The following is a 57671-nucleotide window of genomic DNA, read 5'->3' as shown; positions in this document are numbered from 1 at the left end:
AACGCACCGTGCGCGGTGGCCGGCCTGGTCCAGCTCATGCAGCGTCTTGGTAAGCCAGCCCTCGGCGCTGGTGATGTTGCCGGAAGCAAGGAGGATCTCCGCGCAGCAGGTCCCGCAGAATTCCATCAGCGCGGGGTGCCCGGTCCGCTCCATGAAATGCATGACGGTTGTGTTCCACTGGCTGAGCCGGGAGACGTCGCAGGACTCCTCGCTGGCCCGCGTGACCATGCAGCACACGTCGCCGAAAACCATCCTGTCGCGAAGTTCGCCGGCGGTCACCACCACCATCGCCTCGTCAACGAGGGTCATCCCTTCCGGTACGTCACCGGCCGCTATCGTCCCGAGGCCAAGCAGCGCCAGCGCGGTTGCCTCAAGTTCCGGATCATCAGCGCCGCGCGCAGCTTGTAATGCCGTCCGGGCATCTTCCCTGGCAGCTGCAGGATCAGCCTGCAGCAGCCCGCGCGTCACAGCCAACCAGCCGGCCTCGGCCCCGTCGGGCAGGCGGGACGCGAGGCCCTCGGCGCGTGCAAACCACCCCCGGCTGGCCGCCTCGTTGCCCAACGCCTCCGCATATTCGCGCGCCAGCCATACGGCAGCCTTGAAGGCCCGGGAGTTCTGCCCCGAACGGCGAAAGCCCGCGTAGGCCAGTGTCCGCTCGGTGATTGCCCGGTCAGCGTCGCGGAGCCACCACAGCGCGCGACCCAAGCCGTCGTGGGCTGCTGGCTCATCGTTGACGGCCAGTACTGACTCGAAAGCCGAAGCCGCTGCCGCCCAGTCCGTCGAAGCGAGCAGGCGCTCGCCTTCCACAATGCCTTCAGGAACCGCCGTAGCGACCATGGACTAATTGTGCTCTTCCCGTCGGCGGCTTCCTAGGTGCACTGGTTTTATTCCGAGTCCCTGCAACCAGTAACGGCGCTGTAACGGGCCGAATGGTCAGCTTCCTCGCATCCGTATGCCGATTGTGCAGGTGAACTGCGAGGAGGTGCCATGCCTTGGGTGATTGACCTCAGTGGCGGGCAGGCCTGGGCTCGTGAGGCCATCACAGAACTTCGCACGGCAAACCTGGTTACGGAAACTGTAGATGCTCCGGTGGGCGGATCAGCCGCCGGCGTCATCCTGTCCGCAGCGGACTCACAGAACCTGAAGGCGGCGCTGGGGGCGGCCGAGTACAACAGGTGCCGGGTGCTTGTCATTGGTCCGCCGGACGGCAAGCTGAAACCGTGGCCGGTGCTGGAGGAGGGGGCGGCGGAATGCATTACCTGGCATAGCCAGGTAGCAGCGATTTCGGCGTGGATGCAGCGCGTTGAAGATGTTGAGGCGGTCCTTGACTCCGTGGAGGTCAGGGAAAAGTTGACCGGGCAGAGTCCGGTATTGAGATCGGCACTGCGGGACCTGGTGGTGGCGGCGCGTTTTGGCCAGGCACCCATACTGATCCAGGGTGAAACCGGGACCGGTAAGGAGCTGGCTGCACGGGTTGCCCACGCGGTAAGCCTGCAGCCAGGAAATCTGGTCACAGTCGACTGCACCACCATTGTTCCCACCCTCATGGGCAGCGAACTCTTCGGGCACGAACGCGGTGCTTTCACGGGTGCGGTGAGCGTCCGGACGGGTGCCTGTTCAGGCGCGGACCAGGGGTCCCTGTTCCTTGACGAGGTGGGCGAGCTTCCGCTCGACCTTCAGCCGGAACTGCTGCGCGTGGTGCAGGAGGGTACCTATAAGCGAGTGGGAGGCGACAGGTGGCTGCGCAGCAGGTTCCGGCTGATCTGTGCCACGAACCGGGATCTCTCCAAGGAAGTCGCTGCCGGCAGTTTCCGTACCGACCTCTACCACCGCATCGCGGCCTCGGTGGTCACCATGCCGCCGCTGCGGGAGCGGATCGAGGACATTCTCTGCCTCTTCGCGCGCTTCTGCCGCGAAGCCAGCGGTGCCCGCACAGATCCAGAGGTGGACACCACCGTCCAGGACGTCCTGCTCCGCCGGACCTACCCGGGCAACCTCAGGGACCTCCGGCAGCTGGCATTCCGGATCGCCGCCCGACACGTGGGTCCTGGAGCCATCACCCCGGGCGACCTTCCCCGGGAGGACCGGCCCACCTCCATGGAGGCTTTCGAGGCATTGCAACAGTGTCAGGACGCGAACGACGGCGGCCCTGCCAGTGCCGTCGATCCGCTCACCAGGGCGGTGGCCCGGGCAGTGGACGCGGGCCTTGGCCTGCGGGAGATCAAGGAACGCGCGGCGGAAATCGCGGTGAACGTTGCCCTGCAGCAGAGCGGCGGGAATGTGCACGTGGCTGCCGCGATGCTCGGGCTCACGGACCGGGCAGTCCAGCAACGGCAGGCCCGGAAGACAGGCCACGACGAGGAGCGTCAGTGTTCGACGGACAACTCGTCAGCCACTTCCCGCCAGTAGGGGTCACCGGTCTCGTCGGCGAGTTCCCGGAAGAGGTCCTCAAGTTCACGCCACAGGACATCGGGGCCCCGCCGGCCGGGAAGCCGTCCCCGGTAGTTGGCGCGTTTGTAAACTTTGCCGAATTCCTTGCGCACAAGGTCTTCCACGGCAAGCCCGAACATGTCCGGCTGCTTCTCAGGTGACGGAAAGGGGATAAATTTGTCGAGCCTGATGTCGCTGAGAACAAGGCGGGGCTTCAGCAGATCTTTGGTGGGTGGAAGCCGGCCCACTTCCGGCAGATTTTCCCGCCTCACCTCATAGGCGAAGACGCGCACATGCGACGGTGCGCGCCGGTCCGGCAACGGAAGGTACGTGATGAGCCAGATCGCCTGGCGGTCCGGCTCTTGGCCGATGATCCATGATGCCCGTTTGCCCGCACCCTTCGCCGCTCGCGGTGACGGTTTCCTGCCCCGCGCATATTCGCTTTGCCACACGTAGTCCCGCAATTGGGACAACCCTGCCCGGATGCCCTCCGGGCTCTCCGGCTTGATTTCGGCAAGCCCCGGGCCCGTGATGGTTCCTGATCCTGTCATAGCCATGCTTCTTCCCTCCTGGTATCACTGGACTTCCGGCGGATGTGGAAACCCCTGAGTGCCGGCCTGGTCAGCCGCAATACGTTGCCGCCCAGGACAAGCTCCCGGTCTTCGGGACCAAGGCCAAGGGCAAAAATTTTGGCGAGTTCCGGCGCCGGATGCAGGTAGGGCCCGTCGCTGCCGTAGAGCACCTTGTGCGCCCCCGCCCGGGCAACGGCCTCCTCCAGCAGGTCGTAGTACCGCACCCCGGATGTATCGGTAAAGATGTTGGGCACCCGCACCAGCGCGTTGATCAGCCGCTTCTGCGCCCGCCAGTCGTCCGCAAAGGAGGACAGATGCGGCACGATCCAGGGAACATCGGGGTGCCGCCCGGCCAGGTGCGTCACAATCTGCACCTCCCCGCGGGGGTCGAACAGCACCGGCATCCTGAAACGGGATGCCGCACGGGCTACCTCGTCCGTGGCGATCCCGTCGGACCAGTGCACCTTGATCCCGCAGGCACCTCGCGAGTGGGCAGCGGCCACCAGCGCGCCCACCCGTCCCCGGTCCGCAGCGGGATTGACGAACACGTACCAAAGCCATGTACCAGGTTCCTGCCCGGCCAGATCAGCCACCGCGCGGTTGGCTGCCGCATAGGTTCCCACCGGCGCCGCCATCAGGACGGCCTTGCGAATTCCGACGGCGGCCGCGCGGCTCCGCCACAAGGCAAAGGAAGATTCCGGGTCAGCAGGGCCCAGGGGAACTCCGGCGGTCCCCACGTGCACGTGTGAGTCCACAATCATCAGGCAGCGCGCCTGTCCTGGGTTACGGCGGCGAGGCCCCGGACCAGCCGGTCAAGGTCCGCCTGCGGGTGGTCGGCCCGCACCACGGCGGACAACAGCGCACCCGGCTGGCAGCGGGGCAGCTGAACCAGGACCTGGACACCCCGCGCCACCAGCATTGAACGCCACCGCCGTGCCAGCTGAAGCGAGTCCAATCGGGTCCCCACAATGGGGAACGGCAGCCCCAGCGGCGGAAGTCCAAGATTGCCAAAGGCCTGCCGCAGCCAGCGCGTAAGCCGCCACAGCCGGTCCCGCAGCCGCGGCATACGGCTGTCCCGCACAGCGCTGAGGCCGGCGCCCAGGTCCGCTGCCGAGGGCGGACTGCTGTGCAGGCGGTTGCCGCCATGCCGGGCGAGCCTGGTGATCGTCGGCCGGTCCCCGGTGATGACCGTGACGGGGGTTCCGTACGCCTTGGCCAGGGAGCCCAGCCACACCACGCCGTCGTGCTTCAGTCCCTGCCATCGCACCGCGCCGGACCCGTCCCCAAAACTGGCCTCGGCGGCCCGCTGACCCAGCACACCGAACGCCAGGGAGTCATCGACGACCACCCGCCCGCCGGTCTTTCCAACGAGTGTTTGCATGGCTCCGAGCGGGGCGGAACGGCCGCACCCCTGGCACCAGCCGTCGGTCACCAGCCACGTCCTGGTTTGAGGTACGACGGCGGGAGGCCGGAAATGCGGGAACGTCACCACCCGCACGCCGCGGGCGGCGGCCGCCCGGCAGGCCCATTGGGTCAGCGGGTAGGCGCCCGCATCGACCAGGAGCAGGTCGCCGGGCTGGGGGAGCACCTGCAGGATGTCCATCATCCCGTGCAGGGCCGATCTCGCAACCAGCCCGGAGCCGGCGTGTTGCTGCGCGGCCACGGCCGAGGCGAGCTCCGTGGCTGCCGGCAGTTCGCGCAGGACTGCCGGGACCCCGGTAGTGAGCTCGGTCCAGGGCGGTACAACGGCGCTGGGGTGGCGCTGGCCCAGGAACAGGGCGGACGTGAAGTCCACTCTGCTCGGCGGCCCGGCCAATGATCTGGACATGTCCGTTGCTCAGTACCGGACGAGCTTCCGGGCCAGCCGGCGCTGCAGCAGGGTGGACGGCATGGTGGTGTCCACGCGTTCGCCGAGATCCACCCCTGTGACGGCACGGTAGGCGTGGACGTAGCGCTGGACGGACGGCTTCCACTTGATGGCCCAGTTCTCGGCGTCATCGCCTTCCATATCGGACTCGTTCCAGCGTCCGTGCCGGACGGACAGAAGCAGTTGCTCGCCGTGGACGGCCAGGTCATAGAAGTGCGTGATGCTGGCGTCGGACCAGCCCTGGATCGACTTCATGGCGTCTACCCTGTCCATCCAGTCTTCGTCATAGGGAACCATGGTGCGGCCACCCAGGAACTCACGCATTTCCGGCTGGGCAAGCATCCATTGCACTTCCATGGTTTCGATGCGGGCTGTCACGGACATGTCGGCGAACTGGTTATTCGCCCCATAGGCCAAGACCAGGTGAAGCTCCCGCAGGCTGCTGAGAAGTGGGAAAGCGTCCGCATCCACGGTCTTGTCGTTGTGCTCCTTGTAGTAGTGATGGCAATCGTGAAGCAGGCTGTGGAAGGCTCCGAGGAATTGCGTCCGCCGCTCCACCATCAGTTCGCCAGGCGGTATGGCGCGGCCGATCAGTTTCAGGCCGTACTGGTACTCATACTCGGCGGCCCGGCGCCGCAGGGACAGCCGGTCCTTTTCTGATTCTGCGAGCCCCCACAGGAGTCCCCGCAGGGGCAGGAGCGGGCTGACCGCCAGCCGGGAGAGTGGATCCCCGCCCATCGGCACGCGGCGGTTCTGGAAGCGGGCAAGGATCCTGTTCAGCGACTGGAACAACATGCCTTCCTCCAGCCAGTAAACGTAAATGAGCTCCGCAAATGGCACGAGCTTCAGGGGATAGTCTTGCCCCGCAGGAAACTCGGGCGGGAAGGGTTCCGCTTGGTCTCCCAGCTCCTGGCTGACGTACGAGCCCTCTATCGCTTCTTTCCAGCCGTTTGCGGGTTTCCATTCGAGCTTGCCTGTTTCAGACCGGGCGAACGTATTTCCCAGAGCTGATTCGGTGACAAAGTCGGCGGCCAGTTCATGCAGCTGTTCGTAGGTGAGTGATCCGTAGCGGGTGAAGTCCGTAAGTTCTTTTGCGCTTTGGTGGGCATACCCGGCAAACCGCTCAAATCGACTGTTCTTCGTGACGTTCTGGATGAAATTCCACAAGTGCGCGTGAGTGCTGCTGGGCTTGGAATTGGGTTCGAGGGCCACCCTGACAATGGGTGGGGCCTCCTTGCGCTTGACGGTGAAGGTGTCCAGGACCTCCCAGGGCACCTCACCAGCCGGCGGCTTCTTGCCCTCCTCAGCTTCCTTGATTTGGCGGAATTGAACCTCGTACTCGCCCGGATCCGGGATAAGGACCAACCGCTCAAAACTGTCCCCCTGGGCCAAACGCTTTGTGAGAATGGCCCCGTTCTTTTCATCGATCGGAATTGGCCTTCCTCCACCGATGCGGATGACTTGAAATTGAAAAAGACCTGCGGGTTCCGGGTCCCTCAGCTCAAAATGCAGGGCAACTTCCTGTCCGGCGTATACAGGATTTATGGGCCGTCGAGTAAATTCCATGGCTATCTCCTAGTTAGTGCTGTTGTAGCGAAGGTTTTGGATTGCGGACCCGGGCAGGAGCAGGCGTGCCCAGAACGTCCAGGCTGTCCCGGACCGCCCAGGCTGTGAGCAGCGAGGAGAGTTGAGAACTTTCCTCCTCTGCCGAGATGCGAGCGGCGGCCTTGGCCTGGCCCAGGACGGCAAACACCAGGGCTGGCCGTTGGCGGGCCATCACGCCGAAGTCGCTGTCCCACTCCTCGTGAAGCCGCAGCAACCGGCCGGGCTGCCGTTCCTTGAGCGGAAAGATAGCGCCGAGTTCGCGGTCTTCCGCCAAAGGAACCCGGTGATGGATGAGCAGATCCACGAGATCCCCGATGTGGGCCTCGCAGTTCCGAACCCAGGATGCGTGCGCGGCCGGAAGCCCGGCGAGCGGGTACATGGCCTTCCACACCGTGGCGAGTTCCCTCCACTGGGGATGCGGGTACAGGGCATTGCCAATGGCTGCGGAAATCAACACCCTCAGGTAGGGCATCGGGTGCGGATCCGTTCCGCTCGGACGGAAAACGAAGTACCGAGGAAGACTGACCACTGCCAGCAGCCCAATGGTGGAGGTGATGCCCACGGTCGCAACGGACCACATGTCCGCCACGATTTCGCTGATCCACAGGGACCACACCTGCCAGCCCCCGTCCGGATCACCAGCCGCGCGCCGCTCCAGCTCCGCGCGCAGTGACTCGACCAGCTCCAGCTGCGCGGCGCCCTGGTGGCCCACCTCGTGGACCAGTGACGAAGCAATTCCGCTGCCGATCATCCGCTCCCGGGGGAGCCGGATGATGCCTACAGGATTCGGCTTGCCGCCGGGAAGCCGGGTTTTCGCCCGGCGGATTGCAGCACCCGCACCCCTGGCGAGGTAGACCACCAACCTGGTGTCGCCGTCGTCGGACGTTTCAAGCCGCAGCGCATCCTGCGCGAGGATGTCCAGCCCGGACAGCCAGACGCCCGTGGCGTGTTCACTGCGCTGGGTGACCACCTCGGTGAAGAGGTCGAACTGGGCCAGGACCACATTGAACTGGAGGCGGATGAGGACAAACCGGCGCTGCTGCTCGGCGGCGGAGGCCATCTGTCCTTCCCCGTGCAGCCAGTCAAGGAAGTCGGCGAGCTGCAGGCGGAGTTCGTTGCGTCCGGTGTGGAGGAAACGCTCGATCAGCAGCTGGGCGTCGCGGGGCAGGGCAGCGGCGAGGACCATGGTTTCGTGCATGACGAACGGCTTGATCTGGTCCAGGCGGGACAGGAGGCCGGTCGCCTCGCTCTCAATCAGCCCGGTGCTGATGGTTCTCGTGTCCATTTGACTTCGCCTAGCCTTGGCCTCGCCGGTCCGGGTTACACACCCAGGAGGATGACGCGTCCATCACGGCGGATCCACCGGCCCTCGTCGGCGCCGCCGTTCGAGTTGCCGTTGCCGCTGCCCTTGGAGTCGCCGTCGGACTGGCTGTCCCAGCCTTCATCGGGGGCACCCCACGTGGCGCCGGCATACTGGTCGCCGTAAATCCTGGTGCCGCCGCGGGAGCGGCGCCGCGCGGCCTGGCGGGAACGCAGCAGGGACGGGGCGTACCGGCGGGCCGCTGCGGTGGCGGCGGCCCGGGCCGCAGCACTCGGCGGCACGGAGACAGGCGTCCGCGCGGCATTACGGTAGGACGCGCGGGCAAACCGGACGTACCGCCGGGCGGCCTCTTCCTCGGCTTCCATTTCATCCATCGACTCCATCTCTTCCGCTTCCAGCAGCCCGCCGGCCAGGGAGCCGAGCTTGCTGCCAATGGCCGTCCCGACGCCGGGAGCCACGAAGGAGCCGATGGCACCTCCCACAATGGGCAGCGCCTTTTTCGCCACAGATTTCAGCGCGCCGCCGAGCGCTTTGCCGATGGGCGACCTGATGAACCTTCCGGCGTTCTTCACCACGCTGCGGGCGAGCTTTCCCAGGAATTGATCCAGTTCCTCCTCCGAGTTGATGCTGAGGAGCTCCATGGCCAGCTCGGACTCAAGGTTTTCCTCGTTGTCCTGTTCGCCTTCATAGCCACTGAAGTTTCCTTCGTCCTCGCCCTCCTGCTGCCAGGGGAAGGCGGATTCGTTTTCGTAGTAGTTGGTGCTCATGTCACTGTCCTTTGGGTAGTTGAAGCCGGGTGGGTTATCGGGCGCCGAGGATCACGATGTTGCGGCCGCGGCGGATCCACCGGCCGCTGTTGGCGGAGCCACCGGACTGGCGTTGACTCTTGAGGAGACCGGGCAGGTGCTGCCGGGCCGCTGCTGTTGCCGCCTTCTGTGCGGCCAGGGGAGCGGGCACGCTCTTGGGCATCGCCGCGGCGCGTTGGGCGGTTGAGGTGGCGAAGCGGACAAAGGCGCGGGCCGTTTCCAGGTCGCGGTCTTCGGGCGAGAGGCCTTCAAGCTCGAGCCCGGACTCGAACTTCGTGCCGAGCCATTGGCCGACGCGCCGGCCGGCCTGCCCGCCTGCTCCGGGGACGATGTAGTTGCCCACCGCCTGGCCGAGCTGCGGCAGTGCCTTCCGGGCTGCCGATTTCAGGATGTTGCCCACCGCTTTGCCCGCCGAGGACCCGGCGAAGTCCTTTGCCGCGGAAACTGCCCTCCTGGCGAGGCTGCCCAGGAACTGGTCCAGTTCCCCTTCGTCGGTGACTGCCAGCAGTTCGGCGGCGAGGGCCAGCTCGTCGGTTTCGCCGTCAGTCTCGCCCCAGAGCTCGTCGTTCTCGTAGGAGTCTTCGGCCTGGAACGGAGACTGTTCGCCCTCGAACGAGTAGCCGGACTCTTCATCCATCACCTCGCCCCAGGTGCCTTCGTCTTGGCCCTCAAAAAGTGCCCTGTCGATGTCGTGCATGAGTATTTCCTTCCCGGAGTCTTGCGGGTGCCTTTGGGGGACACCCTCGCGGAACACCGCATACCCTCCTACTGCACAATTCGTGCCAACTGGTTTGGGTGCTCCACGGAACGTAAGTGCGCCGGTTTTCCGGGCTCTTCCAGGGGGATTGCCGAAGCCGACTTCGTCCGCGCGAAAAAGGGTTCGCGGCTAATGGAACGTGCTGGACTCGGCTTGGCCGTCCGGGCGGAGGGAACGGCGGTACTTGTTCACGGTCCGCCGGGCAATCTCGAAGCCGTGGCGGGCGAGTTCTGCGCGAAGCTTTTCATCGGACATCGTGCCGGGCGCGGCTGCGATAAGCTCCTCCAGCGTTGCCCGCGGCGCCTGCCCCTTGCCGAAGAGACAGGACAGATCAGCGACGGCTCCGGAGGGCAGCCGCAGCCGCTTGCCGCTGACCGCCCTGCTGACGGTGGAAGGGTGCAGCCCGATTTCCTGCGCTACTGCCGTGCGGGTGAGGGGGCGGTGGCCGCTGGTGCCGTGGTCCAGGAAATCCTTCTGGTGAATCACTGCGCATTCGGTGATGCGCAGGAGGGCGTTGGCCCGGCGGTCGATCTGGTACATCAGCCGCTGGGCCGACAATTCATGTTCGGCCAGCCACTGCTTCGCCTCCGGTGATCCCCGCAGGCCTTCGGACAAGTCCACTACGTGCAGTCCGAACCAGGCGCTCGCGGGTACCTCCACCTCCAGCGACCCGTCCGGCCTGCGGTACAGGAAGACATCTGCTGTGGGCACGGCGGCGTCCGCGGCAGTCGTCTCCACTGCGGCGAACGGCCGCAGCCGTTCCTTGATGAGGGCAAGCCCCGCCAGGACCTCCCGTTCGGTAATTCCCATGGCGCGTACGACGGCGGCGGTGCTTCCCTCGGCGAGGTCGCCTAAGTGCTCGCTGACCAGGCGGGGGAGCCAGGCAGGTACCTCGCCGGCCGCAACCAGCACTTCAGCCTGCACCGCCAGGAGTTCGGCGACGCTGCTGGATGCGATCCCGGGCGGACCCGCCGCCCGGAGTGCGCGGAGGGCTTCCTGGACCTGTTGGTCCCTGAGGCCGTGGAGCCGGGCGATCTCTTCCGGATCGGCATCCAGGATCCCGCGCGGAGTCAGGTGGGCCATCACGTATTCGAGGGCATGCCGGCAGTCTGATCGGACTTCCAGCCCGGCATCGGCCTCCAGCGTTTGGAAGGGATCAGTGCCTGGTTCGGCCCTGTCCTGGAACTGCGGGGCTGTCCCTTTTCCCCTGCAGCGGTGGCAGGTGCCGGAGGAGACATGGCGGCCGCAGCCGGGGCAGGGGTGGCCGTCCATCCGCTCCAGCACCGGGTTCTCCGCGAGGGAGCGCTCGGTGGCCAGTGCCACTTCCTGGTGTGTCATGGCCAGCATGCCCATTGCGTTCAGCAAGCCGGGCAAAGTGCGCAGTTCGGCCTGGAGACCTACCTGCAGTACCAGGCCTTGGCCGGACGCTCCGCTGACCATGCCACAGGTTAGCCCCGACTCACCGCACAGCGGAACCACCTTTGTGCCCAATACTGACGGCAGGGTGGGTAACGCCGCAGTAACGCCTCGTCTTTAGTCTGATATTCAACTGCGACCAGCCAAGGGAACTGAACTAGTGGATGCCAAGGTTTCCCGACTCATTGCCCTCGGACCGCACGGCAGTTCAGGCTCTGAGCTTGAGCTGACGAGCGGTTATATGACTCTGGGACGCAGCCACTCAAACGATCTGGTGTTGTCAGAGCCCAGTGTGAGCAGGGTGCACGCGTCACTAACGGTGGACCAGGATGGGCGGGCATCTGTCCAGGATCTTGGCTCGAGCGCCGGAACCACCGTCAATGGACGCCCTGCCTCCGGGCCACTGGTCCTTCGGTCGGGCGATGTCATCTCCTTCGGCGAAGCGCGATTTCAATATCAAGGCGCATCCGAAAAACCGGTGATCACGGCCGCCCTGCCAGTCCAGCGGGCACCCCGGCCACAGCCGCGTGAAGAGCATATTCAGGGTCAATACGAGATAGACAACCAGCAGGCGGGCAACATCAGCAATGTTGCAGGCAACCAATACACCGCCTATGTGAGTCATGTACGGCAAGAACGCGAGAGCTTCCTGCAGGCTGTAGCGGCCACGAGAACCAAGGCCCGATGGTTGATCTGGATTGGCGTCTTCCTTACGCTCGGCGGACTGGTTATGGCCGGAGGCATTTTCTACCAAATCTTCACTGGTTCTTTTGATGCTGACTTCAACGTATTTCGTGAACTGGGCGGCCTTTACGTCATCGGCGTGTTCGCAGTGATGGGAGGTCAACTCCTAATGATCATCGGCATCGTCCTTCACGTGGTCGCGACGTCCCGTCGGAAGCGGGTGGACCGTGAGCTGCCGTTGCCCCGGCCGAGGGGTTACTAATCGAACGGAGGAGAAATGGGCTTCAACATCAATAACCAAACAGGCGGAATAATCAACAACGTTGAGGGGAACCAGTACATCCGCGGTGACCAGCACAGCCAGAAGGTGCAGTCAGGCGATGTTCGCAATGCAGTCCAGGAACTGGAGCGCGCTGCTGCCTCAATGAGCCTCGAAGACAACCAGCTCACGGCAATGTCAAAGCATCTCAAGATGATAAAAGCTGAAGTTAACCGCTCAAACCCCGAGCCTGCGAAGGTCGCAGACCCGCTCAAGAAGTTTACGGAAATCGTCAGCGCTGCAGGTGCCCTTGCAAGTCTCGCAGCACCAATCCAAACCCTGATCGCTTGGCTTGGCCCGCTCGGACAGCCAATAGCCAAAATACTCGCCGGCATTTAGGGAGGTTCAGGATTTGAGGCTGTCTACGGCTTAAAGGTGAAACCCCGAAGCTTCCAGAATTGCGATGACGAACAACACTAGTCCCATGAGGATCGCCACGATTCAATATCACAGCTTCTAGCGAGAACCTATGAATAATGTCCCACGCGGAAACTACCATCGCCCGTCTACTCGGGTTCATGTCCGACAGTCGGCAAAATCGGACTTTGCTGTGGCAGGACGGGTTTGGGGTCCTGGTACTCAATCTCAGGCTCCGGAAGCGGTCTTCCGAGCCACGACAGCAGTTGGCCTGGTCTTGGAATGGGTCTCGTTGGTTATTCCCTCCCTTTCCGTCATAACTGGCCTCCTCTTTTGGTTTGGTTGGACGTTTACGAATACACGCGCCGCTTACTTCGGTTTGGACTACACAATCTTGCAGTTCACCACTGCGGACTACTTGATTCGGAGCGTGGAAGCAGTTTTTGTGCCTGGTGCGGTCTTGCTTGTCGGATTCGTAGCCGCGCTGCTGCTTCACGGACTTGTGTCGGCGATGCTGCGGCGAATGGTTGGTAGCCCAACAATGTGGTTGTGGGTCACTGGAATGACGGTTTTCGCGGGAGTTGTTGCCACGCTTCTCGGAGTCTGGGCGATGTTCGAACCTTTGCCGATTGACGCTTACTTGCTGCCGCCGTTACTCCAAGGCGGCGGCGCAGCCGTGGCGGCTTACGCCTTTTCTGTTCTACAGGAACTCCGCAGACGGCGTGCAGCCGGGGGCATTAGTGCGAGGCGAGTTACCCGCTGGCCTCTTTACTGCTATGCCATGGTGATGTTGCTGGTCATATTGAACCTTTTTTGGGCGACATCCATGTATGCGGCGGCACTCGGCACGGGCAAGGCGCAGGAGTTGGTTCAGCGGCTAACTTCGCGGCCCGTTGCCACCGTTTATAGCAAAGAGGCGTTGGCGCTAGGGCCGCCAGTGCGCGAAGAGGGGATTGCAGTTGCTGAATCAATGTTCCGGTTCAAGTACACGAGGCTGAGACTTGTCATCCAGTCAGGCGGCAAGTACTTCCTGCTTTCTGAAGGCTGGACTAGGGAAGCGGGCGTGGCCGTCGTCCTGCAGGACACTTCGGAAATCAGGCTTGAATTGGAACCGGGAAGGACAAGAAATGAGTGAACAATCACGGACCAAGATCCTCCTGACTATGCTGTCGCTTTCTGCCGTGTTGGCGGGCTGTACGACGACAGGGTCAAGCGATGGGTCGGGGACACCGCCATCGGCGTCGAACTCAAGCTCAGAACCGCAGCCCCCTGATCCTGATCCGATCCCGCCTGACCCTGATCCGGATCCTGATCCGAATCCGCCTAATCCTGATCCGATCCCGCCCGAGCCTGATCCAGATCCTGATCCGATCCCGCCCGAGCCTGATCCAGATCCTGATCCAGATCCTGATCCGAATCCGCCTGACCCTGATCCTGATCCGATCCCGCCCGATCCTGATCCAATCCCGCCCGATCCTGAGCCTGATCCCCCGATGCCAAGCGCACATGTCCAAGTGGACTTCGGCACGAATTTGGGGCCGCATAAGTTTGCCTTCAACGTGGCCAAGGGGAAAGTTTGGACCGGAACAATTGAGGTCGAGTCGAGCTCAGAACCTGTAACGGTCAACTCCGTTAGCCTTACGGGGACCCGGGCATTCCAAAAGGTCAGCGATTCTTGTACAGGGCGCACGCTTAGGCGCAATCCCCAGATCGTGTGTTTCATAGAGGTGCGATTCCACTCCACGATTGAAGGCGTCCACTCTGCCGCGATTGATATCACCGAAGTCGCGGGCATGTGGAACATCAGCGAAACCTTTGAATTCACAGTGGGTTCATCGGGGCCACGCGTAGATCCCCTGCCGAGGGGACCAGCACCTGCGCCGTCGCAAGCTAAATAGACCGTTCCTGATCCACGGCTGGTCCCGGTGTGCGTTACCTAAGTATTCCCAAAAAACGGCAGGAGGCGATAGAGCGTCGCCGGAAAACCTGCAGGGGGTGATAGGGCGTGCAGGAAAACCTGCAGGGGGTGATAGGGCGTGCAGGAAAACCTGCAGGAGCTTATGGGGCGTCCCAGGGAAACCCGCGGGAGCTGATAGAGCGTCCGGCGAAAACCTGCAGGAGGTGATGGAGCGTCGCCAAAAAACCCGCGGGAGTTGATAGAGCGTTGCCGGAAAACCTGCAGGAGCTGATAGAGGGTCGCCGGAAAACCGGCAGGAGCTGATAGAGCGTCGCCGGAAAACCTGCAGGAGCTGATAGAGCGTCGCCGGAAAACCTGCAGGAGCTGATAGAGCGTCGTAGGAAAACCCGCGGGAGGTGATGGGGCGTCGGGAAGAGGGGGGAAGAGGGGGAGCAGAGGGGCGGGGGAACACGCCCGCCGCTTGACGGCCCCAAACGCTTCCGCATATCCTGAACGAACGGTCGGTAAATAATTCCGCACGTCCCAGAAGGTCATTGCATAGGAGCAACCATGGCAGCGCAGAACCTGCAGTCAGTGCCCGCCGAGCTATCCCCGGAAGAGGAGGCTGAGGCCCAGGCCCACTTCGACCGCGTCATGGCCGAGGACTCACGCATCGAGCCCAAGGACTGGATGCCGGCGGCCTACCGCAAGACCCTGCTCCGCCAGATCAGCCAGCACGCCCACTCCGAGATCATCGGCATGCAGCCCGAGGCCAACTGGATTTCACGAGCCCCGAGCCTCAAGCGCAAGGCCATCCTCATGGCCAAGGTTCAGGACGAGGCCGGCCATGGGCTGTACCTCTACTCCGCCGCCGAAACCCTTGGCCAAACCAGGGACAAGATGATGGACGACCTGATAGCAGGGAAAGCAAGGTACTCCAGCATCTTCAACTACCCCGCGCTCACCTGGGCGGACATGGGCGCCATCGGCTGGCTGGTGGACGGCGCCGCCATCTGCAACCAGGTCCCGCTGTGCCGCGCCTCCTACGGCCCCTACGGCCGCGCCATGGTCCGCATCTGCAAGGAGGAGTCCTTCCACCAGCGCCAGGGGTTCGAGATCCTCCTGGAACTCTCCAACGGCACCCCCGAGCAGAAGCAGATGGCCCAGGACGCCGTGAACCGCTGGTACGCCCCGGCCCTGATGATGTTCGGCCCGCCGGACGACGATTCGCCCAACTCCAAGCAGTCCATGGCCTGGAACATCAAGCGCTTCAGCAACGACGAACTCCGCAGCCGTTTCGTGGGCATGATGGTGGAGCAGGTCAGGGTCCTGGGCCTCACGCTCCCGGACAGCCAGGTCCGCTTCAACGAGGACACCAGGAAGTGGGAGCACGGCCCGCTGGACTGGCACGAGTTCCAGGAAGTGCTCGCCGGCCGCGGCCCCTGCAACGCCCAGCGCCTGGAGCGCCGGAGGGAGGCGCACGACGACGGCGCCTGGGTCCGCGAGGCAGCCGCCGCCTACGCAGCAAAACAGTCAAAGAAGACGAAGGAATACGCAGCATGAGCCCCCACGGCAACCCGGAAGTTCCCGCCAGCTCGGCCACCGAGATCAACCGCGAAGCACCGAAAGCATCCCCCGCACCTGAGGAGCACCACGACCGCGGCGCCTGGGGTCTGTGGGAGGTCTTTGTCCGGTCGAGCCGGGGCCTGAGCCACGTCCACGCCGGCAGCCTGCATGCACCGGATGCCGCCATGGCCCTGCGCAACGCCCGCGACCTCTACACCCGCCGCAACGAGGGCGTCTCCATCTGGGTCGTCCCGGCCGAGGCCATCGCCGCCAGCGACCCCGACTCCAAGGGATCGTTCTTTGAAAGCCCTCAGGGCAAGGACTACCGGCACGCGACGTACTACACCAAGAGCGAAGGGGTAAAGCACCTGTGAGCACCCCCGACACCACAGAGACCACAGGCCACGGCGACATCTCCACCGGTGTAGCCGGCAGTGGCGACTCCAACGCCTCCGCCACAAGAATCACCCCCGGCAACGCCCTGCGCCCGGAGGACATCGCCCTCGAGATCCGCACCGGCCTCGCCAAACCGTCGGAGGACGTGGCCGAGTACGCCCTCAGGCTGGGCGACGACGCCCTGATCCTCGCCCAGCGCCTGGGCCACTGGATCTCCCGTGCTCCCGAGCTGGAGGAGGACGTGGCCCTGGGCAACATCGCCCTGGACCAGCTGGGCCACGCCCGGTCCTTCCTCAGCTACGCCGGCGGCGCCTGGGACAAGTCCGAGGACGACCTCGCCTACTTCCGCCGCGAGCACGAGTTCCGCTCGGTCCAGCTGTTCGAGCAGCCCAACGGTGACTTCGCGGTGACCATCGCGCGGCAGTTCATCGTGAGCTACTACCAGTTCGAGCTGTACCGCCGCCTCACCGAATCAACAGATGCCACGTTGGCCGCCATCGCCGCCAAAGCCGTGAAGGAAGTGGACTACCACCGGGACCACAGCGCCCAGTGGATCCTCCGGCTGGCCGGCGGCACCGAGGAGTCGCGCACCCGGATGATCCACGGCCTGCGGCTGATGTGGCCGTACGTCAACGAACTGTTCCAGGACGACGACCTGACGAACCGGCTCGCCGAGGCGGGCGCCGCCGTCGCGCCTTCCACCCTGCGGGAGGACTTCGACCGGCTGACCGGCGACGTCCTGAAGGAAGCCGAACTGGAGGTGCCGGATGTTCCGGCAGCGCCCGGCGGCGGCCGGCACGGCAGGCACTCGGAGCACCTGGGCTACATCCTGGCCGAGATGCAGGTCCTGGCCCGCGAGTACCCGGGAGCCAAGTGGTGACCGCGGCCATGTACATCTCCGACTTCGAGACCAGGACCCGGACGCCGCGGCAGTCGGCGTGGGACATCGCCGCCACCGTCTGCGATCCGGAGATCCCCGTGCTCACCATCGCGGACCTGGGGATCCTCCGCGACGTGCAGGTGACGGAAGACGACGTACGAATCACCATCACCCCCACGTACTCGGGCTGCCCGGCCATGGACGCCATCCGCGACGACCTCAAAGCAGCCTTCAATAAAGAGGGTTACAGCAACGTCCACGTGGACCTGGTCCTCGCCCCGGCCTGGACCACGGACTGGATGACGGACGAGGGCAAGGCGAAGCTGCGGGAGTACGGCATCGCGCCGCCGTCGGGCAAGGCAGGGCTGGGCCACAACGGCCCCGTCCGCCTGAGCCTGGCCGTCAAGTGCCCGCAGTGCCAAAGCCTGAACACCAGGGAACTCACCCGGTTCGGTTCCACGTCCTGCAAGGCGCTGTATGTGTGCCAGGACTGCAAGGAACCGTTCGACTACTTCAAGCTCCTGTAAGGAAGCCCCATGCCTGTTGTCCGCCAGACCGCCGCCGAATCGGCGCAGGCCGCCGGCCGCCGTCGTCCGTCCTTCCACACGCTCGCCGTCAAGGAGGTGCGCCGGCTCACCGAGGACGCCATCGAGGTCTCCTTCCACGTCCCGGCGGAGCTCGCCGGCCAGTTCGACTACCTGCCCGGCCAGTACGTGGCCCTGCGCACCAAGCTGCCGGATGAGACGGGCGAGCTGCATGAGGTGCGCCGCAGCTACTCCATCTGCGCGGAGCCGCGCAGCTTCCCGGACGGCAGCAGTGAGATCCGCGTGGCCGTGAAGAAGGACCTGGGCGGGCTGTTCTCCACGTGGGCCAACGCCGAGCTGAAGGCGGGGGACACGCTGGACGTCATGAGCCCCATGGGCGCGTTCGTGTCCAAGCACGGCCGGGACGGCTCCACGGTGGAGCAGAACGTCATGAACTCCATGAACCACCCGGAGGACATGGCGGGCGAGCCGGGCAACTTCGTGGCCATCGCCGCAGGTTCAGGCATCACCCCGGTGATCGCGATCGCCCGCACGCTGCTGGCCGCCAGCCCGGACACCCGGTTCGACCTGATCTACGCCAACAAGGCCGCCATGGACGTGATGTTCCTGGAGGAGCTGGCGGACCTGAAGGACAAGTACCCGCAGCGGCTGGCCATCCACCACGTGCTGTCCCGCGAGCAGCGGATCGCGCCGCTGCTGAGTGGCAGGATCGACGCCGAGAAGCTCCAGCAGCTGCTGGGCACGGCCATTCACGCAGACGACGTGGACGAGTGGTTCCTGTGCGGGCCGTTCGAGCTGGTGCAGCTGTGCCGGGACACCCTGGCCGAGCGCGGCGTGAAGCCGGAGAACATCCGGTTCGAGCTGTTTACGTCGGGCAAGCCGGACCGCCCGGAGGGGCACGCCGGCCGGCCCGTGGTGGTGGACGAGTCCAAGGAGACGTACAAGATCACGTTCAAGCTGGACGGCCTGCAGGGGGACGTGGCCAGCCCCACGCACGCCCGCGAGTCCATCCTCAACGCCGCGCTGCGGGTCCGCCCGGACGTGCCGTTCGCGTGCGCCGGGGGAGTGTGCGGCACCTGCCGGGCCAAGGTGATCACCGGCAGCGTGACCATGGACGAAAACTACGCGCTGGAGCAGGATGAGCTGGACAAGGGGTACGTGCTGACCTGCCAGAGCCACCCCACCAGCAAGGAAGTCACCGTCGACTTCGACGTGTAACCCTGACCGGTCCCAACAAAGGAGCCCCATGATTTCCCTCTCCATCAGCAACAGCGTCGCCGAAGTTGTCCTGAACGCGCAGCACAAGCTGAACTCGCTGGATGAGCAGGCGCTGCAGGATTTAACACAGGCGTACGACGACGCTGCTGCCGCCGCCTCACGCGGTGAGGTGCGGGCGCTGCTGCTGAGGGGAGAGGGCCGCGCCTTCTGCGCGGGCAGGGACATTCAGAACGTGAGCCCGGAGAGCGACGACGCCGCCGCGTACCTGGGCGGGCTGGTGGAGCCGCTGCTGAAGAAGATGGCAGCCTTCCCGGCGCCGACGTTTGCGGCGGCGCACGGGGCATGCCTGGGCGTGGGGCTGGGGCTGCTGCTCGCCACGGACGTGGTGTACGTGGCGGAGAACGCGAAGTTCGGGTCGCCGTTCGCCAAGCTGGGCGCCACGCTGGATTCCGGCGGGCACTGGTACTTCACAGAGCGGTTGGGCATGCACCGGACGCTGGACCTGATCTACACCGCCGAGCTGATGAGCGGTGCCGAGGCCGTGGCGCAGGGGATGTTCAGCCGTGCGATGCCGGCGGATGAACTCTTGGACATGACGCGGGAAATTGTGTCTCGGGTGGCGGTGGGCGCCACCGGTGCTTTCAAGGCCAGCAAAGAGCTGGTAGCGCACATCCGGGACCAGCGCCTGGGCTTGTGGGAGGCCATGCAGGAGGAAAACACCGAGCAGGCGCGGCTCTGCAAAACGGACGATTATGCCGAAGGTTTCCGGGCTTTCCAGGAGAAGCGTGAGCCGAAATTCAGCAGCCTCGGTGGTTGAGTTTCTCGACGGTGGTCGAGCTTGTCGGAAACAGCTTGGCTAATCTTCGAACCCAGTGATTGAGCTGTCGAAATCCGCCTATCGAAATTCCGACCCGGCTATTGAGCCTGTCGCATCCGCGTCGAGACAACATCCGCGCAGCGGAAGCGGTTTTGGGAGAAAAATATCGAATCTTGACTGAACCTTGAAGCTTTGGCTGGAGAGATCTTTAGGCGCGTCCGAAAAAGTAGGTGAAGTCGGGAGAACCCGGCCTTAGCACGCTGCCGGCCTCGGAGCCGGGCGTAGTTGACATCTACATGGGGGCGCAATTGTCTGAGGATTTGAAAGAGAACGACACCAACAGCGCCGAAAGCGGTTTTAGCCGCCGCAGGGTCGTCGCGGGAGCGGTCTGGTCGGTACCCGTGATCCTAACGGCGGTCGCGGTGCCGCCAGCTTCAGCCTCGCCGGGTCCGGCACTAACGTTGTCGATGGCATTCGATGCGCCTGTAACGCAGGGATTCTCAATCGCGAGGTTTGGCAATAACGGCGTCGGCACCGCGAGAAATGGGTCAGGCCCGACCAAGATTATCGTGCAGAATGCTTCTGTCACGATCAGTGGGACGATAATCGTCACGGCCGCTGGCGCAGTAGATAGCAGATCTTGGATTGCTCCCAAGAGCCTGGGCTCTTCCGGTACGGCCACTTTAGGCACAACTACGTGGGGCGCAGCGCGTGCGTCCACGACCCCCTTTTCGCTTACAGGTGGCGCAACAGCGGAGTACCCGATCTCCTTCCAGTACAACGACGAAAGCAAGCCGGCGTCGGGGTCATTCTCCTATGTGGTGTCCATATCACTGGGGGGCTCCGAGGCGAGCGCTACCTCCAGCCTCATGATGGCCATCGCATGATTTGGCATCACTGTAAGCACATCGCTCAAGTCTGTACCGAACATCGCGGTCGCGTAGCCCTGCTTCATCTGGACGCCACCCAACCCGTCATACTGGAGGGCCCGGCGGCGGTCATTTGGGACTTGATCGACGGGTATCGAACCGAGCGGGACATTTACGCTGAGCTTGAGGCCAGTTTCGACGACGAGCCGGGGCAGATGCGGGTACAGACCGAACAATTCCTTGCGAGCCTCAAGGCACAGCGCCTGATCGAGGCCGTCAGCGGTGCTTCGCGGTAGCGGCACGATGTCAACAGGGATGGTAGAAGACACACATTCAGCGTGGAAACAACGGATGTTCGAGGAACTGGCACGAGGCTGTGACTTACTGTCCCTTGAGATCCTGGGAAAGCAATTCGCTGTTCGCTGGGGCGACGCGGTCTCGTGGCAGCAGCGATTGTCCATGAGCGCGGCATGGGCGCGGTGTGGCAGCAACCGCGAGCCGCGCATGCCGCCTGTGCCTATGAAACCCACGTCCGGCAAGCCGTTCACAGTCTCCGTTTTTAGCCCCTCAATAAAACACGACGGTGGCACCTTCCACCTCGGGGCTGCCTCTTTTGAGGAGTTAGCTGAGAGCCTCACGTCCCGGCTCACGGTGATGGCCATCCTGGCGAACGCCGGCGAGCTGACCATGCTCCATGCGTGCGGCGTGGCTGATCCGGACACGGGGGCCGTGGTTGCGCTCGTGGCCAAGTCAGGAACCGGCAAGACCACGGCGTCGGCGGTACTGGCTCAGGCCTATGGCTATGTCACTGACGAGACTGTGGCCATCGACTGGGACCGCTCAGTCGTGCCGTATCCCAAGCCGCTCTCGGTGAAGCAGGGGCCCGGCTTACCCAAACGCCAGACGGGACCTGACGATCTCGGCCTTCAACCGGCACCGGCTAAGCCCTTCATTCAGTCCATTGTGCTGCTGAACCGGGTTCAAGGAAACGACCCTTTGGACCCGGTTCTGGAGCGCGTGCCCCTTGCCGATGCAGTGCTCGCCCTGATCTCAGACTCCTCCTCTCAGGGGGAGATCGAGACGCCGCTGCAGTCTCTGTGCCACCTGATAGAGAGCGTCGGGGGAGTCTGGCAGGTGACCTACTCGGAAGCTGCCGACCTTCCGGCGGTCCTCCAACCGTTGTTCGGCGTACAGCCTGCGACTGACTGCAGGTGGGACGCCCAAGCAGTGGAGGAAGGCCGATCCGATGCTATCCCCGACGGCGCCATACGGCGGGCTGCAGCGAAGGATGCCGTCGCTATCGGCGGCGATTTGCTGGTGATGCTGGAGGACGAGCTATTGCGGCTTAGCGGCATAGGTCCGGCTATCTGGGAGGCATCCGTTACCCCTCTGCGGCCGGAACAGCTTGCTGAAGAAGTCGGCAAGGTGCACGGGAAGCCCGAAGGCTACCGGGCAGGGGTCGAGCAGGCCGTAGAGCAGCTCATCGCGAAGTCCATCCTGGAGCGCCTCAGCACGTAGCTGCAAGAAGCGCTGGCTAACACCTCGCAGCGGTGAGCTGGCAACGAAGGACGGAATAAGAACCAAACAAGTTGAGTAGAAGGATGACCATGAGTGCAACCGTCGTGCCTACCGAGGCGCCCACCGGCATGGAACTGTTGGATTATGTTCGTGTGCTTCGGGTCTACTGGAGGGCCATCGTTGCCTCCACCCTGCTCACTACGTTGGCGGCGGTCGGCTGGACCGTCCTCCAGCCCAAGATCTACTCCTCGGATTCCAGCGGCATCGTGGTCACGCCGGGTTCGGACAACGTGAGCTTGTCACTCGCCGGGGATAGCCTTGCCAAAGCCAAGGTCAAGAACTATGAGTCCGTGGGCAAGTCGCGGCTCGTGGCCGACCGCGTGATCGCTGCCCTGAACCTGAACACCACTGCGGACGCGCTGCTAGGAAGCATCAGCGTGAAGGTTCCGTTGGACACCGCCGAGATCCGGGTGACCGCCGAGTCAACGGATCCGTCCACCGCGCAGCGCGTGGCTGATGCATGGGTCAACGGTCTCGCCGCGCAAGTGGAAGCGATTGAAGCGGCGCCAGCGGCCGAGGCGGGCGGTACAGGGGCTTCGGTCTCGGCGGCCGACGCCGCGGCCCCGGCCGCCGCCACAGCGACAGCAGTCCGCGTGCTTCCGCTGGGGAAGGCAGTTCTCCCGACAAGTCCGACTTCGCCAAACCAGAAGCTAAATCTGGCGCTGGGCGCACTTATCGGCCTGGCTCTTGGCGTGGCCTATGCGGTCATTCGCAGGTACCTCGACCGACGCATCAGCAAGGCCGCCGAAATTGAACAGCTCTTCGGTGTTCCCGTGATCGGTACCCTCCCGGTGGATCACCGCTTGGATAAGAAGAGCACGGTACTGGACTCAGGCACTGCGGCGCAGCTTCAGGACGCCGGGGGAGCGATGGCCGAGGCCCTCCGGGAACTACGTACCAACCTCAGCTTTCTCGACGTTGACCAGCCGCCGCGGATCATCGTGGTGACGAGTTCCGTCCAGTCGGAAGGCAAGTCCACTGTCACGGCCAACCTTGCGGTTACCATGGCCGCCGCCGGAGAGAACGTTGTGGTGGTCGACGGCGACCTTCGTCGGCCCACGCTGGTGGATGTGTTCAACTTGGTTCCGGGAGCCGGGGTGACCGATGTTCTCACCGGCGCGGCCGAACTCGTGGACGTCCTGCAGCCGTGGGGTGCCCTGCCGAACCTCGCCGTCCTTGGCTCCGGACGGATTCCACCCAACCCAAGCGAGCTGCTGGGCTCACGGGTCATGAAAAACATGCTCGAAGCCCTCGCCGAGGACGCAATCGTGCTCATCGATGCCCCGCCCCTGCTGCCCGTTACCGACGCAGCGGTCTTGTCCCGCGTGGCGGACGGCGCGATTGTGGTGGTCCGCGCCGGCCGGACCACCCAGGACCAGTTGGTTCAGTCCCTGGGGAACCTCGAAAAGGTCAGGGGCCGAATTATGGGTGCCGTGCTCAACTACGTACCAACCCGAGGATCTGCCCCCTATTCCTACTACGGAACGTACACGTCCGTCACCTGTCCCGAAGCCCTGAGTGAGCTACAATCCGCCGACGCTCGGTGCGATAGCGGAGCAAAGGGCCTTGTGGAAACCGCGCTGAGCCGGCGCAGGTCAAAGATGGGCAGGTGACGCGGTGCGGGAAAGAGCCCACGAAGCTCAACTCAGTATCTCCGAAGGCGTGCTTCTAGGGCACGCCATGGTTTCCCGGGCCGCGGAAAGTTTGGGGATAAGGGCAATTTTCGTAAAGGGGCCGGCGAGTGTGGCGCAGGGCCTGCGCAGGTCCAAATTGTCAAGCGATGTAGACGTCTTAGTGGCAGCCCCTGACCTCAGACGTATGTTGCACGGCTTGCGAGAACGGGGCTGGGAGGAACGTCCACAAGATGCCGACACCAGAACCTACCCCAGGCACGCGATCATCCTTGACCACCCGGCGTGGCCTTGTTGCATCGATCTTCACTTCCGTTTTCCCGGTATGGAAACGTCCGCCTCAGCATGTTTCGAGGTGATGTGGGCGAACACCGCGGTCCTTGATCTGGCAGGACAGGAAGTGAAAGTTCCCTCGGAGGCCCTTGGCATCCTGTTATTAGCATTGCATTCCCTCCGGTCACCCCTGAATCATGCGTGCCAACAGGAGCTCACATTCCTTGCTGACCTCATGCACCGGCGATCGCTCACTTTGGAAGTGGTGGAACTCGCGTTAGCTACCGGCTCGTTGGCCGCAATGCGTCCCTTGCTTGAGGACCGTGTTCCAGAGAGCATAGTACGTGAATGGCCGCCGCCATCACTGGAATGGCGTAATCGGTCAATTGCGAAGGCACCGGGGACCGCCCGACTAATTGCTTTGATCCAAGCACCCTGGCAGGACAAACCAAAAATGCTTTGGAGCGCAGTATTCCGCGGGAACCGGGCTAGCGTTGGCGAGAGCTACGCGGATCTTTCCCTTTTTGCTCGGCTTGGCCCGCAGTTTGCCAGATGGGCTCGATTGTGTCGGTCTTTTCCGCAAATGTTCAGGGAACTTCGCCAACTCATCTAAGCGGTACAGCTTGCAACGCGTCTAAAGGCAGTCGCAGGGCCAGTTCACAGGAGCAGCCTCAGTGCCAGAGCAATGACAGCTGTTAGCGGCCATGAAAAACTGCCCATAGCGGCTGGGCGGCGCTGCCGCACCGTGTCGGCCGAGAATTTGAGCTCGGGTCACCGAGAGTTGTGGCTTAGTCCTGGCTTGAGGCGAAAGATGGATACGTCCGTCACGGTATCGCCGGATCCGCCTTGGTGCTTTTGCCCGCCCCATAGCGTGGTGAGAAGGGCCTCCACGGGAGCCGTGGAATGTTGCTACGAGCACGAGTAATAGATTCCTGATTTATTCCTGTCCTTCCCTGGCGGACGCTCTTGATTGGAAGCATGGCCATAAGGAGGACATCGTGGATGTTGTGCATGAGCGTGCGGTTGGTATCGACATCTCGAAACGGGATGCGAAGGTTTGCGTGCGTGTGCCGGCAAAGCGCAAGGGGCAGTTCACATCGACAGTGACAACGTGGGGTTCGACTACGAACGAAATCCTTCGGCTGTGTCAGTTCATCGTGAGCACGCAGGCTTCAGTGGTGGTGATGGAAGCGACCAGCGACTATTGGAAGCCCTTTTACTACCTCTTGGAAGATGCTTTGCCCGTGATGCTGGTCAATGCAAAGCATGCACGGAATATCCCGGGTAGAAAGACCGATGTCTCCGATGCAACATGGTTGGCGCAACTGGCAGCTTACGGCTTGCTCAGGCCATCTTTTGTTCCACCGGCACCAATTAGGGAGTTGCGCGACCTAACGCGGGCGCGCGCTGCGGCAGTTGGCGACAGAACGCGGGAAGTACTGCGACTCGAGAAGATGCTGGAAGGCTCTGGAATCAAGCTGTCCGGAGCAGTTGCCAGTCTTACGGGGGTATCGTCCCGAGCGATGCTGGATGCTCTGATTCGTGGAGAACGCGATCCATTAGTCCTCGCGCAGTATGCGCAGCGACGGATGAGGTCCAAGATCCCCGAACTTGTCGAGGCACTGACTGGCCGATTCAGTGAGCATCATGCATTCTTGGCGCAGCTCTTCTTAGCGGAAATCGACACGCATACTCGGACTATTGAAGCGCTGACTGAGCGGATAGAAGGGGCAATTCGACCGTTTCAAGCCGCTCGAGAAGCCCTCGTCACCATTCCCGGCGTCTCAACCTTGGTCGCGGATGTGATCATCGCCGAGACGGGAGCGGACATGGCCGTCTTCCAGGATGCCGGTCATTTGGCCTCCTGGGCTGGAGTATGCCCGAGTTCAAATGAATCAGCTGGTCGGATCAAATCGTCTAAAACAATGCCCGGCAACAGGTATCTAAAGGCGGCACTGGGTATCGCTGCCTTGGCGGCGTCCCATCAGCGGAACAGTTATCTAGCAGCAAAGTATCGACGAATCGCTGCTCGGCGTGGCCCAGTGAAGGCCGTCGTCGCTTTGGAGCACACCATATTGAACGCGGTCTGAAACATGCTTAGCTATGGCCAGTGTTTCGAGGAACTTGGCTCTGACTACTATGCGCGGCTCAATCCAGACGCTTTGAAAGCCCGCGCTCTTCAACAGCTCCGCAAGCTCGGATACGACGTCATTGTCACTTCGCCGAACGGAGCCTCTGCTGGCTAATTTTCGTAATAGGCGGCCACGAAATTGCCCACTGGCGGCCAGTAGAATTGCCCAGCGGTGGCCATGAGATCTGCCCACTTCCTTACTGAACCTGCCGCGTCTTAAGCGGCGGGGGCCTCTCCCCGGGATTTGATGACGGTGTCTAGTCGCACCAAATGTCGTCCCAGGAAGAGGCCCTGTATGAAGCATGACGGAGAAATCATGGAAATTCTTGCTGCCTATGATCTGACCGGATCGTTGCGCGCCACCGCGGAGCTCACGGGCTGCTCGCACCATACTGTTGCCCGGCACGTCGCGGCCCGTGACGCCGGGCGACCTATCGCAGAACCGGCGCCTCGGCCCAGGGTCACGGACGCGTTCCTGCCCAAGATCGAGGAATGGGTCGAGGCGTCCAAGGGCCGGATCCGCGCCGATAAAGCCCACGAGAAGCTCCTCGCCCTGGGTTATGAGGGGTCGGAGCGGTCCACGCGCCGGGCGATAGCGCAGGTCAAGGCCGCGTGGCGGCTGGGACATACCCGCGTGCACCGGCCGTGGATCACCGAGCCAGGGATGTGGCTGCAGTACGACTTCGGCGACGGGCCGCGGATCGGCGGGGTGAAGACGATCCTGTTCGTGGCCTGGCTGGCGTTCTCGAGGTTCCGGATCGTGATCCCGTTGCGGGACCGGACTGCGCCGAGCGTGTTCGCCGCACTGGACCGCTGCTTCAGGATCCTGGGCGGCGCACCGACGTATGTCCTGACTGATAACGAGAAAACCGTGACCAGGCGCATGTTGCCGGGGTGCCGGTGCGGAATCAGCAAACCCTGGACTTCGCCCGCCACTACGGGGTCACCGTGCTGACCTGCCAGCCAGCGGACCCGGCAACGAAGGGCGGCGTCGAGGCGTCCGTAAAGCTGGCCAAGGCCGACCTCGTGCCGACCGATACCAACCTGAGGCCCGGTTACGCCTCCTTTACCGAGCTGGAGGCCGCCTGCCAGGTCTTCATGGACGAGGTCAACAACCGGGAGCACCGGGTGACCCGCCGCAAACCAATGGCCCTGCTGGCCGAGGAAGCGCCCCGGCTGCACCGGATCCCGGAGAGCGCGCATACCGTCGCGTTCGGGCTGGCCCGCGTAGTCCCGGAGAATACCCCGATGGTCTCCTTCGAGAACTCCCAGTACTCGGTCCCGTCTCATCTGCTCGGTGCAAGGGTGTTCGTCCGTTCCCACGGCACCGGCCCTGATGAACAGGTGATCATCGTCCACCATGGCCCGACCGGTCCGGTCGAAGTCGCCCGCCATGGCCGGGCAAGGCCCGGCAGTCCAGCGATCATCGATGAACACTTCACCGGGACCAGGACCAGGACCCCGGGCGACTACGCCGTGAAGGCACGCACCGCCGGTGAGGCCGAGTTCCTTGCCATCGGCGCCGGCGCCAGGACCTGGCTAGTGGAAGCTGCCGCGGCAGGGACAGGCCGGATGAACGTGAAAATGGCCGAAGCCGTGACGCTGGCCAAGATCGCAGGGACCGAGGCCGTGGACCGTGCCCTGGGTGACGCCGCGCTCATGGCCGCTTCGCCCACGGCGACCTGCCCTCCATCCTGAACGCGAACATCCGCCGCACCACCACCCACGCTGCCAACGAAACCAGGTCCCTCACCCAAGGCACCAGCGCCTGGGCAGGCCTCGGCGCCGGGCCGTCGAGCACCCCAGTGAAGGAGCAGAGCCGATGAGCCCGGTCAGCACCACGAACACCACCGCCCCGGCGCTGCCGACGGAGCTGGAAGCGCTGATGCGGCAACTGAAGATGCCTCATGCCCGGGCGCTTGCTCCGGAACTGATCGCGACCGCACGCGCCCAGCGCTGGGAACCGACCGAGATCATCAAGGCCCTGTTCACCGAAGAAGCAGCCGGCCGAGCCCGATCGATGCTCGCCACCCGGCGCAAAGCAGCGGGATTCCCGACCGGGAAGACCTTCGACGCCTGGGACCCCGCCGTCTCCTCGATCCCAGCGCCGACCCAGCAGGCCCTGCGCACCCTGGAATGGATCACCCGCAGGGAGAACCTGGTCGTCTGCGGGCCCTCCGGCACCGGGAAAACGTTCTTCCTCGAAGCGCTCGGCCAGCAAGCCGTCGAAGCAGGAATGCGCGTCGCCTGGTTCAGACTCGAAGACCTCGGCGCCCTCATCCGGGCACACCGCACCGACGACAGCGTCACCAAAGCCGTCACCAGAATCCTCCGCGCGGAACTCGTCGTGATCGACGACATCGGCCTGCTCCCGGTGGCCACCGACGCCGCCGAAGGACTCTACCGGGTCGTGGACGCCGCCTACGAAAAACGCTCCGTCGCGATCAGCTCGAACCTGCACCCAGCCGGCTTCGATGAGCTGATGCCCAAAACCCTGGCCACGGCAACGGTGGACCGGCTCCTGCACCACGCCCACGTCTGCCAAACCAGCGGCGATTCCATCCGACTCACCCAAGCCCTGGCCGGGAAGGGAGTAACCCAACTGAACTAACAAACCCTCGACGATGGCCAACCCCACCGGAAACCCTCAGTGGGCAGATCTGTTGGCCATCACCGGGCAGTTTTACTGGCCACCAGCGGGCCGATTAACTGGCCGCCCGTGGGCAGAAAGCAATGGCCATTGACAGACAGCTAACGCCGAGAAAAGTTGTATCTGAAGTCATGGCCTCGTTGGGGCTCGTCACCTACCGTCTGGGGCCGATTGCCTTTACTGGTCCATGATTTGTAGGGTGCATCTATGACAACAGGGAAAGCAATAACTAAAGCCGTGATTCCTGCCGCCGGATTGGGAACTCGCTTCCTACCTGCAACCAAGGCCATGCCGAAGGAAATGTTGCCGGTAGTTGACCGTCCGGCCATCCAGTACGTCGTGGAGGAAGCAATCGATGCCGGACTCACGGATCTGCTCATGATTACCGGCCGAAACAAGCGCTCCTTAGAGGATCATTTCGACCGAGAACCGGGCCTGGAAAGCGCACTTGAGAAGAAGGGCGATAAGGACCGTTTAGCTGCCATTGAGCACGCTTCCGAACTCGGCCCAATTCACTACGTCCGCCAAGGAGAGGCAAAGGGACTAGGCCACGCCGTCCTTTGTGCGAAGAAACATGTAGGTGCAGAACCTTTTGCTGTCCTTCTGGGTGACGACTTGATTGATGAGGCCGAGACGCTGTTGAGCAGGATGATAGAGGTCCAGGAGAAGACTGGCGGCAGTGTCATCGCGCTGATTGAGGTAGACCCATCGCAGATTAGTGCCTACGGATGTGCGGACATCACCTCCGTGGAAGGGGAAGATTACGTACGGGTACACAGCCTTGTGGAAAAACCGGCTGTTGGCGAGGCACCATCGAATCTAGCGGTAATTGGTCGCTATGTACTCAACCCATCGGTGTTCGGGGTCTTGGAGGCCACTGAGCCGGGTCGTGGCGGAGAAATCCAGTTAACTGACGCCCTTCAAACTCTAGCCGTGGGTGACGGCGAAGGCGCAGGGGTATACGGCGTGATTTTCAAGGGGCGCCGCTTTGACACCGGTGACAAACTGAGTTATTTGAAGGCTGTAATCACACTTGCCTCAGAGCGCGTCGAGTTCGGCGAGGACTTGAAGACCTGGCTGAAGGACTTCGTTAGTTAGTACGGCCTTCAAACGGCCAAAAGACGAAGGTGGTTGGATCTCCCGAAAAGGAGAACCAACCACCTTCGTCTCGCCTGAAGACGCTGTTACGCAGCAGCCCCCGCCTTGTTGCGGCGGACGAGAATCACGCCTGCTGCCCCAAGGCCCAAAGCGCCTACGCCGGCGGCGCCCCAGAGGAGCAGGCTAGCGTCTGCACCAGTTGCCGCGAGGGAGTTGCCGGAGTTTGACAGGGCACTTGAAGCTGACGCTCCGTTGCTTCCGCCTGCGTTCGATCCAGACGCCCCGCCGTCAGCGAAGCCTGCCGCAACTACGACTCGAACAGGGCCTACTGTGTAACCAGAGACGTCGCTCGTCGCCGTCAGGACATAAGATCCTGCTTCACGAATGGTCACCGGTACAGAAAACTTGCCTTCACTGTCAGCCGTTGTAGACAAAGTCTGTGCTTCAACGAAAACGCTGATCCTGCTTGCAAATGACGTGCCGCCTGCAATGTTCGCACCACCAGCAGCAGGCGCGTTGCCTGGAGTGACTCGGATAGTGAGACGTTCGCCACGGAAGGGGCCTTGGCCGCTAAAAATAAACTGTTCGCCAGGTCCTACAGTGCCGTCAGACACGGCAGCTTGCGGTGGGACCGGCGGGTAAACGAACGCCATAGCAGGCGCGGAGCCAACGAGTGTGATAGTGCCAGCAAGCGCAAGTGCTGTGAGTGCTTTCTTCATAAGTGTCCCCCCGGAGACGGTATAGTTTTTTTACCTCGACTTGAGGATTCTCCTCTTCCGCACGAGACTGATGCAGAAATATCGAGACTTGAACCCTTTTAGAACCTACCACTTGTGGCGAGTGCGGAGCAACGCCAGTCCATGCGGTTACCAGAGATTAAATGCATCACAATTTTACTTGCATGAAGCAAATTCTGTTGGCATAGTGACATCTTTGACTGGCTGAGCAGTAGGGGTGACCCGCAATGTCGGGGCTGCCTGCTGTACGACCTTTACAAAAGCCATCTCGATCTCGCTTGACTCGCCCGGCCCCAGCCTCGTTGTAACAATGCCGACTGGGCGGTTTCCATGAAGGTGGGCCCCAAAATTCACTCTGGTCCCGTCTTGGTTCGCCGAATCAACATAGGATAAGGCAGGCCCGTAAATAGCAATGTTTGTCTGCACAGATCCTGGAGGCGTTCCGTATCTCCCGTCGCCCGTCACGGACGTCGGCAGCGACGTAGCAGCATCAAGAGGAGCAGCGTTGACCGAAGTGATCTTGACTCTGTATTCGGCATACTCACTGTTTGTACATACCTCAACAAGCTTCACAGTGCGCCGTACATAGTAGTCCATCTTTGCGCCTGTTCCATCATTGAAGTACACGCCGAACGATGTACCCCCGGCGCTAGGCCCGACCGCGCTGCCGCCTAGTTGTGTGTTACTCAAGACGCTTTGATTTTCTGAATCATCGCTCCAGACGTGCACGCGGCCTTCCTCATAGCTGAGCGTAAGGGCTTTCATTAACGCTGGTCCTGATGCACGTCCGGACGCGAGGAAGTCGAAGATCTTTGCGGTAGCGCCGATGAAATAGGCGTCCTGCATTTCATTTGTTTCCAAATTCAGGTAGACGTCTGAGAGCAGGGTCTTAACGACATTCTCCGATGTCAAAACGTTCGGGAGATCGGAACCTGCATAGGCATCCCCGGATTCGCTCAAATCGATGGGACCGGATGCCTCAAGAATATGCGCAAGCACGATTGGGTCCAAGCCGAGTACCCCATGGATGGGCGTGCCATAGCGCCGTTCCCACATACCTTTAGCCAGCTTGGCCGTGGTCGGGAAATCAGGGGTGAGATTCACGTCGCTAATAAAGGCCCCAAGTCGAGAAGAGTATATTCCTTTTTGCTCCTCATCGAGCTCTAGGGGAGGCTCAAACTTTCCTATATCTGCGCCACTCGCTTGACCCACCAGGCTGATGAGGCCATTGTCGACACGGATCACTGCGAGAGCGCCCGGGAGCCCACCGGACGCCCGAAGTTCAGCGTTGTTCTGGACTAGCACCAAGTAGTCGCGCGTTTCGTTTGCCCCCATCATGGACGGGAGTATCCGAGATACTTGGGAAGCCGTGTCCAGGTTTCGGCCGAGCGTATCTAGGGTCGTGATGGTTTCCGAGAGGGGCACGGCGACCTCACCTACCAAGTTGCTCTGATCGATTTCTCGTAGCCGCGAGCGCGATAGTTCAACAGTCGTAGCAGCAGACACGATGGTCGGCGATGCCGCTCTTAACGGTTCTAAGTCGAACCTGCCCTCCACAGGCGTCAAAGCGTTCACGTCGAGGGAACTGAGAACGCTCAGCAAGGGCTTGGCGGCACTTTTGGCGATTTCATCAGCAGCCACAGTTAGCTCTCTTACTGCGCTGAAATTGATGCCTAGCCATGGCAGACCGCTCGCCAGTTTCCAAACAGGATCGTCAGCAGCCGACCGCGCTGCGGTGGTATGGGTATCGATGCGATCGAGAGTACGGCCGGCCCCTGAGTCGTCGTAGACCGACATCTCTTTGATTAGCGTTGGGACAAGTGCCTTTGCGGCCTGCAGTTCAGAACTAATTTCAACGGCTCTTACCGCGGTCCAAACTCCTGCCATGCCCAGCAAGAAAAGTACAGCACCGAGAGCCGTGGCCAGTCGAACGACGAAGCGGCTATGTCGCCGGCGGAACCGTCCGCTGGACTCTCTGGTGGTCTTCAGCTTCACACGTGAGACAGGGGCCGAAGTGTTTTTTCTCGTCTGTTCGTAATCCGTCGGGTTGGCTGCGCTCACTGCACACTCCGACCCCTGCCGAGGTCTCTCAAGCTCGTTGGTTCTCGTTGTTCCCCATTGATAACCTTGTCAAAACTTATCTCAGAGAGAGATTCCCTTGCAGGTTTTGCATCTGCTTGTTTCGTCGTCAGGGGGAGACCCTGCCCGGTGCTTTCGTAGCTGTAGTAACTGTAGGAGTAGGCGTCGGGACCCTTGACGGGCAACCGATTCAAGACGGCCCCCAAAAGCGTCGCCTCTACCATGTCGAGCGCCGCCAGAGATTTCTCCAGATCCGTTGTACGGACCTTTTGGGTGCCTACCACGAGTACTACGCCGCCAACCTGTTGTGACAAGACGGCCGCGTCAGTTACCGGCAGCAACGGCGGTGCGTCGATGATAACAGCGTCGAATATGCTTTCAAGATGACCAATTAGTTGCTGCATCTTTTGGGAACCGAGAAGTTCGCTGGGGTTAGGCGGTATCTTGCCGGCGGTAAGAACGTATAGGCGGTCCTCACCCCACGGCTGCAGCAAGTCGTCAACATCAGCTTCCCCTATGAGCGCCGTCGTCAGTCCTGCATTGCGTTCGAGACCTAGATACTGATCGATCATCGGTCTGCGCAGATCCGCATCTACTAAAGCTACATACTGGCCTGACTGCGCAAGGGCTATGGCCAGGTTGGTGGCGGTGGTGCTATTACCCTCGCCGGGGACCGACGACGTCACCAGGACGGTCTTTGAGTCGTTACTCACATGCGCGAACTGTAAGTTGGTCCGGAGTTGGCGAAATGACTCTGCCCTCGGACTCTGGAGAGCGGTTTGAGTCAGGAGTGGTTCTTTGGCTGCTGCAGCATCGAAACTGACGCCGCCCAGAATTGCCATGTCGGTTACCCGTCGCAGGTCGGCCTCGCCTCTAACCCGCGTGTCCAGTACTGTACGGAGAACAGCGATACCTAGGCCAGCGCCTAGCCCCAGCAGCAGCCCTAGGAGTAGATTCAGACGTACATTAGGAGAGGCTGGAGCCCCCGGCGCATTTGCGGGTGTGACTATGGAAAGCTTTACGGGTGAAGAGTTGCTTGATGACGGCCGTTCGAGTTCGTCAACGACCTTTATCAGGCTACGACTAACGGCTTGAGCAATTGCGGCGGCCTGCACGGGGGACTCATTCGCAACAGCGATGCTTATAAGGACCGTCTTCGTATCCGAGGTTGCTGTAATGCTTCTTGCTAGGGCTTGAGGAGTAATTTCTAAACCCAAGCTGTCGATTGCGGGTTGCAAAACTGTTGGCGTAGTTACAGTCTCAACGTAAGACTGCACTCGAGCCTGGCTGAAGGCATTGCCTTGCGTGAGTTCCGTAACTGATCCTGAACTTTGAAGGGCGACGAAGAGCTTCGTTTCAGACTTATAACTCGGCTTCACCAACAAGGAAGCAGCGCCTGCGGTCAGCACGCCAATCAACGCGCACGCGACCACCGTGATCCAGTTTCGTCGCAGTATGCGTAAGTAATCCTTTAGCTCCAAGGGAGAACCCTTTCCGGGTGAAGTTTTCAGGCAATGATTTCCTCATCGTACTTGGTCGTTTGGAATTACCCCGCAGTGGAGAGCCGGCCGGGACGGCCCGCCGTAATCCTCGGGGATTGTTACAAGACCGCAGCCGCGAATACTATCACGGCACCTTTGAGTACACTGGCGTCGTTGTCAAACTGCGGCTCGAGACGTAGCGAGCGCAACTGGTAGTTTAGAATGGCTGCATCTAGCGATTTTGAGCCAGGTCGAGCTGCGCCCTGGCTGAACAGGGATGGCACTAAGGTTTGGAACTGCTGTCATCCGGACCGGCCGCTACGGCCCACTCCGCGTCATATCTTGGGGGAATATTTTCTTGGGCGTAACAAACCTGCCGCGAAAACAGTCGACGGATAGTGGTCGGGCGACCAGATGGGCTCTCCGTGTCCTTCAGTACGCGGTCGACGCTGAAGCCTGGGTCATAGCCGTTACTTTCGCGGTACTTTTTCGATTCGACTTCATTGCTGAGCGAATCGACTGGTTTTCCGTAGGGATACTGGCTTTGCTTGCCATCGTTTTTCAAGCCGTCATTGGCTGGCAACTTTTTCTTTACCGTGGGCGGCATCAGCACGGAGCTTTTCACGAGGCCCAAACGCTACTAGCTACCGTTGTCAGTGTAGCTGCCCTTCTGTTTTGCGCTAATCTTTTCCTAATCAGTAATGCTGGCCTTCCCCGCAGCACAGCCCTGGTGGCGTTACCTGTTGCTTTCGTAATCATGGGAGGAAGCAGGCATCTACAACGCTTGGTTTGGGAACGGCGGGCACGTCCTCAGGATTCTGCCGAACGCGTTCTCATTTATGGAGCCGGTCAAACGGGTTCGTTCCTGATTAAACGGATGCTCACCGATTCCGCGTCTCCTTACCTTCCGGTAGGACTGGTGGACGACGACCCGGACAAAAGGCAACTGCGGCTTTCGAATGTTCCTGTGCTCGGGACCGGTGCAGATCTGGACGCTCTGAAGCTCAAAACCAATGCAACGGCTTTGATCCTATGCGTAGCCCGGGCGGATGCCAGCCTTATTCGCAACGTGTCTGATCAAGCGGATAAAGCGGGCTTACGCATGATTGTTATGCCTCTTCTTTCAGATCTGCTGGCGGACGGTATGAAGCTTGCCGATTTGAGAGATGTCGCTATCGAGGACGTTATCGGCCGACAGCCGGTGGATACGCAAGTGGACACTATCGCCGGCTACGTAGAGGGCAAGAGAGTCCTGGTTACGGGAGCGGGAGGTTCGATCGGGTCTGAACTTTGCCGTCAGATATCCCGGTATGCTCCGCAGGAACTCATCATGCTGGACCGTGATGAAACAGGGCTTCATGGAGTGCAAATTGCTATCTCCGGTCACGGATTGCTAAACAGCGATGATGTCGTCTTGGCCGACATCCGCGACAAGAAGGCCATTCAACAAATATTTGCGGATAGGAAACCTGAAGTGGTCTTTCACGCCGCTGCGCTCAAGCACCTTCCGATGCTTGAGCAATACCCTGAGGAAGCTTGGAAAACCAACGTTCTGGGAACACTCAACGTGTTGACCGCCGCGCTTTCAGTGGGTGTGAAAACTTTCATCAATATATCGACTGACAAGGCAGCGAATCCGATTAGCGTACTGGGCCACTCGAAGAGGACAGCAGAGCGACTTACTGCGTGGGCGGCGGTCCAATCGGGTGAGTCGTACCTTTCCGTGCGCTTCGGCAACGTGATAGGCAGTCGCGGGTCTGTGCTTCCTACCTTCATCGCTCAGATAGAGGCGGGGGGGCCGGTAACTGTTACTGACCCGGAAGTAACCAGGTACTTCATGACCATTCCGGAAGCCTGCCAGCTCGTCATACAAGCCGGGGCAATCGGTCGACCCGGAGAGGCATTGATTCTGGATATGGGCGAACCCATTAAAATTCTTGATGTTGCCAAACGGGTGATTGCAAGCTCAGGTAGGGACGTGGAAATTGTTATAACTGGGCTCCGCGAGGGCGAAAAGTTGCACGAAGAGCTATTCGGTTCCAAGGAGCATGATGATCGCCCGTTCCATCCCAAGGTCACCCACACCACTGTCCCACCTTTGCCGCCCGAAAACTTAGACATGGAACACTGGGCAACCTCTGGCACTGGTTCCGTGGGTGCACCGAAGCCCTATCTCGCGTCATCGATCGGAGCCAACAATGAATGAGCGAATTTTCATGTCTGCTCCAGATGTTGGAGAGCTGGAGGAAAAGTATGTATTGCAGGCACTCCGTTCAGGCTGGATCGCACCTCTCGGTCCGGACGTAGACAGGTTTGAACAGGAGATGGCTGCTCGCATCGGTCGACGATGTGCCGTTGCGCTCAGCTCGGGTACAGCCGCGCTACACCTAGCACTGTTGGCGCACGGAGTTGGGCCAGGAGATGTGGTGCTGACTTCCACTATGACGTTTGCCGCGACGGCCAATGCTATCTCGTACACTGGCGCGGAACCATTTTTCGTAGATTGCTTGCCGGAGTCGGGAAACATGGACCCACTCCTTCTGAAAGAGGCTTTGCGGTCGCTCGCGATGGCGGGAGAGAGGATTGGCGCAATTGTTCCCGTCGATCTCTTGGGAAAAACGGTTGACTACAGTGGTATCGCTGACATAGCAGCCGAATTCGGTATTCCTCTAATAGCAGATGCGGCAGAATCTTTGGGGGCATTCCATAAAGGCCAGGCAGCAGGTTCTTGGGGTGAAACTGCAATCTTCTCTTTCAATGGAAATAAGATTATGACCACTTCGGGTGGAGGGATGCTGCTGACCGATGATGAAGAGGTAGCATCTCGCGTGCGATATCTAGCCACACAAGCGAGGCAACCCGTCGTTCACTATGAGCATACGGAAGTTGGCTTCAACTACCGCATGAGTAACTTGCTGGCCGCTCTCGGACGCGCCCAACTCGTCCGGCTGGATGAGATGATTATGAGGCGCCGCGATCACCGGCAGTTTTATAAGCAGCTGTTTGATGGCGTGCCGGGCGTGTCGATTTTCGGAGGAGACACAGACTCCCACGATAATTTTTGGCTCACATCGATTTTGGTTGAACCGGAAGCTGCTGGTTTTACCGCAAATGAGTTGTGTACAGCTCTGACTGGTCAGAACATCGAAAGCCGGCCACTTTGGAAGCCGATGCATCTTCAGCCGATATATCGTCAGGCCAGAAAGGCTGAAAACGGTACCGCTGAACGATTGTTTGAGACCGGGCTGACACTTCCGAGCGGTTCATCTATGTCGACGAAGTCGCGTGACTTGATCGGTGAGACAATCGCGATGTTCTTGCAAAATTATGAACATGCTAGGCGTTTTTAGTCATTCATTGGTTGATCCGATCAGCTCGGGTCAAAGTGTTTTGTTTTCTCTGCCAGTTTTCGGCGGAGTTTTCTTGGGAAGTGAAAGGGAAATTTGATGCAGGAAGTGTCCAAGGGGTATGAAGGTAAACGCATCCTAGTAACGGGCGGAACTGGGTCCTTCGGCCACACTGTCGTAAAGAAGCTCCTCGACCATGGCGCAGAACAGATTCGCATTCTCAGTCGCGATGAGGCCAAGCAGGATCTTATGCGGCACGAAATTGCGGATTCCCGACTGCGTTTTTACGTAGGTGATATCCGCGATTATCAGAGCGTTGAACGCGCGGTGAAGGATGTGGATTTTGTATTTCATGCTGCGGCCTTGAAGCAAGTTCCCTCTTGCGAGTTTTTTCCCATGGAAGCTATGAAAACGAACATCCTGGGCAGCGAAAATGTCGTTCGAGCTTCGGACCACGCCGGAGTCCAATCTGTAGTCTGTTTGAGTACTGATAAAGCGGTCTACCCCGTGAACGCCATGGGAATAAGTAAAGCCATGATGGAAAAAGTTGCACAATCCCACGGGCTCAATAATCCTAATGCTGCGACGACTGTTTCTTGTGTTCGTTATGGCAATGTGATGTACTCGCGCGGGTCCGTGATCCCACTATTTATCCGTCAGATCAAAGCGGGAAAGGATCTTACAGTTACAAATCCCGACATGACGCGATTTATGATGTCCTTGGCTGATTCGGTGGATTTGGTCGATTTTGCCTTCCACAATGCAAATCAAGGGGATTTGTTCATTCGGAAAGCACGTGCATGTACCGTTGGTGACTTGGCCCAAGCTACTGTGAATTTGTTTCGTTCGGCCTCAAAAATCCATGTGATTGGTACGCGGCACGCGGAGAAGATGTCGGAGGCTCTCGCGACGCGTGAAGAACTGTCGCGAGCCCGTGATATGGGGGAATACTTTCGTATCCAGGCCGACAAACGAGACTTGAACTACAGCGCGTACTTTGAAGAAGGCGACGTGATTCAAGCGGAATACTCTGACTACGATTCCCACACGGTTGAGAGGATGACCATTTCGGAAGTGGAGAAGCTCCTTCTCACCCTCCCCGAAGTCCGCCAGGAACTTAGGGCAGCAGGACTTACCGCCGAAGAGGAGCTCGTTTCACGATGACAGCAACAGTGTCACTGACCGGGGCCAATGGATTTCTAGGTTGGCACACTCGCGCTGCGCTCCAAGGGACAGGCACCAACAGCGCAGTTGCTTTGGGGGATAAGTTTGACCTTGACGCGGCTGTCTCTGCGATCGACGGGACGCAACGCCTGATCCACATTGCTGGGGTAAATCGGGGCAGCGATTCAGAGGTTCAGAACGGCAATGAGCTTTTCGCGGAGCAGGTTGCAGAAGCTCTTGCCCGTTGTGACAGGCCTCCTTCGGTGGTCGTGTTTGCTAACTCAACGCAGACTTCCACGGGGACCATCTACGGTGATGCCAAGCGGCGCGCTGCCGAACTCCTGCGAAAGGCTGCGGAGAACTCAGGAGCATACTTTGATGACGTCGTTCTCCCCAACTTGTTTGGTGAGCACGGCCGGCCGTTTTACAACGCGGTCACCGCAACTTTTTGTCACCTCCTGGCTCAAGGGGAACAGCCCGAGGTGACGCAGGACAAGGAATTGACCCTATTGCATGTCCAGGATGCTGCAGACAGGTTGTTGGGCCACACCAATTCTGAGGTCTGTGACAAACTTGAGGTACGCGAGTCTGTCAGCGGGCTTCTGCGCCGCCTGGACTATATTGCTTCGACCTATCGTCACGGTCAGATACCGGACATTCGTGAAAGGTTCAACCGGGACCTCTTCAATACTTATCGGTCCTACACTTTCACTGCGCAGACCCCGATTGCGATCGAACGCCACGCTGATTCTCGCGGTTCGTTTTTCGAGATTCTGCGTGCTCACGGCGGACCGAGCCAGTCGTCTTTTTCGACAACTGAGCCGGGAGTGACACGCGGCGAACATTTTCATAGAAGGAAGATTGAGCGGTTCATTGTCCTGGCCGGAACCGCCAAGATTTCGGTCCGAAAGCTATTCTCGGACAAAGTATACGATTTTGCTGTGACTGGTCATGAGCCAGTGGCGGTTGATATGCCGACTATGTGGACTCACAAGATTACCAACACGGGCTCCGACACCCTATATACCTCATTTTGGACTAACGAAATTTTCAATCCATTAGAACCAGACACGATCCCGGAGCCAGTCTAGAATGACTCAGAAATTGAAGGTGCTGACCGTCGTTGGCACTAGGCCAGAAATTATTCGGCTAGCGGCAACCATTAAGGCATTAGATAGGCATGTTGACCATGTTCTGGTGCACACGGGCCAGAACTACGACTACGAGTTGAATGAAGTCTTCTTTGAAGACCTTGGCTTGCGTCGTCCGGACCATTTTTTGGAGGCCGACACGAGCTCACTTGGGGCAGTGCTCGGAAGCATTTTGACAAAGGTGGAAGCAGTTCTCACTGCAGAAAAGCCAGATGCAATGCTTGTTTTGGGCGATACCAACAGTTGTATATCTGCTTTGATGGCGCGCCGGATGAAGATCCCCGTTTACCACATGGAAGCGGGTAATCGCTGCTTTGATGAGAACGTTCCAGAAGAAGTCAATAGGCGACTGGTTGATCACGTAGCGGATTACAACCTCGTTTACACGGAACATGCGCGTCGCAATCTACTCGCCGAAGGGATTCACCCCTCGCGTATTACGTTGAGTGGATCCCCTATGCGCGAGGTCTTGGATGCTAATGCCGTAAAGATTGCCGCCAGCAACGTACTGGAGCGACAGCAACTCGAGAAAAATAGCTACTTTCTTGTTAGTCTGCACCGGGAAGAGAATGTAGACAACCCACAGCGGCTTTCTTCTGTCCTGAAGGCTTTGAGCGAGCTTTCTACTTCCTATAATTTGCCAGTTCTTGTTTCAACCCATCCGAGGACTCGAAAGCGGTTAGACGCTTTGCCCTCTGAGGAAAGGAACGGTCTTCGGTTTCACCCGCCCTTCGGGTTTCACGATTACGTCAAGCTTCAGGAGTCTGCAAGGCTGGTGCTCTCCGACAGCGGCACTATCAGCGAGGAGTCCGCCATCCTGGGCTTTCCTGCAGTCACGCTCCGCGATTTTATCGAGCGTCCAGAGTCTATGGATACCGCCGGCATCATAACGGTGGGTGTCTCGTCGGATTCAATTGCTGATGGTGTGCGGATCGCGCTTGACGATTTCGTCGATAGGGGTCCATCGACGGTGCCCGATGAGTACCAAGTCCGAGATGCCTCACGCCGCGTTGTGAGCTTTATCAGGTCTACTGCACACAGTCACCGCCAACGCTCTGGAATTAGGCCCTAGGCGTAGTAAGTGCGAACGGTGGGTGGCTGACCAGTGCCGTATGCAAGTCAATTCAAATAGAGCGACCTGTGCACGCCACTGCACAAATCGGAACACTGGTTACAAAAGGGAAAGATATCTATATGGCCACTAAAGAGCGCAAGGTCGTCATCATTGGACAAGGCTATGTTGGTTTGCCAGTTGCAATGCGAGCAGTCGAAGTCGGTTACGACGTAGTTGGTGTTGACTTAGACAAGAACCGCATCGACTCTCTAAACCTGGGACAGTCGTATGTCGACGATATCTCTGATGAGAAGCTAAAGTCTGCGCTAAGTTCGGGTAGATACGCTGCGACAACTGACTATAACGACGTCCACGACTTCGACATAGCTGTAATTACCGTTCCTACGCCTCTTCGGGAAAGCCTTCCGGATCTTACCTTTATCGAAGAGTCGGGCCGTTCTTTGGCTGTCCATTTGAGGCGTGGTGCCGTCGTTATTCTTGAGTCCACCACTTATCCAGGCACCACGGAAGAATTGCTGGTACCGATTCTTGAAAGTGGTTCCGGATTGTCTGCGGGTGTCGACTTCCATGTGGGATATAGCCCTGAAAGGATAGATCCGGGGAATGCCGTATGGGGATTCGTAGAGACACCAAAAGTGGTCTCTGGCATCGACGCCGGTTCGCTGGAGCATGTCCAGCGTTTTTATGATGACTTGGTGAACCAGACCGTGCCGGTGAGTACCCCCAAAGAAGCCGAGCTCACAAAGCTGTTGGAAAATACTTTTCGCCACGTCAATATCGCACTAGTTAACGAACTAGCTATTTTTGCTAACCAATTAGGCGTAAATGTCTGGGAGTCGATTGAAGCAGCTAGTACGAAGCCCTTTGGGTTCATGAAGTTTACTCCCGGCCCGGGCGTCGGTGGGCATTGTCTTCCGGTAGACCCAAGCTACTTATCTTGGGAGGTTCGCCGGAAGCTTGGACAAAGCTTTCGCTTCGTAGAGTTGGCAAACGACATCAACGACAACATGCCAAACTATGTAGTTCAGCGGATTGTGGAGCTGCTGAATGAGGCCCAAAAAGCTGTTAATGGCTCTCGTGTTCTTCTGTTGGGCCTTGCTTACAAGAAGAACACCGGCGACATTCGAGAGGCCCCATCACTTCGGGTTGCGGAGCTTTTGACTGGGTTGGGTGCACAAATCGCAGCGGTCGATAGCCACGTTGAGCCTCACCGCTGGCCGGCATTAGTTACAAAGACGACCCTCTCATCAGCTGCCGTCGGTAACGCTGACATTCTCGTACTGCTGACCGATCACGACGATGTTGATTATGAGCTACTAGAGCAAGATGGTGTGGTTGTGCTTGACACTAAGAACAGATTGGTCGGCCGCAACGCTATAACGCTTTAGGTCTGCCTACCAATCAACGCTCATAAGCTGTCTGCTTAGTGCAAAGGAGTTTGAACATTGGAAATTCTTATTACTGGTGGCTGCGGCTTCATAGGTACAAATCTTGTGAACCGATTGCTGTCACAACCCGAAGTCGAACGCATTCGAACCTTGGACAACTACGTCACGGGCCTACGGCGCAGCGACAAGAATGAGCGCGTCCTGGAGATTGCAGGAGACCTTCGAAATTACGAAGACGTTCTGCATGCGACCGAAGGCGTGGACGCAGTAGTGCACCTGGGCGCACTTCCATCTGTACCTCGCTCTATTAAAGACCCTCGTTCTACGAATGCTGTCAACATCGACGGGACGCTCAATGTGCTCGAAGCAGCACGAGCCAACGAGGTGAAGCACGTAAGCGTCGCGTCTTCGTCGTCTGTCTATGGGGCGAATCCGACGCTTCCCAAAATCGAATCGCTTGCGACTTTGCCTCTTAGCCCCTATGCGGTTACCAAGCTGGCCACGGAGGCGTACACAAATGCCTACTCCACTAGCTATGGGCTCAAGACAATTGCCTTTCGGTTCTTCAATGTGTTTGGTCCTCTCCAGAGGGCGGACCATGTGTACGCCGCTGTGATTCCAAAGTTCCTGGCCGCACTCAAGAACAGAGAGCCCCTGATTATTTTCGGCGACGGAGAGCAGTCTCGTGATTTCACCTCCATACATGCAGTCACTGATGCCTTAACCAAATCGGCTTTACGATCGGTAACAAGTGAGACGCCGGTTAACCTGGCGTTCGGTACTCGAACTTCTCTAAATGGAGTGGTCTCACTTTTACAGGAACTTCACGATCGACCAATCGAAGTGCAGTATGTCGACCCGCGAGCGGGGGATGTAAAGCACTCACAAGCGTCTTCTGAGCGCTTGACATCCTTGTTACCGGACGTGATGCAGCCCTCCTTTGTTGAAGCCCTGAAGGAAGTTTACGACTGGTATATGACGGCTTAGGCGAAAGGCTCTAATCTTACGACAACCAGGAGAACACAAATGTTTCAAACAGCGGAGGGCGGACCGACCGGGCTAGCTGCGAAAAGTCGTACCAGAGCATTGATTCTTGGTATAGCCACGGGCCTTGGTTCTCGCGTGCTGACCCTGGCCGCCCCTTTGCTGACGATTCCCGCTACTTTGCGATACTTGGGTCCCGATGTCTTTGGCTTCTGGATGGTGATAACTTCGATTACGAGCATGGCCATGTTTGCTGATTTGGGACTGGGAAATGGCCTTCTCACCAAACTAGCTCCATCAGTCGCCGCCGGTGACGATCGCCGTGTGAAGTCTTTGGTCAGCGCAGCCTATTTTTCTCTGGGGTCAATTGCGCTGCTTTTGATAGTTGGATGCTGGACAATTTTCCCATTTGTTCCCTGGGCGTATTTCTTCGGCGTAAGTCAAAATGTCGATACGCAAGCGCTTGAAAGTGTTGCCGTCTTCGGATTCAGTGCGTTTGCACTGACCATACCGCTGTCCCTCATTCAACGTATTCAATATGCTTTTCAAGAGGCTTGGAAAAGCAATATGTGGCAAGTGGGTGGTGCCCTCATCACTGTTGTAGCAATTTACGCATCTGTTGGACTTGATTTGGGGCCCGTTGCTGTGATTGCTGCGGCAGTTTTCTCCAATCCGCTTGTATTACTTATGAACAACCTTCATTACTTCTGGCGAAAGCCGAAAGCGGCGCCCTCTTACCGGGCTGTTTCTTCTGAAACAATCAAAGTCTTACTTCGAATGGGCTTCTCCTTTTTTATGCTTTCGGTGATCGTTTCAATCTCTCAAAATGCGGATAACGTAATTGTAGCCCGAGTTGCCGACCTCGAGACCGTGAGTCAGTTCGCAATTTCTGTTAAATTGTTCTCTCTACTAGGCCTCGCAGTCACCCTAGTTGCGCTCCCACTTTGGCCCGCGAATGGTGAAGCCCTCGCGCGGGGCGATGTTTCCTGGGTGCGGAGGATTAGTCGCATTATGACTCTTTCGTCTGGTGCAGGCGTAGCGGTCCTGGGCCTTACTCTTCTCTTATTGCGGGACGTTATCGCTGAGCTGTGGCTCGGGGAAGGGCAATCCATCTCGCTAGAACTCGCAGCTGTCCTGGTAGCATGGTCAGTACTGACCGCGTGCACTGCGCCTCTCTTCAGCGTGCAGAATAGTGTAGGTATCGTTCGGTATCAGCTCATGGGTTGGCTTCTATTTGCTCTCGTGTCTGTTCCTGTCAAAATCCTTATGTACGGTTGGTTTGGGCTTTCGGGAGTTATTATGGGCGGCTTTTTCTGCTACCTAACTTTTGTCTTGCCTAGCGCTTACGCCGGATATCGCGCTGCCCTTAAAAGTGCTTCCTGCCGTAGCATGACCTGAGGTTTGCGTCGGCTGTGGAACGGCGTCGTCTACGCTTTGGTCTCCGTGAGACAGCCGTCAAGCGAAGAAAAGCGGGCAGGAGCCGAATTGAAGAACGCATCGATCTAGGAGGTTCACCTTGGCTCATGTCATCCTACTTGCAGACTATCGTCGAGGATTTTGGTTCTCGACGAAAAGTGTACATACGACTGAAAGTCTCGATGCGGAAAGAATACGCAAAGAACTTGAAGTTCTAGGCCATGATGTCGAGATCGTTAACTTCGCAGAGCTTGACTTGTCGAAGAGCGATCTCGTGGGTTCCTTCGTGCTGTACACCTCCTCCGAGGACGTGGGAGGGCTCTATAAGCGTTTTATTGAAGCCAAAATTTTCGGTCTAAAAATGGTTGGCGCTCATCCCGTACCCGAGCCGGAACTGTTACTTGCACATCACGATAAAGTCATGATGGAGTCAGTGCGGCAGGCGCGCCTGGGGGAGGCGCTGGGCCAGCCGTGGAGTTGGACGTTCGGATCACTTGAAGATTTTGTTGCTGCTGACGTAGCAGTGCCCGTGGTCCTTAAGCCGGCGACTGGAGCGGGTTCGAGAGGAGTCTCTTTGGCTCGGGATCCTAAACAAGCGGCAAGAGCGGCGCGGAAACTTAGTCGCAGCATGGACATGCCAGGGACATTCTTTGAGCTAGCCAAAAGGCTTCGAAGACGACATTATGTTCCTCGTTCACTTCACCGACGACCGTTCGTTCTACAGCAATTCCTTCCGGGCCTTCAGGGAGATTACAAGGTACTCCGCCTTGGACGTCGCTTTTATATTCTTGGGCGGGCTAATCGCCCCAACGACTTTCGCGCAAGCGGGGGCGGCCGCCTGAACTATGCCCCTCATAAAGATATCGACGTAACTCCTATACTCGACGCTGCTGCCGATTGGGCAGAAGCACTCGGATCGCCGTTCTGTTCGCTTGATGTTGCTTATGACCCGCAACTTGAACAGGGTCCGCAGCTGATCGAATTCCAGTGCGTGAATTTTGGTCCCGTGACCGCCGAAAACTCATTCTGCTACTATACGAGAAACTCCAGCGGCTGGGAGCGGATCGAAGAGCAATGCGACTTCGAAATGGTATTTGCTGAGGCTGCTTCTGAACACATTAACCGGGTCGTTCCGTCGATTGGCAGTTTGTAGAAATGCATTTGGTCATAGTATCTGCCTTCAAATATCCAAATGGGGGCCCTGCGGCAGCCCGTCACCTGGCACTTGCATCAGGGCTCCTGGAAGAGGGCCACCAGGTCTCCGTAGTCCTACTGAATCAAGCTGACTGGATGCATTTAGCCGGCTTGGTTGACGGGATAAATTGGGTAAGTATCGCGGAAGAAGGTAGTTCAGCAATAAAGTGGCGCCAGCGCGCAGTGTTGGAATTGGGACCAGCATTGGACGCAATTAACCGTGCGGAAAGCGTTGGTGCAGTACTACTCACGGGATTGGACCCTATCCTGCTTCAGGCTGGAGTGCATGCTGCAAGAAGACGAGGATTCCCTGTTTTCCATGAGTTAACGGAGTACCCGGACGTCGTTACGTCGAGCAGCTTGCTAGGTCGGCTTGGACGAACATATTTCGAACGGAAGCTCATCCGGTCTTTTGATGGAATGTTCGTGATATCTAGCGCTCTGAAGAGCTTCGTCCAAAAAAGGTCTGCTTCGCATACTAAGATTCTTGGGGCCATAGTGGATCTCGCACAACACAAGCCTTTCCCTCCGCTTGCCTTGGGTTCTCACCTCGCGGTCGGGTACGCGGGCTCGCTTTCAGAAGCCAAGGACGGCGTACTCACCTTGCTTGCCGCAGTGGCTAAGGCAAAGCCCAAGCTGGCGCCGAAGCTCGTGCTTCAGGTCCACATCTTGGGAGACGTGCAGTCGTCGCATGGCCAACTTGCAGTTGAGCGAGTACGGGACTTGGGAATTGAAGAGGAAGTTACATTTCATGGGTTGGTTCCTCACCTGGACGTCAAAAACTACCTTCATAAATGCCATCTGCTTGTTTTACCGCGGCCCGATTCACGCCAAGCGCGCGGCGGGTTCCCTACAAAGCTCGGTGAGTACCTTTCATCTGCCCGTCCTGTGATGACTACTTCTGTGGGCGATATACCTCAATTTCTCACTGACCAAGAAAATTGTCTTATGGTCACACCAGGAGACGAAGATTTAATGGCGAGCACTCTCGTCTACGTTACTGAGAACTACGAGCTCGCCGTCAAAATTGGCAGGCGAGGGCGAGAGGTTGTTGAGCGGCTATTTGACGCAAGATTACAAGCCCGAGAAGCGGTAAACTTTCTAAACGGGCTTAGCGACAATGGGTAAATGCTGTGCAAGTTGCGAGTAGTGGCCGGGGACCACACACCGTCTCTATGAGAGTTTAGCGACATCACCAACATACGGATGGTATGGTCAGTAGGCGTTTCTAGTGATGACGCAGTCTCTCGGGCACTCTTGCATCGACTCCCAGCATGGAATTTGCTGACTTGATTTTGGCGACGCATAGCCAAGGGCGATCGCTAACTCTGCTGCGTTTAATTTGTGATAGTAGGTGTTTGTTCATTACTTCACCTAGCCCAGATGTCTGAGAGGAAGAATAGCCATGACCAATTGGCTGCTGTCAAGCGGTGGCCGCCGCGGTGCGCTTGTAAAGATACTGCGCGGGATTGGTGAAGGTACGGACCGAGTATCCGTAATCGACAATTCTCGCCTGAGCGCGGCAGGCATGCTCGCTGATGATTTTGGGCAAGTCCCGAAAGTAAGTGATCCGCGTTTTTGTTCCGCCGTTCTGGAATATGCGCGTAAGTTCAACACTGACGTGATAATTCCAACCATCGATCCGGAAATAGAGGTTTATGCGCGGAACATAGACTTGTTCCGGTCGGCTGGGATAGATGTTTGGGTGTCCTCGCCAGAGGTAGCACGCTTGGGATTCGATAAATGGCTTTTATTCAAATGGCTTCGCCAGCATAAATTTCCAACAATGGCGACAGTCGAAGCGGCGCACGCTATGTCCGTCGATTGGGAAGGGCCGAGCGTTGCAAAGCCGCGCAACGGGTCCTCGTCAGTGGGTGTTATTTACTCAGAAACGCCTCAGGAACTTCACCGAAGGAATCTTGCGCCGGATTATATTGTTCAGCCGAGAATAGTTGGTGCAGAAGTGACTGTTGATTTCGCTGTTAATCGAAAGGGCAGGTGCCTGGGCGTCGTCCCCAGGAGGAGGCTGGAGACCAGAGGGGGAGAAGTGTCCAAGGGGGTGACGGTGTTCTCAAAGGAAATCATATCCTTGACTGAGGCCGTGGCCGAAGCCTTGCCGGGGGCCTATGGCGTCCTGAACCTGCAACTGTTCTATGATCACAATTCAGGAGATCTCAGCATCCTTGAAATCAACCCGCGCTTTGGCGGAGGGTACCCTCTGGCGCATGCGTCGGGCGGGGACCTCGTGTCTGCTCTATTGCATTCCGAAGCAGCCGGGCACCCCAAAACTCTGCAGTGGAGACCTGGGACCGTAATGCTACGTTACGACGAATCAGTGATTTTCGCTGACGATAGATTCGGCGTGAATCCTTGGCACTAGAATTGGTCGTTTTCGACATGGACGACACGCTTTACCTTGAGCGTGACTATGTGCGGAGCGGTTTTGCGGCCGTTGGTTCGACCCTTGAGTTGAAGTATGACGTGCATGGGTTCGCTCCACGAGCTTGGCGCGCTTTTCTTAACGGTACTCGGGGAAACACCTTCAATCTTGTTTTAGGCGAAATTCTGGGCGCGGAAGGCTCCGAACTGGTCGGGGAGTGCATAGATATCTACAGGAACCATTCCCCGGACATTGCCCTGCTCGAAGATGCAAGAGATATGCTGCAATACGTTGGTTCGCGGTTCCGGACCGCCCTAATAACGGACGGTCCTGCCTCAAGCCAATCAGCGAAGGCGATGGCACTCGACCTCTACCGGACGCTTGATAGGGTCATTTTGACCGATGAATTCGGCGCTGCCGCTGGCAAACCCTCGCCCTTGACTTTTCGGGCACTTCAAGAAGAGTTCGGTATCTCAGGGGATCAGTGCATCTACATCGGCGATAACCCCGCCAAAGATTTTGCTGCCCCAGTAGCACTTGGATGGGCCACTTGGCGTGTGCGTCGTCCGCTCTCGTTGCATCAACTTATCGAAACTGATAATCCTGCAACAGTAACAACTCGTGGCTTGGACCCGAGCGAGGATTTCCGCCTCAACTTGCTATTCGGGGCACCATGATCGCCAAGCCATAGGCGTCTCTGCACTTTCGATGGGAATTGAGTTCTTGTCACCGCAGACAAGGGTGACCGTGGTGCTGCTATGTTGATTAGGCATGCACTTGGAATAGGACCACGAGCCTAATGGGGGCAGCTCGGGCACTCGCACCATCCTTTTCGACTTGCCCACCTCTAGGTCGTTTCGAGGCTCTTCGCAGATGGGCGTGGTTAGGGGCTCTTCGCGGTTCGTGGGGACATGGATCCCTGGGATGAGCGTTATGCCGCCGTCCGGACGGCACTTCTCAAGAGAACAACCGATTTGTAGTTAGAGGCGTCGCGGTATCCGCGGGCGATTCGTTTGATGTTCTTGATCGCGGTGTTGTTGGCCTCGACCTTGCCTGTCGTGGCGCCGGTGATGATCAGCCCCTCGATCAGACGCACGCACCCAGCAGGGCCACGGGCCCCCTTGTTTTCCACAAAATGAGCCCAGTTCCTCACCGACCACGAGGCCGACTAAAGACGCGTTGCCGGTGGACAGTGGATGGTCGAAACGGGTTCTCCGCATTTAGTGCGGAGCCTCGGGCGATTCGGCGGTTGTTTGCGATGACGCCGTTGATCGCTTAGGTGGGGCTGTTGGAAGCGCCGAAGATGTCGAAGTAAGCAAGGATCCCGGCCTTCCATTGTTTGAGCGTCTGGCCCAGACGTGAGACGTCGGGAACCGTGCAGGAGGGGAATAGAGCGATGGTCGACGGCCGGGACCACAAGAGCGTCGGAGACAGGCTGTTCGCCCGGCCGCTGAAATGGCGCCTAGCCGTGCAGGTCGTCGCGATCGAATCCTCCGCGGCGTTCCGCAAAGCACTGCGGAGGTGGCTTTCCTGCACCGCTGTCGCTGTCGATTACTTCCATCTCATCTCGCTGGCCAACCAGGCCGTGACCGAGACCCGGCAGCACCTCTCCCAACAGGTCAAGGGCCGCCGCGGCCGGGCCATCGATAAGGCCTGGGCGCACCGCCTGCTCCTGCTGACCGGCGGTGACACACTCTGCTGCCGGGCCGCCCTACGACTCCAGGAAGTGTTCACACCCTCGACGATCCAACCGGCACCCTTCAGGCCGTCTGGAGAGTCAAGGAACAGCTCCGGGTCCTGCTCCGCATTGGCTCCCTGGACGCTGCCGCAGCGGCCAAGAACGTACTCGAGGAACTGGTCAAGGCGGCCGCGCGCCCGGAAACCAACAGGCTCTACCGCACCGTCTGCAGATGGTGGAAAGAGAAGATTCGACTTGGAACAGGATTGAGGCCTGAACGACCCTACCTGGGTGACAGCCGACGCTGTCGGCGGAAGGAACGCCATCTCAAGCGGCTGCGCCATATACCGGTTACAGTTCGGTGGAGGTGTTCTCGCCGAGGTACCGCTGGCTTGAAGGACCGGCCCGCGAACGCTGTCGTTCTTCGAATCCACGCCGTAGGTGTTGTGCCGGCCCGGTCCACGAGCCGGCTGGCGGACCGGCTCGTGGACCGCGGTCACCGGGTCCGTCAAGATGGTGTGCGACAGCTACCGGTTAGCCGTGTTCGGCTGAACCGCTAGCCCGTTCGGGACTGTAATTATCTCGGTTCGCTAGCGCACCACTGACTCTTCAAGGGTAACTTGAACTGTTTGTTACTGCTCATTAAAGGTCTGCCAGGAACTGCGAAATCTTGAGGCCCTGCGCTTCCACCGATTTTTCGGAAATAACATATTCCTGGCCACGTCGAGCACGGTCTAGGGCACTCCCATATTCCGAAATAACAGACCGAATTGCTCCCGCGAGAGCAGATACGGAGTCTCCTTCCGCGACTTGCGCGAACCGGAGATAATCTGCACTTAAACCTTCCAGCCTGGTAGTTACCATTGGGACACCAAGTGTCAAGTACTCAAGAACTTTGGAGGGGAACGAGTATCGAACGAAGCCTTGAGCGGAGGGCCGGGGATTAACAAGAATCGATGATTGCCGAAGTTGCGACATAAGCGAGTCATGCGCCAACAAGCCACAGTGGCTTATTCTGGCATCACACTCAGACTGTTTTCGCACCCAATCGTCCAGTGGTCCCTTTCCATAGATTGAAAGTCGCGCGTGGGGATCATCTATTGATTTGAAGGCGAGCACCAGGTTCTCGACGCCGTACTCGGCACTAATTCCCCCTGCGTAGGCGACACGGAGACCTCCCGACGTGCTAGACGTTATTTGAGCTACTTCAGCGAGCTCAGGATTCGCGAAGCCTTCCAGGATAAGGCAGGGCACGTTCGGAGCGAAGTCAGCTGCAAGGGCCGGCGTAAGGCAGATAACGCCGTCAAAGCCAGAGGCAAGACTTTGCAGGAGCCGACGGTCGAGACGTTTGAGCATTCGGCTTATGCTCCCGTCTACGGCACGCACAACGCCTGGAGGGTCCGTCATAACCAGTACGATGCGTAGCCTGAGCAATCTCTTTATCAGCCTTGCGAACACGAGGAAGGGAGAATGGACTCCGTGAACAACGATGAACTTTGCTCGGCGCCTTCGTATGTAGCGCATGCCAACGCGTAAACACTGCAAGAAACGTGTCGCATGTTTGAGAATGAGAAGGTTGAGGAAGCCAAGCGTTACACCCTGAATTTGTCCCTGATCCACGACACCCGAGCGAATAATGATTTTGGGGTACTCGGGGTAGTTCGGTATGGGAAGTGCCGAGACAAGGGAGACAACTGCACCTGCAGACTCCAACGCCGCAGCCAGATTCCATGCAAATCTATGAGTCTGCGTTGGTAAGACGGCGCTGTTTTTAGCTATCTCATTCACGACTCGGTTATCTACTGTGAATCCCAATAAAACAACAGAGGGACCATTCATCGTTTCATGTCTCCCAGCATCGACAGGTAAATTTGACCGAGCCGCTGGGTCATGTGTCGGGTCGTGTAAGCACCCTCGATAACCTCAAGCGCCTCTCGACCCAGTTCAAGTCGACGACTTGTATCGAGGATGAGGTTGTCCATGGCGGCCGCCAGCGCCTGTGGGTCGTGGGGAGGGACAAGGACACCACCCCCTCGGGAAAGTACCTCGGTATTGCCCCCCACTGAAGTCGCAATCACAGGGATACCGGCAGCCATGGCTTCCAGTAGGGCATTTGACATGTTCTCATGCCAACTCGGCAGCAGAGCAATGTCTGAAGTTTTCAGGAGGGTAGCAACGTCGTGCCTGCGTCCGAGAAGGTGAACCCGGACGTTGCCGACCAACCTGGCCTGGGCTGCCAGCAGTTCGCGATCAGGACCGTCCCCCACAAGGAGCAGGTGTGTTGTTCGAGATACAGAGGCCGGGGAGAGCATCGCTAGCGCCTTGAGAAGGTCGATGCCTCCCTTGTCGACCACCAAACGAGCGACCATGATCAAGACTACGTCTTCCGGATCAATGGATAATTCCGTGCGTACTGACTCCACATCTCTTTCCTTGACGTCTGTGGGGTCGACGCCATTAGGGGCAACCCCGATGACTTTTTCTGACACGGCGCGAAGAACAGGCTTGGCCTTCGCCGCCTCGCACACGGTGACAACATGGGTTGCTAGTCGGAGGGTAAGCGGCTCCAGCAATTGCCCGACGACGAAGCCGCGGATTTTGGACGGCTGGTACTGGAGATCCCGTACCGACCCGTGTACTGAAACCAGTATCTTGGGAACGCCAGCCACCTTGGCGGCAAGGACGCCGTGAAACCCTTCATTCCCGAGCCCTCTGACATGGGCGATGTCTGCACCGAATGCCTTCATTTCCTTTGCCATCTGGTTGATAAGCGCAAAGTTGATGCCGCCAGCGGGGTAGGGCTGGGATACGTGCAGGAACTCAAAGCGTTGTGCCATGTCTGAAGCCAGGACCCGACCCAGCGCTCCAATAGGGCCGCCGGAACCCATTGAACCGAACGAATGCTGCACAATTTTCGGTTTGTTCATGCCCCTGCGGACTCCTATCGGCGGATTGATTTGGGGACATGGCCTTAGGGCCGTCTCTCCCAGCGCATATACATATCTTGCAACGCGCAATGGAACTTCCAGCTCCAATTATGTCCTATGTATCCCCGCACACACTGATCCAGACTCCCGGATGAGAAGGAGGACCGTACGCCCGCCCGGGCGGACCCAACGAGTACGTTCATTGAGACCTCATGGACCGACTTGCAAATCAGCTGCTTGACCTCGGAACACAGCGATCTCTTGGATCTACTGCTCGCATGCTGACCTTTTTGGGTTTAGGCGTCCGACAGACTATTGGCAAATACTGTCTTGCCCGTTCTTCCGGATTCCTATTTTACAGCGAAGTATCGGTGCTCGTCGTGAGCGGCATCGCTGTCGATTGCAGTCAGGGCTATCAGGTTTAGTGGGGGACTCTTTTACCTGGCATTGATTCCTACGAATGCCCGGCTTCGGCCGCGGGAAGGCGAGTCGTGACGCAACAGCGGCAATACCGGATCACATCAGCAACTCCTTCTCAGTGTCAGCGCGAAGTCAGGCCCGTGGTACGGTTCTGCTGAGCGTCAGGGGCCCCACTTAGGTAAGCCAGATGCCGTGCGCGTATTTGTTGAATATCATGCAGGGTCTGAAGAGGACCGTGCTCTGAAGCATGGGCCAAGGAACAGGCCCTCCATCTGCAGAAATCGACAGTGCGAATAGCGTCACATTAAATATCTATGTCTACGTCTGTGTTGTGATAATGAGTCGATACCATGCCAGCAGTAGCCTTCTGTGAGCAGGCGTGTGGAATATAGAGGAGCGGGTGTGAACCGAACTGGATACGAGCTTCTAAAGAGAGCCATGGATGTGGCGGGTGCTGTCTCAGTTCTCATCATCGCCAGCCCCGCAATGGCCGCCGTCGCTGTGGTAATTGCGGTGCGCATGGGTAGGCCCGTTTTTTTTAGCCAGGCTAGGCCAGGGAAAGACGCAAAGATTTTCATGCTCTGGAAGTTTCGCACAATGCTTAATGTAGATGCAACAAAAAGACTGGTTGAGGATGGGGAACGGCTTACCGCTTTGGGACGCTTCTTGCGAGCCACTAGTCTTGATGAGCTGCCGACAATGATAAATGTTCTGCGTGGTGACATGAGCTTTGTTGGCCCAAGGCCCCTTTTAGTTCAATATCTGGACAAATATACCCCGAGGCAAGCTCGGCGCCATGAAGTCCGACCCGGTGTCACTGGTCTCGCCCAGTGTAAGGGGAGAAATGCATTGTCTTGGGAAGAGAAATTTGAGTGGGACATCTCTTACGTTGAAAATCGCAGCTTGATCCTCGACGCACGGATCCTACTCTGGACATTTGCGTCCGTTGTTCGACGCGAGGGAATATCTGCGAATGATCATGCGACGATGCCGGAGTTTGAAGGCAGCCAACTAACAGTGCGGGGAGAAGAGGAATGAGGATAGGAATAGTAACTCAATGGTTTGCACCGGAGGAAGCTACCCTGCCGAATTCAGTTGCCCGCGCGTCAGTCCAGCACGGTGACGAAGTTGTTGTCCTTACTGCATTTCCAAGTTATCCCGCGGGTGTTATTTACGATGGTTATTCTCAGCAGTCTGGGTTCTCGGAGCATATGGATGGCGCCCTCGTACATCGAGTCAAGACTTTTCTCAGCCATGACTCAAATGCGATCAACAGGTTCAAGACTTTCGCATCCTTTGCGCTAGCTAGTGCGAGACGCACCGAAGTATTGGCGAACAACGACGTCAACTATGTTTACGCAACGCCTGTGACAGCAGCTTGGGCTGCTTGGTGGGCCCGAATCCGCCATGGCGTCCCGTACGTGCTCCACGTTCAAGACCTTTGGCCGGACTCAGTAACGAGTTCCGGCATGGTGGGCCAGGGCCTAGTTTCAAAAGTTCTTCATTTTCTAATCTCGCTAATGATAAAGCCCCTGTATGCGTGCGCGTCTGAAATCGTAGCTATAGCCCCGACAATGGCGAGAACCATCATTGACCGAGGGGTTCCGAGACAAAAAGTCAGCACGGTGCTGAACTGGGATGCTGACGTAGTTCCGGGTCCACAAGAAGCTACCCGGCCTAGCGAATCTATACGATTTGTTTATGCTGGCAATCTGGGATTGATGCAGGACGTTGAAACGATCGTTCGTGCCGCTGCCCTTGTTGAAGATTGCAGCAATATCGAGTTCCACATCTACGGTTCAGGTATCCAGGAAAAGACGCTGGTTACTCTTGTAGACGTTCTCGGCATATCTAATGTTAAGTTTCATGGCCGCGTATCCAGGCGCGAAATGGATAATGTGTACGCTTCATCAGACTTCCAATTGGTTACCTTGGCGGATCGTCCCCTTTTTCGCATGACGATCCCGTCGAAGTTTCAAGCCTCGCTTGCCAATGGAGTGCCAGTAGTAACTACGGTTTCTGGAGATTTGTCAGAATTGTGTATCAGGGAAAACGTGGGCTTACCTGCACTGCCAGAAAATCCGGCATCACTAGCTGCCGCCATACGGGCTGCCGCGCAACTTTCCTTGGAGGCTCGTACTGAAATGAGCCAGAATTGCCGAAACCTGTACTCCCAGGAGCTTTCTCCAGAACATGGGCTAGCGGCTATAAGAACGAGTTTAGAGCGGGCCGCCCGATGTGGCTGATCACATAATCTCGCAAGGCTAATGGGGTGGAGATGGACGCCAAGTGATGACCCCCGCATCAAGGTATATTCAATGATCAATTGCTACACCCGTTAGGTAGAAATAATTGGTCTTGCGTTCATCAGTAGCCCCAGGCGAACTGCACATAACCGACTGCGTCAGCCGTCGCCTTGCCGGTAATCTCCACAAGGTCGAAATAAATAATGCTGCCCGCAGGCAGTTGGTTGGAAACGAAAACCGTAGGGGCCGACTCGTTATTTGCGGTGTTATACAGCACGGACTGTGCGGTAGTTTCGATAGCACCTGCTGCTGCGTCCACAACGGCCGTTGCTGTGCTTGCGTTCCATACTCTGGTCTTGACACTCCCGCTCCCTGAGACGGTGCATACTCCTAGGTCAAAAACATAAAGTTTCCGCGCACCGTTAGGAACTCGTGTAGCTCCGAAAGTGTACGTGCCTGCCGCGGAGAGTGTGACCCGACTGCTGTTCTGGGTTTGGGGTGTACCGGTATACGCCCTTCGCAAGACGTCAGGGCGAAGTATCGATTGGGCCCCCCAGCCTAGGGAGACCTTCAACTGCTGACCGATGTGTGGGTCCGCGGTGGCGGGGCTTTCGAACGGGTTGTAAATGTTCGACCCAATCCACACGTACTCATCGGTGTTGCTCTGAAGTGGAGTATCCAAAGGGTAAAAGTAATTCGTAGCCGTCAGCGAGGTTGCAGGGAGTGCTGCAACCTCATCGCAGGTTGCCCCGTTGTCCGCTACCCGGTAAAGATGGATACAGTTGTCCACTGGTGCGACGTCGGCAGCATGTTGGTTAGAAACGCCCATCAGCCACTCGGTGCCGTCCCCTTTGGTCCTTACGGTATACCAGGCGCAGGACTGAAGATGCATTATCTTTTCGACCCTTGGAGACGGTTGACCGATCTGGGTCCTTTCCATCCGCAGTAGCCAAGCGTCTCCAGTCTGGTCCTGCCCCCAAGCAATGTAATCGGGAAAAAACATGATACCGACAGCAGTAGCGGCATACAGTACTTCCGTTTGAGAGCTTCTCAAAAGCACCGGTTCTACGTCCGTTCCTGCGGCGTTGACCCTATATATCCCCGAAGCACTTTCCGCATCGCCCGTCAAGAAGAAAATGCGCTTTCCATGTTGGTCCCATTGGACACCGTGTCCATGGCGGACAGCAGTGGTCGGGTAGAGGGCGGCATCGCGTTGGAAGGTACGGAACGTCGACCAAGAGGCACCATTGTCAGTGGAACGGATGATCTTCCACGTAGGCTTTAGCGCCGCGCTTACATGAACGTACTCAGCGATGTATATGTATCCAGTTGTTGCGTCCTGACAAATTGAGGTAGGACCAAGGTAGTCAACATGTAGCTGTGCCGCTACGACATCTGTGAAGGTTGCGCCGTAGTTTGTCGATCGACGGATTGTTGGAGCACCGCCCCCGTCGGGATGCCAAGTCGCAAGGATCGTTCCGGCGGTGGCGGTACGAAAAAACATCCCATCCTGGCCGTACTTGCCTCCACTACCCTGAGCCAACCTGGACCATGTGGCTCCCTTATCAGACGAGCTACGCAGGGTGCGATCAGCGCCGACGGCGTACATGCTGCCGCTGACTACCGACAGTAAAGTCATGTCACCCCAAGTTGTATTGGGTGATATGCGATCTACCAGCAGGATGGGTTTGCGTTCGAGCTTTACTCTGCTCGCATCGCGGGGGGAACCGGCTTTAGCAGGAAAAGCAGCAGGCAGGATACCGTCGGGATCTTCTAAAGCAGCACTTATGCTTTCGAGAATCGTTGAAGAAAGGTCGGGTAGTTGTGTGGGGGGAATTTTTGAGTTTGGGTCTAGGGTAGCAACACCTGAGGCCGCGCCCTTTTCGGCTGTGGGAATGTATCCGGCGAGTGGGTTTGTGTTGTCCGCAGCGTGGGCAACGTCCGTTTCGACAGCCGATAGGGTGGAGATGCCGGTGAGCGCCGCAACCAGGGTCCCGGACTTCAGGAGACGCCGGCGTTGAACTCCGTCACTTGATTTCGGCGGCGTCGGCTGGTTTGTACTTTCCTTTGTACTAGCCATGGGTGCACCGGCCCGCGGCAGCCCCGACAGTAAGGGGAATAACAACTTTGTGCATCAGAAGAGGCCCTTCCCGAGCAATTGATTATCGTCCCTTGAAGCTATTTCCGTTGGCTTTGTTTAGCCACAGTGGGACTTACGCGTATATTCCTCAAGCTGGTACTTGCTCAGCCGTTAGCGGTACTTGCAAGCGAACAGCTATTATCATCGGTCCAGTCTTGCTTGCCATTCTCGGGTATCGGAC

General features: G+C 58.9%; 48 protein-coding genes and 3 pseudogenes (1 of these 51 running past the window's edge). 35 read left to right on the top strand and 16 right to left on the bottom strand.

The genetic code is table 11. The features are described 5' to 3' along the window. Positions 1 to 837 carry the 5' portion of a LuxR C-terminal-related transcriptional regulator gene (locus DXK94_RS21845; RefSeq protein WP_115525347.1) on the bottom strand. It extends 807 nt beyond the left edge of the window, so the window shows 837 of its 1644 coding nt (coding positions 1-837); its start codon is at positions 835 to 837; the stop codon falls past the left edge of the window. Between the two features lie 150 nt (positions 838 to 987). On the opposite strand from DXK94_RS21845, the gene DXK94_RS13425 reads away from it, so the two are divergent. Continuing rightward, a complete protein-coding gene (locus DXK94_RS13425) occupies positions 988 to 2409 on the top strand; it encodes a sigma-54 dependent transcriptional regulator (RefSeq protein ID WP_115525346.1) in 1422 nt (473 codons plus the stop codon). Here DXK94_RS13425 and DXK94_RS13420 read toward each other — a convergent pair. From DXK94_RS13420 to DXK94_RS13385, 8 genes are all read right to left on the bottom strand, one after another. Continuing rightward, the gene (locus tag DXK94_RS13420; protein WP_220272977.1) at positions 2367 to 2987 is read right to left on the bottom strand and encodes a hypothetical protein; all 621 of its coding nucleotides are present in this window, start codon (positions 2985 to 2987) and stop codon (positions 2367 to 2369) included. The genes DXK94_RS13425 and DXK94_RS13420 overlap by 43 nt on opposite strands. After that, on the bottom strand, positions 2978 to 3763 hold the full coding sequence (locus DXK94_RS13415) for an amidohydrolase family protein (RefSeq protein WP_115525344.1): 786 nt from the start codon (positions 3761 to 3763) through the stop codon (positions 2978 to 2980). The genes DXK94_RS13420 and DXK94_RS13415 overlap by 10 nt, the downstream gene beginning before the upstream one ends. After that, the gene (locus DXK94_RS13410) at positions 3763 to 4830 is read right to left on the bottom strand and encodes an aminotransferase class I/II-fold pyridoxal phosphate-dependent enzyme (RefSeq protein WP_115525343.1); all 1068 of its coding nucleotides are present in this window, start codon (positions 4828 to 4830) and stop codon (positions 3763 to 3765) included. The genes DXK94_RS13415 and DXK94_RS13410 overlap by 1 nt, the downstream gene beginning before the upstream one ends. A gap of 9 nt (positions 4831 to 4839) precedes the next feature. After that, entirely contained in the window at positions 4840 to 6234 is a 1395-nt protein-coding gene (locus DXK94_RS13405; protein ID WP_147294382.1) for a hypothetical protein, read from the bottom strand. 214 nt (positions 6235 to 6448) lie between these two features. After that, complete coding sequence (locus DXK94_RS13400; RefSeq protein WP_115525341.1) at positions 6449 to 7759, bottom strand: hypothetical protein; 1311 nt, start codon at positions 7757 to 7759, stop codon at positions 6449 to 6451. 35 nt (positions 7760 to 7794) lie between these two features. Next, positions 7795 to 8562 carry a hypothetical protein gene (locus tag DXK94_RS13395; RefSeq protein ID WP_115525340.1) on the bottom strand — a complete coding sequence of 256 codons (768 nt, stop codon included), beginning with the start codon at positions 8560 to 8562 and terminating at the stop codon, positions 7795 to 7797. Between the two features lie 34 nt (positions 8563 to 8596). Continuing rightward, positions 8597 to 9298, bottom strand: a complete 702-nt coding sequence (locus DXK94_RS13390) for a hypothetical protein (RefSeq protein ID WP_115525339.1) — start codon at positions 9296 to 9298, stop codon at positions 8597 to 8599. 189 nt (positions 9299 to 9487) lie between these two features. After that, positions 9488 to 10798 (bottom strand): hypothetical protein, encoded by a 1311-nt coding sequence (locus DXK94_RS13385; protein WP_115525338.1) that lies wholly within the window; start codon positions 10796 to 10798, stop codon positions 9488 to 9490. 136 nt (positions 10799 to 10934) lie between these two features. Between DXK94_RS13385 and DXK94_RS13380 the strand changes: the two genes are divergently transcribed. From DXK94_RS13380 to DXK94_RS13340, 10 genes are all read left to right on the top strand, one after another. Beyond that, a complete protein-coding gene (locus DXK94_RS13380; protein WP_115525337.1) occupies positions 10935 to 11720 on the top strand; it encodes an FHA domain-containing protein in 786 nt (261 codons plus the stop codon). Between the two features lie 15 nt (positions 11721 to 11735). Further along, complete coding sequence (locus tag DXK94_RS13375; protein ID WP_115525336.1) at positions 11736 to 12116, top strand: hypothetical protein; 381 nt, start codon at positions 11736 to 11738, stop codon at positions 12114 to 12116. A gap of 412 nt (positions 12117 to 12528) precedes the next feature. After that, the gene (locus tag DXK94_RS21425) at positions 12529 to 13269 is read left to right on the top strand and encodes a hypothetical protein (RefSeq protein ID WP_181884832.1); all 741 of its coding nucleotides are present in this window, start codon (positions 12529 to 12531) and stop codon (positions 13267 to 13269) included. Continuing rightward, positions 13262 to 14032, top strand: coding sequence for a hypothetical protein (locus tag DXK94_RS21420; RefSeq protein ID WP_181884831.1), 771 nt, complete (start codon positions 13262 to 13264; stop codon positions 14030 to 14032). Before DXK94_RS21425 ends, DXK94_RS21420 begins: the two co-directional genes overlap by 8 nt. A gap of 569 nt (positions 14033 to 14601) precedes the next feature. Beyond that, the gene (gene paaA, locus DXK94_RS13365; protein ID WP_115525335.1) at positions 14602 to 15594 is read left to right on the top strand and encodes a 1,2-phenylacetyl-CoA epoxidase subunit PaaA; all 993 of its coding nucleotides are present in this window, start codon (positions 14602 to 14604) and stop codon (positions 15592 to 15594) included. Continuing rightward, positions 15591 to 15971: a 1,2-phenylacetyl-CoA epoxidase subunit PaaB gene (gene paaB, locus DXK94_RS13360; protein ID WP_115525334.1), complete on the top strand. Its 381-nt coding sequence runs from the start codon at positions 15591 to 15593 to the stop codon at positions 15969 to 15971. Before paaA ends, paaB begins: the two co-directional genes overlap by 4 nt. Then, the gene (gene paaC, locus DXK94_RS13355) at positions 15968 to 16873 is read left to right on the top strand and encodes a 1,2-phenylacetyl-CoA epoxidase subunit PaaC (protein WP_115525333.1); all 906 of its coding nucleotides are present in this window, start codon (positions 15968 to 15970) and stop codon (positions 16871 to 16873) included. The genes paaB and paaC overlap by 4 nt, the downstream gene beginning before the upstream one ends. A gap of 8 nt (positions 16874 to 16881) precedes the next feature. Then, entirely contained in the window at positions 16882 to 17400 is a 519-nt protein-coding gene (gene paaD / locus DXK94_RS13350; RefSeq protein WP_115525434.1) for a 1,2-phenylacetyl-CoA epoxidase subunit PaaD, read from the top strand. Positions 17401 to 17409: 9 nt separating this feature from the next. Next, the gene (gene paaE, locus DXK94_RS13345) at positions 17410 to 18636 is read left to right on the top strand and encodes a 1,2-phenylacetyl-CoA epoxidase subunit PaaE (RefSeq protein ID WP_115525332.1); all 1227 of its coding nucleotides are present in this window, start codon (positions 17410 to 17412) and stop codon (positions 18634 to 18636) included. A 28-nt stretch (positions 18637 to 18664) separates the two neighbouring features. Continuing rightward, positions 18665 to 19453, top strand: coding sequence for an enoyl-CoA hydratase/isomerase family protein (locus DXK94_RS13340; protein WP_115525331.1), 789 nt, complete (start codon positions 18665 to 18667; stop codon positions 19451 to 19453). A 292-nt stretch (positions 19454 to 19745) separates the two neighbouring features. Here the strand turns inward: DXK94_RS13340 and DXK94_RS21265 are convergent, their stop codons facing one another. Beyond that, positions 19746 to 20066 (bottom strand): hypothetical protein, encoded by a 321-nt coding sequence (locus DXK94_RS21265; protein WP_147294381.1) that lies wholly within the window; start codon positions 20064 to 20066, stop codon positions 19746 to 19748. A gap of 270 nt (positions 20067 to 20336) precedes the next feature. Between DXK94_RS21265 and DXK94_RS13330 the strand changes: the two genes are divergently transcribed. The 8 genes and pseudogenes from DXK94_RS13330 (at position 20337) to galU (ending at position 29683) form a co-directional block, all read left to right on the top strand. Next, entirely contained in the window at positions 20337 to 20618 is a 282-nt protein-coding gene (locus DXK94_RS13330) for a PqqD family protein (RefSeq protein ID WP_181884830.1), read from the top strand. Positions 20619 to 20673: 55 nt separating this feature from the next. Then, positions 20674 to 21840, top strand: a complete 1167-nt coding sequence (locus tag DXK94_RS13325) for a hypothetical protein (protein WP_258868544.1) — start codon at positions 20674 to 20676, stop codon at positions 21838 to 21840. Between the two features lie 89 nt (positions 21841 to 21929). After that, positions 21930 to 23513 carry a polysaccharide biosynthesis tyrosine autokinase gene (locus DXK94_RS13320; protein WP_115525329.1) on the top strand — a complete coding sequence of 528 codons (1584 nt, stop codon included), beginning with the start codon at positions 21930 to 21932 and terminating at the stop codon, positions 23511 to 23513. A 67-nt stretch (positions 23514 to 23580) separates the two neighbouring features. Then, positions 23581 to 24417, top strand: a complete 837-nt coding sequence (locus DXK94_RS13315) for a nucleotidyltransferase family protein (protein WP_115525431.1) — start codon at positions 23581 to 23583, stop codon at positions 24415 to 24417. 385 nt (positions 24418 to 24802) lie between these two features. Beyond that, positions 24803 to 26050: pseudogene (locus tag DXK94_RS13310) on the top strand (IS110 family transposase). Positions 26051 to 26230: 180 nt separating this feature from the next. Continuing rightward, positions 26231 to 27761: pseudogene (gene istA / locus DXK94_RS21840) on the top strand (IS21 family transposase). After that, positions 27758 to 28546, top strand: a complete 789-nt coding sequence (gene istB, locus DXK94_RS13300; protein WP_115525328.1) for an IS21-like element helper ATPase IstB — start codon at positions 27758 to 27760, stop codon at positions 28544 to 28546. Before istA ends, istB begins: the two are co-directional and overlap by 4 nt. A 246-nt stretch (positions 28547 to 28792) precedes the next feature. Beyond that, positions 28793 to 29683 carry a UTP--glucose-1-phosphate uridylyltransferase GalU gene (galU, locus tag DXK94_RS13295; RefSeq protein ID WP_115525327.1) on the top strand — a complete coding sequence of 297 codons (891 nt, stop codon included), beginning with the start codon at positions 28793 to 28795 and terminating at the stop codon, positions 29681 to 29683. Positions 29684 to 30576: 893 nt separating this feature from the next. Here galU and DXK94_RS13285 read toward each other — a convergent pair. Then, entirely contained in the window at positions 30577 to 32481 is a 1905-nt protein-coding gene (locus tag DXK94_RS13285) for a DUF4012 domain-containing protein (RefSeq protein WP_147294380.1), read from the bottom strand. Continuing rightward, positions 32478 to 33980, bottom strand: a complete 1503-nt coding sequence (locus tag DXK94_RS13280; RefSeq protein WP_115525324.1) for a polysaccharide biosynthesis tyrosine autokinase — start codon at positions 33978 to 33980, stop codon at positions 32478 to 32480. The genes DXK94_RS13285 and DXK94_RS13280 overlap by 4 nt, the downstream gene beginning before the upstream one ends. Before the next feature lie 358 nt (positions 33981 to 34338). Here DXK94_RS13280 and DXK94_RS13275 point away from each other — a divergent pair, with 358 nt between their 5' ends. The 13 genes and pseudogenes from DXK94_RS13275 (at position 34339) to DXK94_RS13230 (ending at position 48756) form a co-directional block, all read left to right on the top strand. Then, positions 34339 to 36186 carry a nucleoside-diphosphate sugar epimerase/dehydratase gene (locus DXK94_RS13275; protein ID WP_258868541.1) on the top strand — a complete coding sequence of 616 codons (1848 nt, stop codon included), beginning with the start codon at positions 34339 to 34341 and terminating at the stop codon, positions 36184 to 36186. Beyond that, on the top strand, positions 36179 to 37330 hold the full coding sequence (locus tag DXK94_RS13270; protein WP_115525322.1) for an aminotransferase class I/II-fold pyridoxal phosphate-dependent enzyme: 1152 nt from the start codon (positions 36179 to 36181) through the stop codon (positions 37328 to 37330). The genes DXK94_RS13275 and DXK94_RS13270 overlap by 8 nt, the downstream gene beginning before the upstream one ends. 96 nt (positions 37331 to 37426) lie before the next feature. Continuing rightward, entirely contained in the window at positions 37427 to 38491 is a 1065-nt protein-coding gene (locus DXK94_RS13265; protein WP_115525321.1) for an SDR family NAD(P)-dependent oxidoreductase, read from the top strand. Further along, positions 38488 to 39582 (top strand): NAD-dependent epimerase/dehydratase family protein, encoded by a 1095-nt coding sequence (locus DXK94_RS13260; RefSeq protein WP_115525320.1) that lies wholly within the window; start codon positions 38488 to 38490, stop codon positions 39580 to 39582. Before DXK94_RS13265 ends, DXK94_RS13260 begins: the two co-directional genes overlap by 4 nt. A gap of 1 nt (position 39583) precedes the next feature. After that, positions 39584 to 40714 (top strand): non-hydrolyzing UDP-N-acetylglucosamine 2-epimerase, encoded by a 1131-nt coding sequence (wecB, locus tag DXK94_RS13255; RefSeq protein WP_115525319.1) that lies wholly within the window; start codon positions 39584 to 39586, stop codon positions 40712 to 40714. Positions 40715 to 40782: 68 nt separating this feature from the next. Further along, complete coding sequence (locus DXK94_RS13250; RefSeq protein WP_258868540.1) at positions 40783 to 42105, top strand: nucleotide sugar dehydrogenase; 1323 nt, start codon at positions 40783 to 40785, stop codon at positions 42103 to 42105. Positions 42106 to 42162: 57 nt separating this feature from the next. Then, positions 42163 to 43092, top strand: a complete 930-nt coding sequence (locus DXK94_RS13245) for an NAD-dependent epimerase/dehydratase family protein (protein ID WP_115525317.1) — start codon at positions 42163 to 42165, stop codon at positions 43090 to 43092. Positions 43093 to 43131: 39 nt separating this feature from the next. After that, complete coding sequence (locus DXK94_RS21260) at positions 43132 to 44487, top strand: lipopolysaccharide biosynthesis protein (RefSeq protein ID WP_147294379.1); 1356 nt, start codon at positions 43132 to 43134, stop codon at positions 44485 to 44487. Positions 44488 to 44605: 118 nt separating this feature from the next. Next, the gene (locus DXK94_RS21255) at positions 44606 to 45658 is read left to right on the top strand and encodes a RimK family alpha-L-glutamate ligase (protein ID WP_147294378.1); all 1053 of its coding nucleotides are present in this window, start codon (positions 44606 to 44608) and stop codon (positions 45656 to 45658) included. Between the two features lie 2 nt (positions 45659 to 45660). Further along, positions 45661 to 46158: pseudogene (locus tag DXK94_RS21955) on the top strand (glycosyltransferase); the annotation flags it as partial. Between the two features lie 39 nt (positions 46159 to 46197). Beyond that, a complete protein-coding gene (locus tag DXK94_RS21415; protein ID WP_181884829.1) occupies positions 46198 to 46827 on the top strand; it encodes a glycosyltransferase family 4 protein in 630 nt (209 codons plus the stop codon). Positions 46828 to 47104: 277 nt separating this feature from the next. Continuing rightward, positions 47105 to 48079 carry an ATP-grasp domain-containing protein gene (locus DXK94_RS13235; protein WP_115525315.1) on the top strand — a complete coding sequence of 325 codons (975 nt, stop codon included), beginning with the start codon at positions 47105 to 47107 and terminating at the stop codon, positions 48077 to 48079. Continuing rightward, a complete protein-coding gene (locus DXK94_RS13230) occupies positions 48070 to 48756 on the top strand; it encodes an HAD family hydrolase (protein WP_309544326.1) in 687 nt (228 codons plus the stop codon). Before DXK94_RS13235 ends, DXK94_RS13230 begins: the two co-directional genes overlap by 10 nt. A 254-nt stretch (positions 48757 to 49010) precedes the next feature. Here DXK94_RS13230 and DXK94_RS13225 read toward each other — a convergent pair whose 3' ends face one another. Next, positions 49011 to 49211: a transposase gene (locus DXK94_RS13225; protein ID WP_181884827.1), complete on the bottom strand. Its 201-nt coding sequence runs from the start codon at positions 49209 to 49211 to the stop codon at positions 49011 to 49013. Between the two features lie 264 nt (positions 49212 to 49475). On the opposite strand from DXK94_RS13225, the gene DXK94_RS21950 reads away from it, so the two are divergent. Further along, entirely contained in the window at positions 49476 to 50027 is a 552-nt protein-coding gene (locus tag DXK94_RS21950; protein WP_115525312.1) for a transposase, read from the top strand. Between the two features lie 372 nt (positions 50028 to 50399). Here the strand turns inward: DXK94_RS21950 and DXK94_RS13215 are convergent, their stop codons facing one another. Then, positions 50400 to 51545, bottom strand: coding sequence for a glycosyltransferase (locus DXK94_RS13215; protein WP_181884826.1), 1146 nt, complete (start codon positions 51543 to 51545; stop codon positions 50400 to 50402). A gap of 47 nt (positions 51546 to 51592) precedes the next feature. After that, positions 51593 to 52684: a glycosyltransferase gene (locus tag DXK94_RS13210; RefSeq protein ID WP_115525310.1), complete on the bottom strand. Its 1092-nt coding sequence runs from the start codon at positions 52682 to 52684 to the stop codon at positions 51593 to 51595. Between the two features lie 822 nt (positions 52685 to 53506). Between DXK94_RS13210 and DXK94_RS13205 the strand changes: the two genes are divergently transcribed. After that, entirely contained in the window at positions 53507 to 54142 is a 636-nt protein-coding gene (locus DXK94_RS13205; RefSeq protein ID WP_309544325.1) for a sugar transferase, read from the top strand. After that, on the top strand, positions 54139 to 55350 hold the full coding sequence (locus tag DXK94_RS13200) for a glycosyltransferase family 4 protein (protein WP_115525308.1): 1212 nt from the start codon (positions 54139 to 54141) through the stop codon (positions 55348 to 55350). Before DXK94_RS13205 ends, DXK94_RS13200 begins: the two co-directional genes overlap by 4 nt. Before the next feature lie 121 nt (positions 55351 to 55471). On the opposite strand, the gene DXK94_RS21250 is transcribed toward DXK94_RS13200, so the two are convergent. Then, the gene (locus DXK94_RS21250; RefSeq protein WP_147294377.1) at positions 55472 to 57430 is read right to left on the bottom strand and encodes a hypothetical protein; all 1959 of its coding nucleotides are present in this window, start codon (positions 57428 to 57430) and stop codon (positions 55472 to 55474) included. Positions 57431 to 57671: the final 241 nt, after the last annotated feature.

The sequence above is a fragment of the Arthrobacter sp. RT-1 genome (assembly GCF_003367205.1).
Taxonomy (GTDB): Bacteria; Actinomycetota; Actinomycetes; order Actinomycetales; family Micrococcaceae; genus Arthrobacter.
This window is presented reverse-complemented; position numbering and strand designations above follow the sequence as displayed.

Excerpts from the sequence above, each read along its gene's own strand:
- DXK94_RS13425 (WP_115525346.1), top strand. The coding sequence starts at position 988 with ATGCCTTGGGTGATTGACCTCAGTGGCGGGCAGGCCTGGGCTCGTGAG.
- DXK94_RS13420 (WP_220272977.1), bottom strand. The coding sequence starts at position 2,987 with ATGGCTATGACAGGATCAGGAACCATCACGGGCCCGGGGCTTGCCGAA.
- DXK94_RS13415 (WP_115525344.1), bottom strand. The coding sequence starts at position 3,763 with ATGATTGTGGACTCACACGTGCACGTGGGGACCGCCGGAGTTCCCCTG.
- DXK94_RS13410 (WP_115525343.1), bottom strand. The coding sequence starts at position 4,830 with ATGTCCAGATCATTGGCCGGGCCGCCGAGCAGAGTGGACTTCACGTCC.
- DXK94_RS13400 (WP_115525341.1), bottom strand. The coding sequence starts at position 7,759 with ATGGACACGAGAACCATCAGCACCGGGCTGATTGAGAGCGAGGCGACC.
- DXK94_RS13395 (WP_115525340.1), bottom strand. The coding sequence starts at position 8,562 with ATGAGCACCAACTACTACGAAAACGAATCCGCCTTCCCCTGGCAGCAG.
- DXK94_RS13390 (WP_115525339.1), bottom strand. The coding sequence starts at position 9,298 with ATGCACGACATCGACAGGGCACTTTTTGAGGGCCAAGACGAAGGCACC.
- DXK94_RS13385 (WP_115525338.1), bottom strand. The coding sequence starts at position 10,798 with ATGGTCAGCGGAGCGTCCGGCCAAGGCCTGGTACTGCAGGTAGGTCTC.
- DXK94_RS13375 (WP_115525336.1), top strand. The coding sequence starts at position 11,736 with ATGGGCTTCAACATCAATAACCAAACAGGCGGAATAATCAACAACGTT.
- DXK94_RS21420 (WP_181884831.1), top strand. The coding sequence starts at position 13,262 with ATGAGTGAACAATCACGGACCAAGATCCTCCTGACTATGCTGTCGCTT.
- paaA (WP_115525335.1), top strand. The coding sequence starts at position 14,602 with ATGGCAGCGCAGAACCTGCAGTCAGTGCCCGCCGAGCTATCCCCGGAA.
- paaB (WP_115525334.1), top strand. The coding sequence starts at position 15,591 with ATGAGCCCCCACGGCAACCCGGAAGTTCCCGCCAGCTCGGCCACCGAG.
- paaD (WP_115525434.1), top strand. The coding sequence starts at position 16,882 with ATGTACATCTCCGACTTCGAGACCAGGACCCGGACGCCGCGGCAGTCG.
- paaE (WP_115525332.1), top strand. The coding sequence starts at position 17,410 with ATGCCTGTTGTCCGCCAGACCGCCGCCGAATCGGCGCAGGCCGCCGGC.
- DXK94_RS13340 (WP_115525331.1), top strand. The coding sequence starts at position 18,665 with ATGATTTCCCTCTCCATCAGCAACAGCGTCGCCGAAGTTGTCCTGAAC.
- DXK94_RS13330 (WP_181884830.1), top strand. The coding sequence starts at position 20,337 with ATGATTTGGCATCACTGTAAGCACATCGCTCAAGTCTGTACCGAACAT.
- DXK94_RS13325 (WP_258868544.1), top strand. The coding sequence starts at position 20,674 with ATGTTCGAGGAACTGGCACGAGGCTGTGACTTACTGTCCCTTGAGATC.
- DXK94_RS13320 (WP_115525329.1), top strand. The coding sequence starts at position 21,930 with ATGAGTGCAACCGTCGTGCCTACCGAGGCGCCCACCGGCATGGAACTG.
- DXK94_RS13315 (WP_115525431.1), top strand. The coding sequence starts at position 23,581 with ATGGTTTCCCGGGCCGCGGAAAGTTTGGGGATAAGGGCAATTTTCGTA.
- istB (WP_115525328.1), top strand. The coding sequence starts at position 27,758 with ATGAGCCCGGTCAGCACCACGAACACCACCGCCCCGGCGCTGCCGACG.
- galU (WP_115525327.1), top strand. The coding sequence starts at position 28,793 with ATGACAACAGGGAAAGCAATAACTAAAGCCGTGATTCCTGCCGCCGGA.
- DXK94_RS13270 (WP_115525322.1), top strand. The coding sequence starts at position 36,179 with ATGAATGAGCGAATTTTCATGTCTGCTCCAGATGTTGGAGAGCTGGAG.
- DXK94_RS13265 (WP_115525321.1), top strand. The coding sequence starts at position 37,427 with ATGCAGGAAGTGTCCAAGGGGTATGAAGGTAAACGCATCCTAGTAACG.
- DXK94_RS13260 (WP_115525320.1), top strand. The coding sequence starts at position 38,488 with ATGACAGCAACAGTGTCACTGACCGGGGCCAATGGATTTCTAGGTTGG.
- wecB (WP_115525319.1), top strand. The coding sequence starts at position 39,584 with ATGACTCAGAAATTGAAGGTGCTGACCGTCGTTGGCACTAGGCCAGAA.
- DXK94_RS21260 (WP_147294379.1), top strand. The coding sequence starts at position 43,132 with ATGTTTCAAACAGCGGAGGGCGGACCGACCGGGCTAGCTGCGAAAAGT.
- DXK94_RS13235 (WP_115525315.1), top strand. The coding sequence starts at position 47,105 with ATGACCAATTGGCTGCTGTCAAGCGGTGGCCGCCGCGGTGCGCTTGTA.
- DXK94_RS21950 (WP_115525312.1), top strand. The coding sequence starts at position 49,476 with ATGGTCGACGGCCGGGACCACAAGAGCGTCGGAGACAGGCTGTTCGCC.
- DXK94_RS13210 (WP_115525310.1), bottom strand. The coding sequence starts at position 52,684 with ATGAACAAACCGAAAATTGTGCAGCATTCGTTCGGTTCAATGGGTTCC.
- DXK94_RS13200 (WP_115525308.1), top strand. The coding sequence starts at position 54,139 with ATGAGGATAGGAATAGTAACTCAATGGTTTGCACCGGAGGAAGCTACC.
- DXK94_RS21250 (WP_147294377.1), bottom strand. The coding sequence starts at position 57,430 with ATGGCTAGTACAAAGGAAAGTACAAACCAGCCGACGCCGCCGAAATCA.